The organism is Thiohalobacter thiocyanaticus (assembly GCF_002356355.1).
GTDB lineage: Bacteria > Pseudomonadota > Gammaproteobacteria > Thiohalobacterales > Thiohalobacteraceae > Thiohalobacter > Thiohalobacter thiocyanaticus_A.
In genome coordinates this window covers 286,263-341,404 of record NZ_AP018052.1, presented here as the reverse complement: position 1 = coordinate 341,404, position 55,142 = coordinate 286,263, and the positions used below count along the sequence as shown (strand labels likewise).

At 66.3% G+C, this 55,142-nt stretch carries 57 protein-coding genes (2 of these 57 cut by a window edge); 33 read left to right on the top strand and 24 right to left on the bottom strand.

The window, feature by feature from the left end:
- A protein-coding gene (locus CFK21_RS01590) for an SDR family oxidoreductase (protein WP_096364083.1) crosses the window boundary here: on the bottom strand, nt 1–557 show its 5' portion. 322 nt of this gene lie to the left of the window's left edge; 557 of the gene's 879 nt are visible here — the first part of the coding sequence; the start codon lies at nt 555–557; its stop codon lies beyond the left edge, outside the window.
- A gap of 65 nt (nt 558–622) precedes the next feature.
- Between CFK21_RS01590 and CFK21_RS01585 the strand changes: the two genes are divergently transcribed.
- Complete coding sequence (locus CFK21_RS01585) at nt 623–1,669, top strand: CDP-6-deoxy-delta-3,4-glucoseen reductase (RefSeq protein WP_096364081.1); 1,047 nt, start codon at nt 623–625, stop codon at nt 1,667–1,669.
- A gap of 272 nt (nt 1,670–1,941) precedes the next feature.
- On the opposite strand, the gene CFK21_RS01580 is transcribed toward CFK21_RS01585, so the two are convergent.
- From CFK21_RS01580 to hemC, 4 genes are read right to left on the bottom strand one after another with little or no spacing between them, the layout of a single operon-like run.
- Nucleotides 1,942–3,150 carry a heme biosynthesis HemY N-terminal domain-containing protein gene (locus tag CFK21_RS01580; RefSeq protein WP_096364079.1) on the bottom strand — a complete coding sequence of 403 codons (1,209 nt, stop codon included), beginning with the start codon at nt 3,148–3,150 and terminating at the stop codon, nt 1,942–1,944.
- A complete protein-coding gene (locus tag CFK21_RS01575; protein ID WP_096364077.1) occupies nt 3,147–4,391 on the bottom strand; it encodes a uroporphyrinogen-III C-methyltransferase in 1,245 nt (414 codons plus the stop codon). The genes CFK21_RS01580 and CFK21_RS01575 overlap by 4 nt, the downstream gene beginning before the upstream one ends.
- A gap of 3 nt (nt 4,392–4,394) precedes the next feature.
- Nucleotides 4,395–5,186 (bottom strand): uroporphyrinogen-III synthase, encoded by a 792-nt coding sequence (locus CFK21_RS01570; RefSeq protein ID WP_096364075.1) that lies wholly within the window; start codon nt 5,184–5,186, stop codon nt 4,395–4,397.
- Complete coding sequence (gene hemC, locus CFK21_RS01565; protein WP_096364073.1) at nt 5,186–6,121, bottom strand: hydroxymethylbilane synthase; 936 nt, start codon at nt 6,119–6,121, stop codon at nt 5,186–5,188. Before hemC ends, CFK21_RS01570 begins: the two co-directional genes overlap by 1 nt.
- Before the next feature lie 78 nt (nt 6,122–6,199).
- Between hemC and CFK21_RS01560 the strand changes: the two genes are divergently transcribed.
- Entirely contained in the window at nt 6,200–6,688 is a 489-nt protein-coding gene (locus CFK21_RS01560) for a thioredoxin family protein (protein WP_157745237.1), read from the top strand.
- 263 nt (nt 6,689–6,951) lie between these two features.
- On the opposite strand, the gene CFK21_RS01555 is transcribed toward CFK21_RS01560, so the two are convergent.
- Complete coding sequence (locus CFK21_RS01555) at nt 6,952–7,683, bottom strand: LytR/AlgR family response regulator transcription factor (protein WP_096364069.1); 732 nt, start codon at nt 7,681–7,683, stop codon at nt 6,952–6,954.
- Entirely contained in the window at nt 7,680–8,750 is a 1,071-nt protein-coding gene (locus tag CFK21_RS01550) for a sensor histidine kinase (protein ID WP_096364067.1), read from the bottom strand. Before CFK21_RS01550 ends, CFK21_RS01555 begins: the two co-directional genes overlap by 4 nt.
- 128 nt (nt 8,751–8,878) lie before the next feature.
- Here CFK21_RS01550 and argH point away from each other — a divergent pair, with 128 nt between their 5' ends.
- Entirely contained in the window at nt 8,879–10,273 is a 1,395-nt protein-coding gene (gene argH / locus CFK21_RS01545; protein WP_096364065.1) for an argininosuccinate lyase, read from the top strand.
- On the opposite strand, the gene CFK21_RS01540 is transcribed toward argH, so the two are convergent.
- Nucleotides 10,263–12,983, bottom strand: a complete 2,721-nt coding sequence (locus CFK21_RS01540; RefSeq protein WP_172844228.1) for an EAL domain-containing protein — start codon at nt 12,981–12,983, stop codon at nt 10,263–10,265. The two genes, argH and CFK21_RS01540, sit on opposite strands and share 11 nt — an antisense overlap.
- 46 nt (nt 12,984–13,029) lie before the next feature.
- Nucleotides 13,030–13,758 carry a cupredoxin domain-containing protein gene (locus CFK21_RS01535; protein WP_157745235.1) on the bottom strand — a complete coding sequence of 243 codons (729 nt, stop codon included), beginning with the start codon at nt 13,756–13,758 and terminating at the stop codon, nt 13,030–13,032.
- Between the two features lie 96 nt (nt 13,759–13,854).
- On the opposite strand from CFK21_RS01535, the gene CFK21_RS01530 reads away from it, so the two are divergent.
- From CFK21_RS01530 to CFK21_RS01520, 3 genes are all read left to right on the top strand, one after another.
- A complete protein-coding gene (locus CFK21_RS01530; protein ID WP_096364059.1) occupies nt 13,855–14,220 on the top strand; it encodes a nucleotide pyrophosphohydrolase in 366 nt (121 codons plus the stop codon).
- Between the two features lie 120 nt (nt 14,221–14,340).
- Nucleotides 14,341–15,087, top strand: a complete 747-nt coding sequence (locus tag CFK21_RS01525; protein ID WP_096364057.1) for a GGDEF domain-containing protein — start codon at nt 14,341–14,343, stop codon at nt 15,085–15,087.
- A 39-nt stretch (nt 15,088–15,126) separates the two neighbouring features.
- Nucleotides 15,127–17,988 carry a class I adenylate cyclase gene (locus tag CFK21_RS01520; protein WP_096364055.1) on the top strand — a complete coding sequence of 954 codons (2,862 nt, stop codon included), beginning with the start codon at nt 15,127–15,129 and terminating at the stop codon, nt 17,986–17,988.
- A 156-nt stretch (nt 17,989–18,144) separates the two neighbouring features.
- Here CFK21_RS01520 and CFK21_RS15450 read toward each other — a convergent pair whose 3' ends face one another.
- The gene (locus tag CFK21_RS15450) at nt 18,145–18,912 is read right to left on the bottom strand and encodes a hypothetical protein (protein ID WP_231971545.1); all 768 of its coding nucleotides are present in this window, start codon (nt 18,910–18,912) and stop codon (nt 18,145–18,147) included.
- Between the two features lie 153 nt (nt 18,913–19,065).
- Here CFK21_RS15450 and CFK21_RS01515 point away from each other — a divergent pair, with 153 nt between their 5' ends.
- Nucleotides 19,066–19,311, top strand: coding sequence for a helix-turn-helix transcriptional regulator (locus CFK21_RS01515; RefSeq protein ID WP_096364053.1), 246 nt, complete (start codon nt 19,066–19,068; stop codon nt 19,309–19,311).
- Between the two features lie 41 nt (nt 19,312–19,352).
- On the opposite strand, the gene CFK21_RS01510 is transcribed toward CFK21_RS01515, so the two are convergent.
- The 4 genes from CFK21_RS01510 to CFK21_RS01495 all read right to left on the bottom strand — a co-directional run bounded on the left by CFK21_RS01510 (nt 19,353) and on the right by CFK21_RS01495 (nt 22,325).
- A complete protein-coding gene (locus CFK21_RS01510; RefSeq protein WP_096364051.1) occupies nt 19,353–19,886 on the bottom strand; it encodes an REP-associated tyrosine transposase in 534 nt (177 codons plus the stop codon).
- Nucleotides 19,887–20,043: 157 nt separating this feature from the next.
- Nucleotides 20,044–20,505, bottom strand: coding sequence for a DUF302 domain-containing protein (locus CFK21_RS01505; protein ID WP_096364049.1), 462 nt, complete (start codon nt 20,503–20,505; stop codon nt 20,044–20,046).
- A complete protein-coding gene (locus CFK21_RS01500) occupies nt 20,502–21,551 on the bottom strand; it encodes a c-type cytochrome (RefSeq protein ID WP_096364047.1) in 1,050 nt (349 codons plus the stop codon). Before CFK21_RS01500 ends, CFK21_RS01505 begins: the two co-directional genes overlap by 4 nt.
- Nucleotides 21,552–21,641: 90 nt before the next feature.
- Nucleotides 21,642–22,325 (bottom strand): alpha/beta hydrolase, encoded by a 684-nt coding sequence (locus tag CFK21_RS01495; RefSeq protein WP_231971544.1) that lies wholly within the window; start codon nt 22,323–22,325, stop codon nt 21,642–21,644.
- A gap of 72 nt (nt 22,326–22,397) precedes the next feature.
- Between CFK21_RS01495 and lptM the strand changes: the two genes are divergently transcribed.
- The 8 genes from lptM (at nt 22,398) to hslU (ending at nt 29,816) form a co-directional block, all read left to right on the top strand.
- Entirely contained in the window at nt 22,398–22,532 is a 135-nt protein-coding gene (gene lptM, locus CFK21_RS15065; protein WP_157745233.1) for an LPS translocon maturation chaperone LptM, read from the top strand.
- Nucleotides 22,533–22,539: 7 nt separating this feature from the next.
- Nucleotides 22,540–23,793 carry a diaminopimelate decarboxylase gene (gene lysA, locus CFK21_RS01490; protein WP_096364045.1) on the top strand — a complete coding sequence of 418 codons (1,254 nt, stop codon included), beginning with the start codon at nt 22,540–22,542 and terminating at the stop codon, nt 23,791–23,793.
- 143 nt (nt 23,794–23,936) lie between these two features.
- Nucleotides 23,937–25,007, top strand: a complete 1,071-nt coding sequence (locus tag CFK21_RS01485; protein ID WP_096364043.1) for a GGDEF domain-containing protein — start codon at nt 23,937–23,939, stop codon at nt 25,005–25,007.
- Between the two features lie 171 nt (nt 25,008–25,178).
- Complete coding sequence (gene dapF / locus CFK21_RS01480) at nt 25,179–26,009, top strand: diaminopimelate epimerase (RefSeq protein ID WP_096364041.1); 831 nt, start codon at nt 25,179–25,181, stop codon at nt 26,007–26,009.
- Entirely contained in the window at nt 26,006–26,728 is a 723-nt protein-coding gene (locus CFK21_RS01475; RefSeq protein ID WP_096364039.1) for a DUF484 family protein, read from the top strand. Before dapF ends, CFK21_RS01475 begins: the two co-directional genes overlap by 4 nt.
- Nucleotides 26,725–27,648 (top strand): tyrosine recombinase XerC, encoded by a 924-nt coding sequence (gene xerC, locus CFK21_RS01470; RefSeq protein WP_096364037.1) that lies wholly within the window; start codon nt 26,725–26,727, stop codon nt 27,646–27,648. Before CFK21_RS01475 ends, xerC begins: the two co-directional genes overlap by 4 nt.
- A 260-nt stretch (nt 27,649–27,908) precedes the next feature.
- Nucleotides 27,909–28,454, top strand: coding sequence for an ATP-dependent protease subunit HslV (gene hslV, locus CFK21_RS01465; RefSeq protein ID WP_096364035.1), 546 nt, complete (start codon nt 27,909–27,911; stop codon nt 28,452–28,454).
- A 3-nt stretch (nt 28,455–28,457) separates the two neighbouring features.
- Nucleotides 28,458–29,816 (top strand): ATP-dependent protease ATPase subunit HslU, encoded by a 1,359-nt coding sequence (gene hslU / locus CFK21_RS01460; RefSeq protein WP_096364033.1) that lies wholly within the window; start codon nt 28,458–28,460, stop codon nt 29,814–29,816.
- Nucleotides 29,817–29,914: 98 nt separating this feature from the next.
- On the opposite strand, the gene CFK21_RS15060 is transcribed toward hslU, so the two are convergent.
- Nucleotides 29,915–30,148, bottom strand: coding sequence for a hypothetical protein (locus CFK21_RS15060; RefSeq protein WP_157745231.1), 234 nt, complete (start codon nt 30,146–30,148; stop codon nt 29,915–29,917).
- Between CFK21_RS15060 and CFK21_RS01455 the strand changes: the two genes are divergently transcribed.
- Nucleotides 30,147–30,518, top strand: coding sequence for a gamma-butyrobetaine hydroxylase-like domain-containing protein (locus tag CFK21_RS01455; RefSeq protein ID WP_096364031.1), 372 nt, complete (start codon nt 30,147–30,149; stop codon nt 30,516–30,518). The two genes, CFK21_RS15060 and CFK21_RS01455, sit on opposite strands and share 2 nt — an antisense overlap.
- Before the next feature lie 190 nt (nt 30,519–30,708).
- Here CFK21_RS01455 and CFK21_RS01450 read toward each other — a convergent pair whose 3' ends face one another.
- On the bottom strand, nt 30,709–31,536 hold the full coding sequence (locus CFK21_RS01450; RefSeq protein WP_096364029.1) for a LysR family transcriptional regulator: 828 nt from the start codon (nt 31,534–31,536) through the stop codon (nt 30,709–30,711).
- A 170-nt stretch (nt 31,537–31,706) separates the two neighbouring features.
- On the opposite strand from CFK21_RS01450, the gene CFK21_RS01445 reads away from it, so the two are divergent.
- The 6 genes from CFK21_RS01445 (at nt 31,707) to ubiB (ending at nt 37,880) form a co-directional block, all read left to right on the top strand.
- Nucleotides 31,707–31,961, top strand: coding sequence for a hypothetical protein (locus CFK21_RS01445; protein ID WP_096364027.1), 255 nt, complete (start codon nt 31,707–31,709; stop codon nt 31,959–31,961).
- A 15-nt stretch (nt 31,962–31,976) separates the two neighbouring features.
- Nucleotides 31,977–33,926 carry a TSUP family transporter gene (locus tag CFK21_RS01440; protein ID WP_096364025.1) on the top strand — a complete coding sequence of 650 codons (1,950 nt, stop codon included), beginning with the start codon at nt 31,977–31,979 and terminating at the stop codon, nt 33,924–33,926.
- A 298-nt stretch (nt 33,927–34,224) separates the two neighbouring features.
- On the top strand, nt 34,225–34,971 hold the full coding sequence (ubiE, locus tag CFK21_RS01435) for a bifunctional demethylmenaquinone methyltransferase/2-methoxy-6-polyprenyl-1,4-benzoquinol methylase UbiE (protein ID WP_096364023.1): 747 nt from the start codon (nt 34,225–34,227) through the stop codon (nt 34,969–34,971).
- Nucleotides 34,968–35,435, top strand: coding sequence for an RDD family protein (locus CFK21_RS01430; RefSeq protein ID WP_096364021.1), 468 nt, complete (start codon nt 34,968–34,970; stop codon nt 35,433–35,435). The genes ubiE and CFK21_RS01430 overlap by 4 nt, the downstream gene beginning before the upstream one ends.
- A complete protein-coding gene (locus CFK21_RS01425) occupies nt 35,432–36,046 on the top strand; it encodes a ubiquinone biosynthesis accessory factor UbiJ (RefSeq protein WP_096364019.1) in 615 nt (204 codons plus the stop codon). The genes CFK21_RS01430 and CFK21_RS01425 overlap by 4 nt, the downstream gene beginning before the upstream one ends.
- Nucleotides 36,047–36,230: 184 nt before the next feature.
- Nucleotides 36,231–37,880 (top strand): ubiquinone biosynthesis regulatory protein kinase UbiB, encoded by a 1,650-nt coding sequence (ubiB, locus tag CFK21_RS01420; protein ID WP_096364017.1) that lies wholly within the window; start codon nt 36,231–36,233, stop codon nt 37,878–37,880.
- A 241-nt stretch (nt 37,881–38,121) separates the two neighbouring features.
- Here the strand turns inward: ubiB and CFK21_RS01415 are convergent, their stop codons facing one another.
- The 5 genes from CFK21_RS01415 to gpmI form a co-directional block, all read right to left on the bottom strand.
- The gene (locus tag CFK21_RS01415; RefSeq protein ID WP_096364015.1) at nt 38,122–38,682 is read right to left on the bottom strand and encodes a DJ-1 family glyoxalase III; all 561 of its coding nucleotides are present in this window, start codon (nt 38,680–38,682) and stop codon (nt 38,122–38,124) included.
- Nucleotides 38,622–39,473 (bottom strand): divergent polysaccharide deacetylase family protein, encoded by an 852-nt coding sequence (locus tag CFK21_RS01410; RefSeq protein ID WP_096364013.1) that lies wholly within the window; start codon nt 39,471–39,473, stop codon nt 38,622–38,624. Before CFK21_RS01410 ends, CFK21_RS01415 begins: the two co-directional genes overlap by 61 nt.
- The gene (locus tag CFK21_RS01405) at nt 39,470–40,801 is read right to left on the bottom strand and encodes a S41 family peptidase (protein ID WP_096364011.1); all 1,332 of its coding nucleotides are present in this window, start codon (nt 40,799–40,801) and stop codon (nt 39,470–39,472) included. The genes CFK21_RS01410 and CFK21_RS01405 overlap by 4 nt, the downstream gene beginning before the upstream one ends.
- Before the next feature lie 134 nt (nt 40,802–40,935).
- Nucleotides 40,936–42,126, bottom strand: a complete 1,191-nt coding sequence (locus CFK21_RS01400) for a murein hydrolase activator EnvC family protein (RefSeq protein WP_096364009.1) — start codon at nt 42,124–42,126, stop codon at nt 40,936–40,938.
- A complete protein-coding gene (gene gpmI / locus CFK21_RS01395) occupies nt 42,116–43,699 on the bottom strand; it encodes a 2,3-bisphosphoglycerate-independent phosphoglycerate mutase (RefSeq protein ID WP_096364007.1) in 1,584 nt (527 codons plus the stop codon). Before gpmI ends, CFK21_RS01400 begins: the two co-directional genes overlap by 11 nt.
- A 224-nt stretch (nt 43,700–43,923) precedes the next feature.
- Between gpmI and CFK21_RS01390 the strand changes: the two genes are divergently transcribed.
- From CFK21_RS01390 to CFK21_RS01370, 5 genes are all read left to right on the top strand, one after another.
- Nucleotides 43,924–44,244, top strand: a complete 321-nt coding sequence (locus CFK21_RS01390; RefSeq protein WP_096367436.1) for an ArsR/SmtB family transcription factor — start codon at nt 43,924–43,926, stop codon at nt 44,242–44,244.
- 77 nt (nt 44,245–44,321) lie between these two features.
- Nucleotides 44,322–44,750, top strand: coding sequence for a rhodanese-like domain-containing protein (locus CFK21_RS01385; protein WP_096364005.1), 429 nt, complete (start codon nt 44,322–44,324; stop codon nt 44,748–44,750).
- Nucleotides 44,751–44,756: 6 nt separating this feature from the next.
- Nucleotides 44,757–45,014 carry a glutaredoxin 3 gene (grxC, locus tag CFK21_RS01380; protein WP_096364003.1) on the top strand — a complete coding sequence of 86 codons (258 nt, stop codon included), beginning with the start codon at nt 44,757–44,759 and terminating at the stop codon, nt 45,012–45,014.
- Nucleotides 45,015–45,121: 107 nt separating this feature from the next.
- Nucleotides 45,122–45,592: a protein-export chaperone SecB gene (gene secB / locus CFK21_RS01375; RefSeq protein WP_096364001.1), complete on the top strand. Its 471-nt coding sequence runs from the start codon at nt 45,122–45,124 to the stop codon at nt 45,590–45,592.
- 18 nt (nt 45,593–45,610) lie between these two features.
- Nucleotides 45,611–46,612 carry an NAD(P)H-dependent glycerol-3-phosphate dehydrogenase gene (locus tag CFK21_RS01370; protein ID WP_096363999.1) on the top strand — a complete coding sequence of 334 codons (1,002 nt, stop codon included), beginning with the start codon at nt 45,611–45,613 and terminating at the stop codon, nt 46,610–46,612.
- Between the two features lie 41 nt (nt 46,613–46,653).
- Here the strand turns inward: CFK21_RS01370 and CFK21_RS01365 are convergent, their stop codons facing one another.
- The 3 genes from CFK21_RS01365 to ubiK form a co-directional block, all read right to left on the bottom strand.
- The gene (locus CFK21_RS01365) at nt 46,654–47,082 is read right to left on the bottom strand and encodes a tetratricopeptide repeat protein (RefSeq protein WP_096363997.1); all 429 of its coding nucleotides are present in this window, start codon (nt 47,080–47,082) and stop codon (nt 46,654–46,656) included.
- 159 nt (nt 47,083–47,241) lie between these two features.
- Complete coding sequence (locus CFK21_RS01360; protein ID WP_096363995.1) at nt 47,242–48,747, bottom strand: YifB family Mg chelatase-like AAA ATPase; 1,506 nt, start codon at nt 48,745–48,747, stop codon at nt 47,242–47,244.
- A gap of 204 nt (nt 48,748–48,951) precedes the next feature.
- Nucleotides 48,952–49,254 (bottom strand): ubiquinone biosynthesis accessory factor UbiK, encoded by a 303-nt coding sequence (gene ubiK / locus CFK21_RS01355; protein ID WP_096363993.1) that lies wholly within the window; start codon nt 49,252–49,254, stop codon nt 48,952–48,954.
- A 339-nt stretch (nt 49,255–49,593) separates the two neighbouring features.
- On the opposite strand from ubiK, the gene glnK reads away from it, so the two are divergent.
- The 6 genes from glnK to hemF all read left to right on the top strand — a co-directional run.
- Nucleotides 49,594–49,932, top strand: coding sequence for a P-II family nitrogen regulator (gene glnK / locus CFK21_RS01350; protein ID WP_096363991.1), 339 nt, complete (start codon nt 49,594–49,596; stop codon nt 49,930–49,932).
- A 41-nt stretch (nt 49,933–49,973) separates the two neighbouring features.
- Complete coding sequence (locus CFK21_RS01345) at nt 49,974–51,233, top strand: ammonium transporter (protein ID WP_096363989.1); 1,260 nt, start codon at nt 49,974–49,976, stop codon at nt 51,231–51,233.
- A 121-nt stretch (nt 51,234–51,354) separates the two neighbouring features.
- Complete coding sequence (locus CFK21_RS01340) at nt 51,355–52,074, top strand: TorF family putative porin (RefSeq protein WP_096363987.1); 720 nt, start codon at nt 51,355–51,357, stop codon at nt 52,072–52,074.
- A gap of 276 nt (nt 52,075–52,350) precedes the next feature.
- Nucleotides 52,351–52,926 carry an L-threonylcarbamoyladenylate synthase gene (locus tag CFK21_RS01335; protein ID WP_096363985.1) on the top strand — a complete coding sequence of 192 codons (576 nt, stop codon included), beginning with the start codon at nt 52,351–52,353 and terminating at the stop codon, nt 52,924–52,926.
- A gap of 123 nt (nt 52,927–53,049) precedes the next feature.
- Nucleotides 53,050–54,090 (top strand): GGDEF domain-containing protein, encoded by a 1,041-nt coding sequence (locus tag CFK21_RS01330; RefSeq protein WP_157745229.1) that lies wholly within the window; start codon nt 53,050–53,052, stop codon nt 54,088–54,090.
- A gap of 227 nt (nt 54,091–54,317) precedes the next feature.
- Nucleotides 54,318–55,142, top strand: the 5' portion of a protein-coding gene (gene hemF, locus CFK21_RS01325; protein WP_096363981.1) for an oxygen-dependent coproporphyrinogen oxidase. It continues 90 nt past the right edge of the window; only the first 825 of its 915 coding nucleotides appear in the window; it begins with the start codon at nt 54,318–54,320; its stop codon lies off the right edge, out of view.

Genomic DNA, 55,142 nt, shown 5'->3' with positions numbered 1-55,142 from the left:
TTGGTGTAGGGACAGTCTTCTTCACGCAGGATCGGCAGCCCCTGGCGGATGCGTTCCAGCGGCAGCTTGCCGGGGCCGTAGATGCCGGGTACGCGCAGGATCACCACCGCGATGCCGGTCTGCTCCGACCAGGCCTGCAGGGCCTGCTCGGCGGCCAGGCGCCGGCGCCCGCGCGGGGTGCCGGGGTTGGGCGGAAATGACTCGTCGATCCAGTCGCCGCCGCTGTCGCCATAGACCCCGCTGGTACTGATGTAGACGATGCGCCGGGGCAGATTTCCCGGGCGCAGCTGCTCCAGCACCCGCGCCAGGCGCGGATCGCCATCGCCTTCCGGAGGCGGCGGAGCAAAGTAGTACAAATCGCGGCCGGCCGCGGGGATGGCATCTGCCGGCAGCGGCTGGTCCAGATCCAGTTGCAACGGCGCGATGTCCGCCTCGCGCAGGCCGGCCACGCCGGCATCACTGCGCACCAGACCCGTGACTGCCCCCCCCTCGGCCCGCAACTGCCGGGCCAGGCGCTGTCCGACATAGCCGCAGCCCACGATTAGCACAGGGTTCATCGGTTTATCTCCAGCAGGAAATGGGCGACAATCGCCGCCTTTGTTTAAGTTGCGTCCTAGATTACATGGCATATCAGGTCAAGATCGAACCCAGCGGCCACACATTTTCTGTGGAAGCCGGCGAGTCCGTGCTCGAAGCGGCCCTGCGCCAGGGCATCGAACTGCCCTATGGCTGCCGCGGCGGCAGCTGCGGCAGCTGCCGGGGCCGGGTAATCAGGGGTTCGGTGGACTATCCCGACGACGTGCTTCCGCCCGCGCTCGAGCCGGACGAGGCCGCCGCCGGCCAGGCCCTGTTCTGCCAGGCCATGCCGCGCGAGGATCTGAGCATCGAGATCCGGGAACTGGACACGCCGGCCCAGATCGAGGTCAAGAACATGCCGGTACGGGTGGCCGAGATGCAGCGGCTGTGCCACGACGTCTACCTGCTGAGGCTGAAGCTGCCGACCACCGAGCGGCTGCAGTTCTTCGCCGGCCAGTATATCGAGATCCTGCTCAAGGACGGCCGCCGGCGCGCCTTCTCCATCGCCAACGCCCCGCATGACGATGAATACATCGACCTGCACATCCGGCTGATCGAGGGCGGCGAGTTCACTCAGTATGTCTTCAATGAAATGCAGCCGAAGACCATCCTGCGCATCGAGGGCCCCCTCGGGCAGTTCTACCTGCGCGAGGAATCCCCGCGACCGATCCTGATGATGGCCGGCGGCACCGGCTACGCCCCGCTCAAGGGCATGCTGGAACACGCCTTCCATGTCGGCATCACCCGGCCGATCCACCTGTTCTGGGGGGTGCGTTCACGGCGCGATCTCTATGCCCACGACCAGATCAGCCATTGGGCGCGCGAGCACGCGAATTTCCACTACACCCCGGTCCTGTCGGAACCGCTGGCCGAGGATGACTGGGACGGGGAGACCGGCCTGGTGCTGGGCGCCCTGCTCGAGCACTATCCGGAACCGGCCGGCTACGACATCTACATGAGCGGCCCGCCGGCGATGGTCGAGGCCGGCCGCCAGAGCTTCCTCGGCCGCGGCGTGCCGATGGAGCAGATGTTCGCCGACGCCTTCGAGTTCGCCGCCGACACCCGCGACAAGGCGGCCCAGGGCGGCGGGTGAAGATCAGGAGCGCCACGGAATACACGGACAGGACTGAATATTAGGCTGGTGGATTTGTAACGATTCCCGGTCATTCCGACGCATGCGCGCAGCGCGTTGAGCGCCCAAAGGGCGGCCCGCAGGGCGAGCGCAGCGAGTAATCCGCAACCCGCCGTAAAGCAATAGTTCCGCCTTGTGCCGGAATAACGAGCATTGAGTGGAACAGAGACCGGGCGGTTTCTGCAATTATATTTTTCCGTGTATTCCGTGGCGCTCTTGATCTTTGATGAACCTCACCCCGGAGCCGGGAGGCGGCCGGTCTCGCCGGTGGCCAGCTGCATGCCCTTGCGGAAACACACCGCCGCCTCATCCGGTTCTTCCAGTTCCTCCAGCAGGCTCCCCAGCAGCTGGTAGCCCTCCACCGTCGGCTGGATCTCCAGCGCCGCCTCGAGATAGCTGCGGGCCTTGCCCCACAGCCGGTTGAGGATCGCCAGCCGGCCGGCGGCCTGCAGCAGCACCGGGTTGCGCGGCTGCTCCTTGAGCCATTCCTCCAGCTGCGAGAGCTGCATGCCGAGATTCTCGCCCCGCACCCGGCCATAGAGATCCAGCAGACGTTCGTCACGCTGACGCCGGATGGCCTCGCGCAGCACCGGCTCGGCCGCCGGATCCAGCTCCAGGTGATGCAGGGCGCGGCCGTAGACCAGGACCAGGTCATTGTCCTGGCGCAGCCGCCGTGGCAGCTGGCCCCACAGCTGCTGCAGCGCCGCGGCATCGTGCTGACGCACGCTGCCCTCCAGCAGCGCGCGGTAGACCGTCTCCTCCAGTTCGTCCAGCGCCGGCTCGGGCAGGGCCCGGCGCTTGCGCAGTTCGGGCAGCAGTTCGCGCAGGCGCTCCCAGTCGCCCAGGCGCTGGTACAGACGGGCGAGCATCTTCAGTACATAGGCATGACGCGGCGCGATGCTGCGCAGATGGGTCAGCGTGGCCAGCGCCTGTTCCATCTGCTGATGGCTGAACTGCAGATCGGCCTGGGTCAGGCCGACGGCGACGTCGGAGTTGGGCATCGCCTGGTGAGCCAGGCGCAGATACTGGTCACGCCGGGCATCCGCACCCTGGTACTGGGCGGCCCGGGCCGCGGCGATATAGTTGAGCAGCGGACTCTCGCTGTCATCGGCATGCTGGGTCAGCAGCCGCTCGGCACGCGGCCAGTCGCCCTCGGACAGGGCCAGCAGGCCCTGGTTGAGCGAGTGCCGGGCGCGCAGGGCCCGGCGCCGGCCGCGCCAGGCCCGCAGCCGCCGGGGGGTGCGCCGCGCCCCGGCCAGCAGCCGCAGCAGGGCGTAGAGGACGATGAACCCCAGCAGCAGGCCGAACAGCAGCAGCGACAGGCTGGTCTCGACGCTCCACTGACCGTAGCCGATCAGCACATAGCCGGGTTCGTTGAGAAACACCAACCCGAGCACCACGCCCAGGGCCAGGGTGAGCAGGGCCAGAAACAGCGGTTTCATGGTGCGTTCCCCGCGCCTTCAGCAGCAGCTTCGTCGGAAGCCGCTTCCGGCGCGGCCCGACCGGCCTCGATCAGGGCCAGTTCCTGGCGCAGCAGGCGCAGGGAACCGGCGATGTCGGGCAGGGCGGGGCGCAGTTCCACCGCGAGCAAGGCATCGAGCTCGGCGCGGGCCTCGCGCACCGCCGGTTGCCCGGCGTCGAATTCCTGCGCCAGCCAGTCGCGCGCTGTACGCAGGCTCACCCGGTACAACTCGGGGTTGCCGCGCAGGGCGGCGAGCCGGGCGGTATCGAGTTGCAGGCGCAGATTGGCGTAGAGAAAGAACTGCTGGTCCGGCGCCAGCAGCGGGGCGACCGGCTCGTCGTTGCGCCGCACCGCCACCAGTTGGCGCAGTTCGCCCCACAGGGCGGCGGGCAACTCGCGCCAGCTGCCGGCTTCGGCGTCGGCTTCGGCCCCGGCGTCGGCGGCGGCACCGCGCGGCGTCGGCCGGTACTGGGCGCCGGCGACCTTGAGGTCATCGACACTGTCTGCCAGGGTCTGCAGGCGCAGGGCGATGCCGTCGATGTCCGGCACGTCGACGCCGCGCAGGCCGGCCAGTTCGCGGCTGATCTGTTCGCGCACCGGCAGGTAGGCCGCGTTGGCCAATTCCTGCAGGCGCTGATCGGCGCTCGTGAGCGCGGCGATGGCGGTATCGACGTCGCGCGCCAGCTGCAGCCGCTGGTTGGCCACATGCAGCAGGTACTCGGCCTCGGCCAGCACCCAGGCCTCCTGGCTGCGGCCGACCTGGGCCCGCAGCACGCCGAAGGCGCGTTCCAGGGCCGCGATCGACTGCTGCTGATCGGCCAGATCCTGCTGCAGGCCGCGGCGGGCGCCGACGGCCTCGTCCAGGGTGGCTTCCATCCGGTCCACCGCCGCTGTCACGCGATTGTCCAGGGCCTGGTTGCGGGCATCGATCTGGGCCAGCACCTCCTGCTGCCAGCCGGCCTGGCGCTGCACCTCGTGCCAGATGAAATAGCCGGCGACCAGGGCACCGACGCCGACCAGCAGGGCCAGGATGGCCAGCGGCCCGGCATAGCGCCCGCCGGTCGGGGCCGGCGCCTGGCTGGCGCCGCCGGCAGCAGTTGAGGGCGCGGAAGGGCTGCGCCGGCGGCCGCCGCGCGAGCGTGGCTTGCCGCCGCCCTCGCTCGCGGCCGATCCGGATCCGGGTGCGCCCTGAGGCTGGGGCTTATCCTTGTTCTCACTCATGCTTCAGCTTCCCGATGGGTGGTGGGCGGAGGCCCGGTCAGCGGCGAGCCGCGCCAGCGCCGCAACCATGGCCGCATCGGTGGCATTGTCCGCCACCCTGACCTGTTCACAGCCCTGGCGCGATGCATAGGCCCGGGTGCGCTCGCTGGGAACGATCAGCGGGGTGCGCCGCAGCAACTCGCGACCGGCTTCGCCCAGCAGTTCGAGCAGATTATCCAGGATCGCGTTACTGGTCACCAACACGGCATCGATCCCGCCACTATGCCAGCGCTGCAGCAACGCAGCGGAATCCGCCTCGGGCAGCCTCCGCTCGTAGAGCTCGAGCGCCTCGACCCGGGCCCCGCGCTGGCACAGAGTGTCCCGGATCAGCTCCCGGCCGCCACGGCCACGGAGTATCACGATGGAACAATCCGCCAGGCGCTGCAAGTCCGGCAGCGCCAGCAGCGCCTCGCTGGTGAAGGGGGAGGGCGCGGCCAGGCTGACCGGGATGCCGGCCGCCGTCATGGCCGCCGCGGTCTGCCGGCCGATGGCCAGGGTCTTCACGCCCGCCGGCCAACCCGCTCCCGCGGCCTGGGCACGGAAGGCGGTCACGGCATTCACGCTCACGAACAGGGCATAGTCGAAGCTGTCCAGCGGCGCCGGCCAGCGGACGCCGTTCAGAAAGCGGATTTCCATCACCGGGAACGGGACCGGCTCCGCGCCCGCCGCGGCCAGCCGCTCGCACAGCGGGCCGGCCTGGGCCTCGGGGCGGGTGACCAGGACCCGCCAGCCTGCCAGGGCGGGGGCTGTGTCCATTATTGCGCTTCGGCGTAGAGCGCCTTGAGGATGGCGTCGGCACCGCGGCTGAGCAGGTCCTCGGCCAGCACCCGGCCGAGTTCCTCGCCGTCCTCGGGCCGGCCGCTGATCACCCCGTGGACGATCTCGCTGCCATCCGGGCGGCCGACCAGGCCGCGCAGCACGATCACCCCGTGCTCGATCTCGGCATAACCCCCGATGGGCACCTGGCAACCGCCCTGCAGGGCGGCGTTCAGGGCCCGTTCGGCGGCGACCCGCTGCGCGGTGTGGCTGTGGCCCAGCGGCGCGATCAGGCCCTGCACCTCGGGGTCCCCGGAGCGGCATTCGATGCCGATCGCGCCCTGGCCGATGGCCGGCAGGATCACCTGCGGCCCGAGTTCGCTGCGGATGCGCTGTGCGAAGCCCAGCCGCTTGAGGCCGGCACAGGCCAGGATGATGGCGGCGTAGTCGCCGCGATCGAGCTTCTCCAGCCGGGTGTTGACGTTGCCGCGCAGGTCGCGGATTTCCAGATCCGGGCGCAGGGCCCGCAGCTGACTCTGGCGGCGCAGGCTGGAGGTGCCCACCACTGCCCCTTGTGGCAGCGCCTCCCAGTCCGCATATTGATTGGAGACGAAGGCATCGCGCGGGTCCTCGCGGTCCAGGATCTGGGCCAGTTCCAGGCCATCGGGCAGTTCCACCGGGACATCCTTCATGGAATGGACGGCGATATCGGCACGTCCCTCCAACAGGGCGGTCTCCAGTTCCTTGACGAACAGCCCCTTGCCCCCGATCTTGGCCAGCGGACTGTCGAGCACCCGGTCGCCCTGGGTGGTCATGGTGACCAGCTCGACCTCCAGGCCGGGGTGGTGCAGTTCCAGGCCGGTCTTGACGTGTTCGGCCTGCCACAGGGCAAGCGCGCTCTTGCGGGTGGCGATGCGGAGCTTGGTCAGGGACATGATTTCTCTTGATACAGTGGGATTGGACAGCGCGGACCGGTTGTCCCGCCCGCGCGCAGGCAGTGAGGATAACGAGTGGTGAAACAGGCTTTCAAGTTTATCACGGGCGGGCTGCTGCTGCTCTGGCTGCTGGGCCAGGCCGCCGCCGGCGCCGGAACCCGACCGGAGGTCCAGCAGGTGCAGAGCCTGGAGCAGGCCACCCGGGAAGCGGCCGAGCGCGGCCTGCCGCTGCTGCTGGCCTTCAGCAGCCATCACTGCACCTATTGCGAACAGGTCGAGCAGGACTTCCTGGTCCCGATGCTGATCAGCGGCGATTACGAGGATCGGGTACTGATCCGCAAGCTCAATATCGACGCCGGCGTCATGGTTGAGGACCTGCAGGGTGAGATCCGCCCGGCGCGGCGCATCGCCGACGAATACGGCGTCGACATGACCCCCACCCTGCTGTTTCTGGGCCCCGGTGGCGAGGAACTGGCCAAGCGCATCGTCGGACTGCTGACCCCGGACTTCTACGGCGGCTATATCGACCGCGGCATCGACACGGCCAACGCGGCGCTGGATCAGTAACCTGCTGCCGACACCAACCTTTCACGACACAAACGCAGAGGACGCAAAGGCGCGGAGACGCAAAGTGGGTTGTCGGATTACGCTGCGCTAACCCGACCTACGTACTGATCCAGAGCGTAGGCCGGGATAAGCGCAGCGTTCCCGGCATGCCCGGCCAATGCCGGAAACGGGCCATTCGGCCCTTTTTCCGGCCTACAATTCCAACCCTGATTCGCATCTTCCTTCGCGCGCCTTGTGCGCCTTCGCGGTTTAAAGCTTTTCCCTCACGCCCCCTTCAACAACCGCCGCACTTCGGGCTGCTGCCGGCGGCTGACCTCCAGGCGCGCATCCACCCCGCGCAGCACGGCGCACAGCCGACCCTCGGCGTCACGCTCCAGCGCACTGAGATGACGCCGCGCCACCAGGGCGTTGCGGTGAATGCGGATGAAGTCCCCGCCGAACTCCTCTTCCAGCGCTTTGAGCGCTTCCTCGATCAGGAACTCGCCCTCGCCGGTACGCACGGTGACGTACTTGTTGTCGGCCTGGAAATAGCGGATGTCGGCCACCGGCACCAGCTGCAGGCCGCCGCGCACCGGCAGGCACAGGTGACTGCGCCGACGGGTCTCGGGCAGATCCCCGATGCGTGCGGCCTGGGCCCTGTTGAGCCGGCAGGCATTGGCCAGGGCCGCCATCAGGCGCTCATTGCGGATGGGCTTGAGCAGGTAATCCACGGCACAGGCCTCGAAGGCCTCCAGGGCATGATCGCCATAGGCGGTGGTGAAGATCACCGCCGGCGGCTCGCTCAGCCCGGCCAGGTGCCTAGCTGCCTCCAGTCCGTCCATCTCCGGCATGCGGATATCCAGCAGCACCACGTCGGGACGGTTTGCCGCCACCTGCTCGATGGCCTCGCGCCCGGTGGCCGCCTCGCCGGTGATCTCGATGTCGGGCACACCGGCCAGCATGGAGATCAGCCGCTCCCGCGCCAGCGCCTCGTCGTCGACCACCAGCACCTTCATGCGGCACGCTCCAGCGGAATCAGCATGCGCACCCGGTACTGGCCGTCGCGCTGCTCGGTCTCCAGCCGCGCCTGCGCCCCGAACACCAGCAACAGGCGCTGACGGATGTTCTCCAGCGCCATGCGGTTGCCCGCCCGGCGCGGCGGATCGGATTGCGGCGGCAGCGGATTGCGCACTTCCAGGCGCAGCCTGCCCTTGTTGTAGGTCGCCAGGATATGGATGCAGCCGCCCTCGCCACGCGGCTCAATACCATGATAGACGGCGTTCTCGATCAGCGGCTGCAGGATCAGCGGCGGCACTGCCTCGTCCAGCGGCAGGTTCTTCTCGGTCCATTCCACCTGCAGCCGCTCCCCAAGACGCAGCCGTTCGATGTTCAGATAGCGGCGGGCAATGGTCAGTTCCTCGCTGAGCGGGATGCGCGCCTGCACTTCCTTCATGCCGGCGCGGAACAGTTCGGCCAGATCCTGCACCACCTCCTCGGCCAGCGCCGGCCGGCTGCGGGTGAGCGCGGCGATGGTGTTGAGGCTGTTGAACAGGAAGTGCGGCCGGATGCGTGCAGCCAGCGCCTCGACCCGGGCCTGGGCCTCGGCGGCCACCTGCATCTGCCACTGATGCCGGACAAAGAAGTAGCGCAGGAGCAGCGCGGCGACGATGGCGGCGATAGCCAGGTTGCGGATCAGGTAATCCATGTGGCCGTCGCCATTCGCTTCCATGGCGCCGTATGCCGGCAGAAGCCGGAAGGCCAGTTCACTCAGGCCGAGCACGATCAACAGGATCAATCCGTAGGCCAGCACCCCGGCGCGGCGCGGCGGCAGGCGCAGCAGCCAGCGCCGGGCCAGGCACAGGGCCGCGGTGCATGACAGCGCCACCCATTGCACAAACAGCGACACCAGGCCCAGTTCGCTCCACCACAGCGCGCCCAACGGGCTGCCCGCCAGCGCGAGCACAAAGGCCAGCATCTGGGCGCTGACCACCACGGCGAACACCGCACGAATGGCGCAGAAGTCGGGCAGGAAGCCGGCATCACCCTGCGGCAACCCGGCGGCGTTGTTGGCTGGCGTTTCCATGTTCCCGGCTGTTCCCTCCCCGCACTGAGCGCGATTATCCCCCGACGCCCCGGCCAGAACCAGCATCCCTGGCCCCGCTGACGCGGCCAGCGGTATACTCGCGCCACTGTAACCGAACGGAATCCGACATGGCGGACAGCGACAGCAAGAGCAAACCCTGGGGCGGCCGCTTCACCGAATCCACCGACGCCTTCGTCGAGGCCTTCACCGCCTCGGTGGGCTTCGACCGGCGCCTGTACCGCCAGGACATCGCCGGCTCCATCGCCCATGCCCGCATGCTGGCCCGGGTCGGCGTGCTGACGGCGGCGGAATGCGACGAGATCATCGCCGGCCTGGAGGACATCCGCGGCGAGATCGAGGCCGGCGACTTCGACTGGTCGGTCGGGCTCGAGGACGTGCACATGAATATCGAGGCGCGCCTCACCGAGCGTATCGGCGCCACCGGCAAGAAACTGCACACCGGCCGCTCGCGCAACGACCAGGTCGCCACCGACATGCGCCTGTATCTGCGCGAGGAAATCGACCTGATCACGGCCGAGCTTGAACGGCTGCAGGGCGGCCTGATCGATCTGGCCGAGCGCGAGGCCGACACCCTGATGCCGGGATTCACCCACCTGCAGGTGGCCATGCCGGTGACCTTCGGCCACCACATGCTGGCCTGGTTCGAGATGCTGGAGCGCGACCGCCAGCGCCTGGCCGACTGCCGGCGGCGGGTCAACCTGATGCCGCTGGGCGCGGCGGCCATGGCCGGCACCACCTATCCCATCGACCGGCACTATACGGCCGAGCTGCTCGGCTTCGACGCCCCGGCGGAGAACTCGCTGGACGCGGTCAGCGACCGCGACTTCGCCATCGAATTCACCAGTGCGGCGGCGCTGCTGCTGACGCATCTGTCCCGTGCTTCGGAAGAGCTGATCCTGTGGACCTCGGCCCAGTTCGGCTTCATCGACCTGCCCGACCGCTTCTGCACCGGCTCCTCCATCATGCCGCAGAAGAAGAACCCCGACGTTCCCGAACTGGTACGCGGCAAGACCGGCCGCGTCAACGGCCACCTGATCGGCCTGCTGACCCTGATGAAGGGCCAGCCGCTGGCCTACAACAAGGACAACCAGGAAGACAAGGAACCGCTGTTCGACACCGTCGACACGGTCCGGGGCTGCCTGCGGGTGTTCGCCGACATGGTCCCGGCCATCGAACCGAAACGCGAACGGCTGCGCGCGGCAGCGCTGGAGGGCTTCTCCACCGCCACCGATCTGGCCGACTACCTGGTGCGCAGGGGACTGCCGTTCCGCGATGCCCACGAGGTGGTGGGCAAGGCGGTGCGCCTGGGGCTGGAGCAGGGGCGCGACCTGTCCCAGCTCAGCCTGGAGCAGCTGCAGCAGTTCAGCGGAATCATCGAGCAGGATGTGTTCGAGGTGCTGACCCTGGAGGGTTCGATCGCCAGCCGCGATCACATCGGCGGCACCGCGCCGTCCCAGGTGCGGGCCGCCGCACAGCGGGCGCGCCAGCGGCTCAGCCGTTGACCACCTGACCGCCGCCCGGGTTCAGCCGCCGGGCGAATCCATGCAATCCGTCCCCGGTGATGGCGGGCTCGGGCCGGCCGATGTAGTAGCCCTGCACATAATCCACGCCCAGGCGCTGCAGCAGCCGGAAGGCGGCCTCGCTTTCCACGAACTCGGCAATGGTGCGGATGCCCATGCCGCGCGCCACGTCCACCAGCGCCTTGACGAACAGCTGGTCCTCCTGGTTGCTGGCGATGTCGCGGATGAAACTGCCGTCGATCTTGAGCATGTCCACATGCAGGTGCTTCAGATAGGAGAAGGAGGAGAAGCCCACGCCGAAGTCGTCCAGCGCGATGCGGCAGCCCAGCTGGCGGATGCGGCCGAGGAACTCGGCCGCCAGCGACATGTTCTCGCAGGCCGCGGTCTCGGTCAGTTCGAAGGTGATGCGGGCCGGATCCAGTCCGGTCTCGTCCAGACAGTTCTCGATCAGACGCAGCAGTTCGTCTTCGCCCACCGACAACCCGGACAGGTTGATGGAGAACCCGACCTGGCTCAGGGCATCGGGCAGGGTGGCGATGTGATAGATCGCCTTGCGCACGATCTCCTTATCCACTCTCCCGATCAGACCGAACTGCTCGGCGGCCGGGATGAAGGCGCCCGGCGGTATCACCTGGCCGCTGTCATCGCGCATCCGTACCAGGGTCTCGAAGTGGTGCACCTCGCCGTTGAGCACGCTGGCGATGGGCTGGAAATGCAGCTCGAAACGATCCTCCTCCAGGCCCCTGAGCACCCGGTTGCGCGAGGCCAGCAGGCCGCCGATATGCTCGCGCGACATGCTGGCCTCGTCGAAGACCTCGAACCGGTTGCGCCCGGCATCCTTGGCGGCGTACATGGCGCTGTCGGCCTTGGCGATCAGTTCCACCGGATCGGTGCCCTGATCGGGGAAGGCCACCAGGCCGATACTGGCTGAGACATTGATGGGCACACCGGCCTTGGTGCGGACCGGCCGACACTGGGTGATCGCCTCGAGTATCCGCGCGGCCTGCGCGCGCGCAGCGTCAAGCCCCAGATCCGGCAGGGTCAGGGCGAACTCGTCGCCGCTGATGCGGCCGAGGATATCCTCCTCGCGCGACAGCCGCTCCAGCACCCCGGCGACCTGCACGATCATCTCGTCGCCGACGGCATAGCCCGCGGCATCATTGAGCAGCTTGAGATGGTCCAGGTCCACCAGCATCAGCACGCCCTGACGGTCATGTGCCTGGGCCCGGCGGATTTCGTGCGCCAGGTCGACCAGGAAGCGGCGGCGGTTGGTAAGCCCGGTGAGCTGGTCCTGGTTGGACAGGAGCGCGACCCGCTCCTCGTTGATGCGCTGCTTGGAGATATCGCTGGCAGTGCCGCGGAAACCGGCGAAGCGGTCCTGCTCCCGCACCGGTATGCCGCTGATGCGCAGGTCCCGGATGGTGCCGTCGTGCAGGCAGACGCGGAAGCTCAATTCCTTGAACGGGAAGCCACGATCCCGCTGCGGCTGCAGGCGCGCCGTGAGCGCCTCCAGATCGTCCTCGGGGAACACTTCCTGCCAGGTCCGGCCGAGGCACTCCTGGCTGTCCATGCCCAGCGAGGCCTTGAATCCGGGGGACAGATAGGTGATGCGACCCCCGGCGTCGGTCTCCCACAACCAGTCCGAGGAACTGGCAGCGAAATCATGGAAGCGCCGGCGGTTGTGTTCCAGCGCCTCGTTGGACTGGCGCAGGTCGTCGAGCATGCGGTTGAAGGAATCGGCCAGTTCGCCGAGTTCATCCTCCCGCTTCAGCTCCACCCGCCAGGCGAGATCGCCGGCGGCGATCTTGCGGGTCGCCGCGGCCAGCAGGCTCAGCGGCCGGGTCAGGGTGCGTCGACTGATCACCATGCCCAGCACCGCCGCCACCACCAGGATGGCGCCGGAGACCAGCAGGCCCTGCAGGGCAAAGCTGCGATACGGTGCCCAGTAGTTGTCACTGGCATGCGCCAGCAGCAGCCGCGCCACCGGTGTCCGGCCGTCGCCGGCCAGCACCGGGTAGACCTGTCCGAGATAGCCGGTTCCGTCCAGGCTGAACTCGACCCGGCCGGCCTCCAGCGCCTGCAGCTGCGCCAGCCGGCCGGGCAGGGTGCTGCCAACCAGCGCCTGGGCGTCGAACAGCGCCACCTCGGTACGCAGCAGCGGCTGATAACGCTCGATCGCCGCCTGGTCGATCTCCTGCCCGAGCACCATGACCCCGATCACACCGCCGCCCGGGTTGGCCACCGGGATGGCGACCAGGCGCAGGAAGGTCTCGAAGATCATGGCGTTGCCATAGGCTACCCGGGCGCCCCGGGTGACCTGCCGCACCAGGCTCTGGATGGCATCCGAGGCCAGCACCCGCGGCGACACCAGGTGCGGCTTGCTGCCCTCGGCCAGGGTCTGGCCGGGACCGCTCTCCAGGCTCAGCGCCAGCAGATCGATGCCGGGCCGCGGAAAGCTCTCTTCCAGGGTGCTGCGTACCGTCGGCGCATGCGCCGTGAGCAGTGCTGCCAGCAGGCCCGGCTCCTGGCTGATGTTGCGGGCCGTGCTCACCAGCTGGGCAAAGGCCTCGCGCTGGGCCTGCACATAGACCTCGTGGGCATGCTGGATATCGCTGCTGATCTGGCGGTTGACGTGGCCGGTGACCAGCAGATAGCCGGCACTGGTCATGCCGACCAGTACCAGCAGCATCATGCCAACGACGAGGAGACTGTTTTTCTGCCCGATTCGCATCCCTGCCTCATCTTCCCGGCAGCGCCGGATACAGCTGATCGACGGTCACGACCCCGGCCGCGCTGTTGTGCTCCGGCTGCACTCCGCTCTTCACCGGCAGACGCAACTCCAGCGGCGGCGGCGCCGTCATGGCCATGGTGTCCTGTTCCAGGGTCTCGGCGCCGATAGCGGCCACCCGCAGCCGCCAGCGGCCGGCCTCGAGGTCGCGGAACTCGAACCGCTCACCGGCCTCGACAATGGCCAGCCGCGGTGCATCGACCACATCGATGCGGGCATAGCTGCGCCGGTGCAGACGGCAGAACAGGTGTCGGGTACCGGGTTCGCGGAAACTGATGCTCGGCTCGTCCGCCCCACTGCCCGGGTGCAGCCGCACCTCAACCTCACTGTGGCTGCCGGGGACCAGGGCGAACAGCTGATGCTCGACGGCATCGAGACTGGCCAGCCGGATCGGCTCGCCGGGACGCACCTGGAGAAAATCGGGCCGGATCCGGTCGGCATCGACGCGCAGTTCATGGCGCACGTCAACCACAGCCCCGGCGCTCAGGCCGGGGCTGTCCGGCCACAGTGCCAGGCCGATGACCTGGTCCGTGCCGTCCCGGCCGGAGAACAGGCCGCTGTGCTGCAGCATGACCACCCCGCGCACCTCAGCGGCCGACAGCCCGGCCGGCATGACGGCCAGCAGCGCCAGCAACAGCCGACGCCAACGATTCCCTGCGGACACGATCCCTGGTTTCATGTAAATTCGGACTGCACGTGATGGTCTACTTCTGTAGGTAACGGCACCCGGCTGCCCGGCTTAAGCCGGAGACCACGGGGCTGCGGAGCGCAATCCATGACCAAGGCCGACACCGATAGTCTGGACCGGCTCAACCGCCGCCTGGCGGAGTTCGCCCGGGCGCGCGACTGGGAGCCGTTCCACTCGCCCAAGAACCTGTCCATGGCCCTGATCGCCGAGGCGGCCGAACTGGTGGAGCATTTCCAGTGGCTGAGCCAGGCCGAGAGCGCGGCCCTGCCGCCGGACAAGCGCGAGGCCGTGCGTCTGGAACTGGCCGACATCCTCATCTATCTCGTGCGCCTGGGTGAGCGGCTCGACATCGATCTGCTGCAGGCAGCGCATGACAAGATGGATATGAACGAGGCACGTTTCCCGGTGGACAAGGTGCGCGGCCTGGCCCGGCGCGCCAGCGAGTATGACTGACCCGCTCCTCGCTCCTCACTCCTAAAGCAAAACGTCCCTAGGTCGCTAAATCCCAAGACATTCCGGGACACACGGATGTCAAATTTCCGTCATCTGACACGCCCAGGGAGACTTCTTGCCATGTGGGACAGGCTTACCCCCTCGCAGCTCGTCGAGTTGCTCGACACCACCTCCGACGCCCTGCTGGTACTGGATCGCAACGGTCGTCCGGCCGCCGCCAACGCCGCGCTGCTGCGGCTGCTGGACGCCGGTCTTGACGATCTCGACCCGGAGCACCCGCTGCTGGCCGCTGCTGCGGACAGCCTCAGCCACACCGCCCCCGGCGGCGCCCGCCTGCAACTGCAGGTCCGGCGCCTGCCGCTGGCCGATGGCGGCCAGGCGCTCTGGTTCCGGGACTGCACCGAGCAGCAACGCCTGCAGCAGGAACTGTCCGAACAAACGCTCACCGACCCGGTCACCGGCCTGCTCAACCGCCGCGGTCTGAGCGTGGCGCTGGAACCCCAGGTCTCGCGCTGCCGGCGCTACGACAGTCCACTGTCGCTGGTGCTGCTGGAACTGCGCGGCGATGTCGACGACCCGGCCCGGGTCCGGGTCAGCCGCATTCTCAAGGATCAGCTGCGCTGGGCCGACATGATCGGGTGCAACGAGGATCAACGCTTCATTCTGGCCCTGCCGGAGACACGCCAGGCGGATGCCGAACAGCTGATCGCCAAACTGCGCGAGCGGCTGGCGGCAGAGTTCGCCAGTGAGCTTGTCGACACCGGGTTCGGAGTGGCGGAATGGCGCAAGGCGGACAATACCCAGACGCTGCTCAATCGCGCCGCCGCCGCCCTCGCCCCGGCGGCCGCCAGCACCGCCGCCGGTTGATCCTGTCACCCACCTGACCAGGGAGCCGCCACCGGCAGCATGGCCGTCGTCGAGCAGATGAAACCCAGGATCGAGATGGATGGCGTGCAGCTGCGCCATGTCCAGCGGCGGTTCATGGTCATCAACCAGGACCGGCTCAAGCGGGTCTACGCCGGGCTGCGCGACCGCCATCGCCTGTTCCTCGACCTGCTGCCGCTGCTGTTCCACATCAACCACCCCATGCTGCCGGGCTATCTCTCCAGCAAGGCACCGGCCGGCCTGTCGGACTACAAGCCGAACAAACGCACCCTGGACGCCGCGCGCAAGCTGTCCAAGAGCTTCACCTACCAGCAGCGCAGCGTGCGTGAGCACGACGTGCTGGCGCTGTACATGATGGGCTCCTCCGGCACCATCGCCTATTCGCGCAAGAGTGATTTCGACATCTGGGTCTGCATCCGCCACGACATGGACCGGGATGCACGCGAGATGCTGGCGCAGAAGGCGGCCAACATCGAGAGCTGGGCCGCGAGCATGAGCCTGGAGGTGCATTTCTTCCTGATGGACGATGTCGCCTTCCGCGCCGGCGAGATGGACAGCCTGTCGAGCGAGAGCAGCGGCAGCGCCCAGCATCACCTGCTGCTGGACGAGTTCTACCGCACCGGCCTGTTGATCGCCGGACGTTACCCCATCTGGTGGCTGGTACCGCCGCAGTACGAGGTGGTCTACGACGACTACGTCAGCCAGCTGCTGCACAAGCGCTTCGTCAACCCGAAGGAGGTGGTCGATTTCGGCGGCCTGGGCGAGATGCCGGCCGGCGAGTTCTTCGGCGCCACCCTGTGGCAGCTCTACAAGGCGGTCTCCTCGCCCTACAAGTCGGTACTCAAGATCCTGCTGATGGAGGCCTATTCCGACGAGTATCCCCACATCCGCATGCTCAGCCACCGGTTCAAGGAGGCGGTCTACGGCGGCGAGACCAACCTGGACGGTCTCGACCCCTATGTGCAAATGTGCCGGCGGGTGGAGGAATACCTGCTGGAGAACGGCGAACTGGAACGCCTGGAACTGGCCCGGCGCTGCTTCTATTTCAAGATCAACGAGAAGATGAGCCGGCCCGACCGGCGCGGCAACATCAGCTGGCGCCGCGAGGTGATGCGCGAGCTGGTGCAGGAATGGGGCTGGTCGGACGGCCATCTGCAGCTGCTCGATACCCGGCCGCAGTGGAAGATCCAGCAAGTGCTGGAGGAACGCCAGATCCTGGTCGACGCCCTGCGCCAGAGCTACCAGGCGCTGTCGGAATTCGCCCGCGGCCAGGACGACGACCACACCATCGACCCGGCCGAGCTCAATCTGCTGGGGCGGCGCCTGTACGCGGCCTTCGAGCGCAAGGCCGGCAAGGTCGATCTGGTCAATCCCGGGATCTCCGACGATCTGTCCGAGGACCGCCTGTCACTGCATCAGCTGAACCACCCCGGCCAGTCCGGCTGGGTGCTCTACCGCGGCCTGGTGCGCAGCGGCGAGACCGGCGGCCAGCGCCCGCTCAAGCGTGGCCACAGCCTGGTGGAGATCCTGGCCTGGTGCCACTTCAACCACATCACCCAGTCCAGCCTGAGCATGATCAGCCTGCACCCCGAGGACTGTACCGTCAGCAGCTGGGAACAGCGCTCGGTGATGGACTGCCTGGAAGACATCTTTCCGCGCGGCCGCCTGGCCGAGCCCGACCTGGACGCCCTGGCCGAGCCGGCCCGGGTGGCCCGCAACGCCCTGTTCATCAACCTGGGCGTGGACCCCATGGCCAAACTCACCCGCGAAGGGATGCAGCTGGTCAGCAGCCGCACCGATGCGCTGAGCTACGGCGGGCGCTGGGAGAACCTCGCCATCAACTTCGAGCTGATCATCCAGACCAGCTGGCAGGAGATCCTGACCTTCCACTACAGCGGCGACCATGCCCTGCTCGACTGCCTGTGCGACTACCTGGCCTGGACGCCGATCGATGCCGGCGGCCCGCCGCCGATGGGCGTGAACACCTTCAGTTTCTCATCGACCCGTGGCGCGCCCATCGCCAACCGCATTCGCGACGTCTTCGACCAGGTCACCGCCTGGTTCTACCGCGGCGCCGAGCGCGGTAATGCCCGCTATCTGCTGCAGGTCAGCCACGACTACTATCTGCTGCAGCCCGAGAACGGCGTGCCGCGCTACCGCCATTTCAAGACCTACGCCGCCCTGCTGCAGGAACTGGCCGCACCGCAGGAGCGCTTCAGCCCGCTCGGCATCGACCCGTCGACGCTGAGCGACACCCCGCTGCCGGCGCTGTTCCAGGCCAACAAACCGGGGCGGCTGCAGCTGTTCTATCAGGTCGACGGCCCCAATGCCCATGTCTATGTGCTGGACGAGAAGGGCTCGCTGTTCCATCAGGAGGTGGCCTTCCACGATGCCCTGACCCTGCTCACCCAGTTCCAGCGCTTCCTCAACAAGATCCAGGAACGCATGAACTTCCTGGTGCAGGAAGCCGGCAAGGGCGAATTCAACGTGGCGGCCATCGACTATTACCAGATCCACCATCGCCACGGCGCCGAGCCGCGGCTGGAGAAGCAGAACATCAGCCCGTTCAAGCAGTCGCGCAGTTATTTCGGGGTGCAGGTCATCGGGGATGTGATGGACAACAACCGCTCGGTGTTCACCATGTACTGCAACGAGCAGGAGTTCTCCACCCTGGAGTACGGCGAGCGTCTGTTCGAGGAGGTGGCGCGCTACATCCTGAGCAAGCGCGCCAGCGGCCAGAGCTATCCGATCTACATCACCGACATCGACCTGGCCCGCAACCTGCTCGGCGTGGACACCGCGCAGGAACTGCAGACCATCCACTTCCTCAACTACAAGAAGCGCATCGAACAGCGCCTGAACGACGCCCTGGCGAAGCTGTAACCCCTCTGCAAGATGGGTTACGCGTTGCTCCACCCATCCTACCCAAGCATCGCAGGATGGGTGAAGCGCAGCGCAACCCATCATTCACCGAACAAACCCGTTATCGATTCAGAGGCGTAGGATGGGTGGAGCGCAGCGCAACCCATCTTTCGTACCTTATTGGCGATCAAAACTTATGTATATGATATAGCTTGTACTCTGTACCGCGAAGGTAAATGTGTCGTTCGTTGTCGCAGTGTCTCCCAACACACCAAACCCTGTATAGGTTCCGTTTTCCGCTCCGCAGTTGGTTACAGAAAGCTGAGCTGAATACAGATTCTTGCCTGGATCGGCCAGACTCAGATTACCCGCATAGTTGCAGGCATCCGTATCTGACCCCGTGATAACCCCATCAGCACCAATGCTCAACGTGAGCGTGTAGAAACCATCCGTATACATCCATATATCATTACTGTCTGCCAGCGTGACGCTTCTGTCGTACAGATTGTCATAAGCCAGGCTTATACTGCCGGAATGCCCCAGAGAGTTACTGAAGGTACCCGATATACTGGCTTCTGTCCGGACAGTAGCGCTGACCGTACCAGTCGCTATTGGCCCGGCAACTCCGTCCTGATAGGCTGTGATATTCCCGCTGAACTGATCGCCCGATATGGAGTAGGTACCGACATCCATTTCACCGCTGTTCGGATCAAAGAAATACGCTTCCCCATCAAATAAAAGCCCGATGTAGGCGTTTGAGGTATAACCCGTCGTGGTATTTGTGACCGTACCACGCCATATGCCGTTGGCAGATTCGGTAGTCGTTGATGAACTATCGTCGCCACCTCCGCCACCGCCACATGCAGCAACTCCAAGTACCATAAGACCGGATGCCGCCAGGATTTTGATAGTTGCAAAAAGGTTTTCGATGTTGCTTTTGATCATTATTTGGACTCCCTCTGTAGCTGAATATTATTCTTTGCTCCCCTGACAAATCCGGGGCAGCACACGGACCCGCCGACAGAAGACAGATCCTTAACCTTCCCATACAGGCTATCCTGAAATGGGATACCCCATAATGGGATATAGGATTTCCCCATGGCTGGCACATGGGCGAAACAACGAATCATATTACGCAAATTAATGCGCGAGATGCATTGTCGCCACGACCTCACCCAGGCGGAATTGGCAAAATATCTCTACAGGCCGCAAAGTTATGTCAGTAAGATAGAATCCGGTGAACGCAACCTTGATTTTGTCGATGTGTACGAAATCTGCCGTTGTTGCGGCGAGGGGTTTGAGGATTTTGCGGCCAGATTCGTGCAGGCAATCAAGCAGAAGTAACCTGCATATTTTGGTCGATGGGTGGAGCGAAGCGCAACCCATCATTCACCAAACGAACCCGCTATCGTTTCAGCCACGCAGCCGCTCCAGTCCCTGGGATATACCCCTGAAGCACAATAGCGATGAAACGAGGAATAAGGCCAGTCGCTTACACGGCGGCAATGGCCATGCTTGACCGGATTGTAATGGATGTAATCGATGTGATTGCGCAGATCCAGCGGATTGCGTATCGCATGCTCCCAGAACCGTCTCTGCCATACACCCCTCTCACCTTTCTGGCGGCCACTTCTGGAAACGGCGGCGAGCTTTGGCAACCGGCGTGAAAAACGCGCCTTGATCTTGCGCCAGCGCACCGAGAAATCGGCATCACCTACCGGTAGGGTCCAGATGGCGTGAAGGTGATCCGGCAGAATCACGATCGCATCAATATTGAATGGATGCTCCAGACGCGTCTCTCTCACGGCGCGCCGCAGCAATGCGATCTGCTCTGTCAGCAGGCGACTTGAGCGGTCAGCGAGAGTCACGGTGAAGAAATAGGTGCCACCGGCGACATAATGGCGTCGATACTGGGTCATCCTTGACCTCCTGATTTTCGGAATCATCCTATGATGGGTTACGCTGCGCTTCACCCATCCTACGATCCTTCCGATGATTTCCGCGTTGCCTCACCCATCCCATGCTCCCCGTGTAGGATGGGTGAAGCGCAGCGCAACCCATCGCGGACGCATGCCTTTACATCCCCTCTGCGGCCTGCAGCCGATCCAGCATGGCCTGGATATCCTCCGCCCACTGGTCGAACACGGCGGTCAACTCATCATCGCCGTAGAACTCGGCCATCCGCCGCGGATTGGCGGCGATGAGCAGGGTGTCGGTCTCCTCGGCGAAGATGGCGATCTTGAGCGGCAGGTAGGGGATCAGCTCGGGGTGCTCCCGGGTCAGGCGTCGCACCTGTTCCGGCTTGCCGAAGAACACCACCCGGTACTTGTCGGTCTTGTAGCCCATGTTGGTCAGGCCGACGTCGACCCGCTGCACCCTGGACAGGGTATAGCCCTGCTCGCGCACCGCCTCCTGCAGCATCAGCATCGCCTCGGCGAAGGGCACGCGCGAGCGCACCATGAACAGGTCCTGCGCCAGGGCCGGGCGCAGCAGGCCGGCCAGCAGCAGGATCAGCAGCGGCAGTCTCAGGCGTCTCAAAACGTGGCCTCCTCCAGGATCGCGGTATACAGGTCGTGCATCTCGTCGCAGGCCCGGTCCAGCCGTTCGTTGTTGAACAGCACGCTCAGGCGTTTGGGGTTGATGCTCATCACCTGCACCTGGCCCTCCCGCTCGACCACGGTGACCCGGCAGGGCAGGAACAGGCCGACGCGCGGGTCGATGGTCAGGGCGTCATAGAGAAAATTGAAGTTGCAGAAATAGACCATGACCTGCTTGTCGCTGGCCTCGCCTTCCGGAAACAGGCCTTCCTCCAGCTTCTGGCGCCGGATGAGACGGAAATTCCTGCCCACCGCGGCCCGCTCAACCGCCTCGACTGTCTCCTCCAGGCTGTAGGGCGAGTCATAGACCAGTACCGGTTCGATATCTTCCACTCGGGCGGCCGGCTCGGTGTGCTGCTGTTCGAAACTGCGCACATAGGCGACCAGGTCATCGATCTCCTGCTCGCTCAGACCCTGGTCGCGGAAGGAGACCATGGGCGTGCCCTCACGGCCCTGCATCAGGGTGGCCTTGATCATGGCGTCGGAGGCCGCGGCCAGAAAGCCGGGATTGTTCAGCGCCGGGGCGATGATGGGCAGATCGCGCGGGCGCGAGAAGGTCACGCCGGTGCCCTGGCCGCCCTGGCCCTGGTCACCGTGGCACTGGGCGCAGTGCTGCGCGTACAGCTGTTTGCCATGCTGCGCATCGCCGGCGATGCGCGCCTGACTGAACTCGGGTCGCTCGCCCTCATGCCAGCCGCGGATATGCTCGACAATGGCCTCGACCTCGGCCTCGCTCAGGTGATCGAAGGCCGGCATCACCCGACCCGGCCGCCCCAGGCGGATGGTCTGCTTCAGATAGTCATCGGAGACGCCGTCCTGGAACGCCGGCAGCCGCAGGGGCACGCCCACGCCGCCGTCGCCGGCATCACCGTGACAGACCGCGCACATCTGCGCATACAGGCGTGTGCCATTGGGTTCGGCCGCAGCCGGGCCGGCCAGCGTCAGGGCCAGTGCGAGCAGCGACAGTTGCAGCCATTTACCAGTCATCGCGATCACTTGAAGATGAGTTTGTTTCCGGATGCACCCAGTCTACGCGAGCCGGCTGTGCATGCGTTGACGTGCATCAAGGGTGCCGGCTCAGTCCAGCCATGGTGCCAGCCGGGCCGCGAGCCAGGCGCGGATATCGGCGACCTCGTCCAGCGACACGGTATGGGGCACAGGATAGGCATGGAAATCCACCGCGCAACCCAACCCGGTCAGCCGGTCACGGGCGGCCCCGGCCAGGGCGAAGGGCACCACCGGATCGGCCGTGCCGTGCGCCAGGAACACCGGCACGGCCCGGTTGGCCGGCGGCATCTCGCGGCTGAGCGCCTCGGGCAGGGCGAGATAGGTCGACAGGGCCAGTACCCCGCCCAGCGGCGCCGGGTGGGTCAGGCCGGCGTGCAGGGCGATGACGCCGCCCTGGGAGAAGCCCGCCACCAGTACGGCCCCGGAGGGCAGCCCCTGTGCGATCTCCGCGGCCACCAGCCGCTGCAGGTAATCCACCGAGCGCCGGATGCCGTCCGCATCGGGGACGGCATTGATGTCCGGTTCACGGATGTCGTACCAGGCGGGCATCACCGCACCACCGTTGATGGTGACCGGCTGCTCCGGCGCATGCGGCAGCACGAAGCGCACGCCGCGCTCCAGCAGTCCCAGTTCGGGAATCAGCGGCTCGAAGTCATGCCCGCTGGCCCCCAGGCCGTGCAGCCAGATCACGCTGGCGCGCACCCCGGTACCGGCCGGTGGCTCCAGAATCAGCGGAGGTTCGTAGTCGGGCACGCGTTTGTCACCTTGATGGGTACTCGGGCTTGGGGTATGTTGCCGGCTGACACACGCCAGCCGAATCCAATCATGCGTCTCACCTTAACACAGCCGTGCTACCGGCCCGCCCTGCTGCTCGTGCTCGTGCTTGCGGGCCTGCTCGGCGGCTGCGGCCAGAAGGGACCGCTGTACCTGCCCGATGCCGGCACCAGCGAGCAGCAGTAAACCGCCCATGGATGCCTTCGACTATCGCAACGGCAGTCTGTATGCCGAGGACGTGCCGGTCGCCGACATCGTGCACACCCACGGCTCGCCCTGCTACATCTACTCCCGCGCCACGCTGGAGCGTCACTGGCACGCCTTCGACGCCGCCCTGGCCGGCCGGCCGCACCGGGTCTGCTATGCCGTCAAGGCCAATTCCAACCTGGCGCTGCTGAATTGCCTGGCCCGGCTGGGCTCGGGTTTCGACATCGTCTCCGGCGGCGAACTGGCCCGGGTGCTGGCCGCCGGCGGCGACCCGGCGAAGGTGGTCTTCTCCGGCGTGGCCAAGACCGCCGCGGAGATGCGCCAGGCCCTGGAGGCCGGTATCCACTGCTTCAATGTGGAATCGCTGAGCGAGCTCGAGCGCCTGGCCGAGGTGGCCGCCGATGTGGATATCCCGGCGCCGGTCTCGCTGCGGGTCAACCCGGACGTGGACGCCGGCACCCACCCCTACATCTCCACCGGGCTGAAGGAGAACAAGTTCGGCATCGACATCGGCGAGGCCGAGGCCATCTATCGCGACATCGCCGGACACCGGCATCTGCGCGTGATCGGCATCGACTGCCACATCGGTTCCCAACTCACCCGCACCGAGCCCTTCATCGATGCCCTGCGCCGGGTGCTGGCGCTGGTCGACCGGCTGGCGGCGGACGGCATCGTACTCGAGCACCTGGACCTCGGCGGCGGCCTGGGCATCCGCTACCGCGACGAGACCCCGCCGGAGCCGGCCGAGTATGTCGCGCCGCTGCTGGCCGAACTGGGCGACCGCGCGCTGGAGATCCTGATCGAGCCGGGGCGGGCCATCGCGGGCAACGCCGGCATCCTGGTCACCCGGGTCGAGTACCTCAAGCGGACCGAGGCGCACAACTTCGCCATTGTCGATGCCGGCATGAACGATCTGATCCGGCCTTCGCTCTACAGCGCCTGGCAGGAGATCATCCCGGTCCGGCCGCGCCAGGACACCGAATCCCGCTGCTACGACATCGTCGGGCCGGTGTGCGAGACCGGCGACTTCCTGGGCAAGGCGCGTGAACTGGCGCTGACGGCAGGCGACCTGCTGGCGGTGCGCTCGGCCGGGGCCTACGGCTTCACCATGAGCTCCAACTACAACTCGCGACCGCGGCCGCCCGAGATCATGGTCGACGGCGACCGGATCCACCTCATCCGCCCGCGCGAGGCCATCGAGGATCTGTACCGGGGCGAGACACTGCTGCCGGAGGATTGACCTCGCCGCTTCAGTATGGATAAGTGGTAACAACGTCGCGCTGGCGGACAACTCCCGGGACTGCCCGGCCCCTTCACATTCTTCTGTCTGGGGTCATTCGTGCAGCCCGCGGGGTGCCCGCATGAACAAATCAGAAGCAGTGAATGAATAACCCGACACGTCCCAGCCCGGGCACTGCCCAGGCGCTGAATGTCGACCGCAACCGGCAGGCCTTCATCATCGCCCTGTTCTCCACCGTGGGCTCGGCCTACCTGTTCATGTTCGGCTTCAGCGCCCTGACCCGCGGCGATTATATCCTCGGCGGGCTGCTGGTCTGCTCGGCCCTGGCCGGCATCAGCAACTACCTGCTGTTCCGGCAGCTGCACAACTACCGCAGCGCGGCCGGGGTGGTGATTACCATCATGGCCGTCACCTGCCTGTACCTGCTGGTCACCGGCGGCGTGAACGGCACCGGGCCGCTGTGGAGCTATATCGCCATTCCCCTGATCCTGTTCATGTACGGCCCGCGCCTGGGCGGGAGCCTGCTCGGCGCCTATTTCCTGGTCATGGCAACGCTGCTGCTGATCCCGGCCAATCCGCTGCTGCAGACTGAATATGCGTCGGATTTCACCACCCGCTTCCTCGCCTCCTTCCTGGCGGTGAGCATCATGTCCTACGTGCATGAGTATTCCCGCTTCAAGGCCAATCTCGCCATGCAGTCGCTGCGCCAGGCAATGGAACGGGAGGCCCGCACCGATACCCTGACCGGCCTGCCCAACCGCCGCGCCATGTACGAACAGCTGCAGCAGGAACTGGCCCGCGCCCGCCGCATGCGTCACCCCTGGTGCCTGCTGCTGTGTGACCTGGATGATTTCAAGCAGATCAACGACAGCCACGGCCACCAGGTCGGCGATGCGGTACTCAAGGAGACCGGCCGCATCCTCAGACACTGCCTGCGCGCCAGCGACTTCTCCGCCCGCTGGGGAGGCGAGGAATTCCTGGTGCTGCTGCCCGAGACCGACCTGCACGAGGCCGAGGCGGTCGCCGAAAAAATCCGCGAGCAGATCAGCCATATCCGCATCGACGGCGTGGAGCGCAGCTTCACCATCAGCATCGGGGTGTATCAGGCCGACAGCCGCGGCGGTCTCGACGACCAGCTGCGCCAGGCCGACCGCCGGTTGTATGCAGCCAAGCGCAGCGGCAAGAACCGGGTGGTCAGCACCGAACCGGCATGAGGCCAATGCGGATCGCCGCGCAAGCACAGGGAAACAAAAAACAATACAATGTCTTGTGGGCGCTGCATTATGGCCCTTGGATGCACAGCCGACTATTAGCCCGTCATCCCGGCGCAGGCCGGGATGACGGCAGATTTGTGAGTTATTGCGCAACTCCGGACGATTGACTGCATGAACCTGCGTTTCACCAAGATGCACGGCCTGGGCAACGACTTCGTCGTCATCGATGCGGTCAACCAGCGCGTGGCCCTGAATCCCGACCAGGTGCGCCACCTGGCCGACCGCCATCGCGGCATCGGCTGCGACCAGCTGCTGCTGGTCGAACCCGCGACCGACCCTGCGGCCGACTTCCGCTACCGCATCTACAATGCCGATGGCGGCGAGGTCGAGCAGTGCGGCAATGGCGCGCGCTGCTTCATGCGCTTCGTGCATGACCAGGGCCTGACTGCCAAACGCGCGCTGACCGTGCAGACCCTGGCGGGACCGATCGCACTGCGCCTGGAGGACGACGGCCAGGTCACGGTGGACATGGGTCCGCCGCGGCTGGAGCCGGCCGCCATTCCCTTTCAGGCGCCGGCGCGCGCGCCTGTGTACAGCCTCGAGGTCGAGGGGCAGGAATACACGATCGGCGCCCTGTCCATGGGCAACCCGCACGCCGTGCTCACGGTCGAGGACATCGACCGGGCGCCGGTGGCAACCCTGGGGCCGCGCATCGAGCATCACCCGCGATTTCCCAACCGGGTCAATGTGGGCTTCATGCAGATTGACGCACCGGACCATATTCACCTGCGGGTATTCGAACGCGGTGTGGGCGAGACCCGCGCCTGCGGCACCGGCGCCTGTGCCGCCGCAGTGGCCGGAAGGCTGCAGGGCCGGCTCGACGCGCGTGTGCGCGTCAGCCTGCCCGGCGGCGATCTTGTGATAAGCTGGTCGGGCGAGGATGCATCCGTTTTCATGACCGGACCGGCGGTCAGCGTGTTTGAGGGGACACTCCAGCTATGAACACACAGAACAATCTGGACACCCGCAGCGAGGCAGCCAGCGAGATCGACGCCGGGCAGGTCGCCGATTATCTGCGCCGGCACCCGGACTTCTTCGAGCAGCAGCCGCAGCTGCTGACCCAACTCGAACTCTCACATCCAAGCGGGGCGGCCGTGTCCCTGATCGAGCGCCAGGTGGAGAGCCTGCGGGAGCAGAACCGCCAGTACAAGCATAAGCTGATGGAACTGGTGCAGATCGGCCGCGACAACGACGCCCTGCACCAGAACCTGCACCGGCTGACGGTCGCCCTGATGCAGGCCCACGGCCTGGAGGCCGCACTGCAGACCCTGTTCGATCACCTCTATGGCGAATTCAACGCCGATGCCGTGGCCCTGGCGATTCAGGGGCTGCCGCGCGCGGTCGCCAGCGAACAGGTACGCCTGATCCATGCCGGCGAGCCCGCGCTGTGCCAGTTCGAACGCGTCCTGCAGCAGGGCCAGTGCCTGTGCGGCCACCTGCGTCCGGAACAACTCGATTACCTGTTCGGCGACCGCGTCACCCGGGTGCAGTCGGCCGCGCTGCTGCCGCTCGGCGGCACCCCCGCCGTCGGCATGCTTGCGATCGGCAACGAGGACGCGAACTATTACCACCCGGGCATGGACACCCATTTCCTGCGCAACCTGAGCGACCTGATCGGCTGCGCCCTTGCCCCCTACCTCGAGGCCCCGGAACCGGCGTGAGCGCCGAACCGGCATGGGCGGACGTCGAGGCCTACCTGCAGCACCTGGCCCATGAACGCCGCCTCTCTGGGCACACCCTCAGCAACTACCGACGCGACCTCCGTGCCCTGGTCGATTATCTCCGGGAACAGGATGGCCTCGACTGGGACCGGCTCAGCGCCCATGAACTGCGCGCCTTCGCCGCGCGCGAGCATCGCCGCGGCCTGGGCGGGCGCAGCATCCAGCGTCGCCTGTCCGCCGCCCGCGGCCTGTTCGAGTTCCTGATCCGCCAGGGCCGGCTCACGCACAACCCGGCCCGGGACATCCGCGCCCCCAGGAGCCCGCGCCGGCTGCCGGCCGTGCTGGACGTGGACCGCATGAGCCAGCTGCTGCAGCCCGCCGGCGAGGATCCGCTGGAGCGCCGCGACCAGGCCATGCTGGAACTGATCTACTCCTCCGGCCTGCGCCTGGCCGAGCTGGTCGGACTGGACTGCAACGATCTCGATCTGCGCGATGCCCTGGTCAGCGTCACCGGCAAGGGCAATCGCAGCCGGGTGCTGCCGGTCGGACGCCAGGCCCGTACGGCACTGGCGCGCTGGCTGGAGGTCCGCACCGAACTGGCCGCGCCGGACGAACCGGCCCTGTTCGTCAGCCGCCGCGGCAGCCGGCTCACGCCGCGCAGCGTCCAGCAGCGGCTGGACCGCCGCGCCCGCGCCCGCGGCCTGCCGGGGCGCGTGCATCCGCACATGCTGCGCCATGCCTTCGCCAGCCACCTGCTCGAATCCAGCGGCGACCTGCGCGCGGTGCAGGAACTGCTTGGGCATGCCGACATCAGCACCACCCAGATCTATACCCATCTGGACTTCCAGCACCTGGCCGAGGTCTACGACCAGGCCCATCCGCGGGCGCGCAAGCGGAAAGGAGTAAGGAGCGAGGAGTAACGTAGGATGGGTGGAACGCAGCGCAACCCATCATTCCCTGTGCCAGGCGATGGGTTACGGCGCGTGGCGCCTCCACCCATCCTACGCTCTTACAACTGGGGCGGGTTCCGACCGAATTGATTTGCCCGCCGCGAAGCGGCCGGGCAATTCAACCCCACATCCTCTGCGCCTCCGAGCCTCTGCGTTCCCGGCTCCCGGCCTGACCCGGAGCCACCCTTTCAGGTACAATCCCCAGTCCCTCGCAACAGGAGAGCGCGTCAGTGGAACAATTCGACGGCACCACGATCCTGTCGGTGCGCCGCGGCAACCAGGTGGTAATCGGCGGCGACGGCCAGGTCACGCTCGGCAACACCGTGCTCAAGGGCAATGCGCGCAAGGTGCGCACCCTGTATCAGGGCAAGGTGATCGCCGGCTTCGCCGGCGGCACCGCTGACGCCTTTACCCTGTTCGAGCGCTTCGAGGCCAAGCTGGAGAAGCACCGCGGCAATCTCACCCGCGCCGCCGTCGAGCTGGCCAAGGACTGGCGCACCGACCGCGCCCTGCGCCGGCTGGAGGCGCTGCTGGCGGTGGCGGACAGGACCGCCTCGCTGATCATCACTGGCAACGGCGACGTGGTCGAACCCGAGGAAGGCCTGATCGCCATCGGCTCCGGCGGCCCCTTCGCCCAGGCCGCGGCCCGCGCCCTGCTGGAGAACACCGAACTGGAGGCGCGTGAGATCGTCGAACGCGGCCTGCACATCGCCGCCGACATCTGCATCTACACCAACCGCAACCTCACCATCGAAACCCTGACGGACGAAGGCTGACCCATGTCGGAAATGACGCCGCGCGAAATCGTCCAGGAACTGGACAAGCATATCATCGGTCAGCAGTCGGCCAAGCGCGCCGTGGCCATCGCCCTGCGCAACCGCTGGCGCCGCATGCAGGTCGACGAGACCCTGCGCAACGAGATCACGCCCAAGAACATCCTGATGATCGGCCCCACCGGCGTGGGCAAGACCGAGATCGCGCGCCGACTGGCGCGGCTGGCCAATGCGCCCTTCATCAAGATCGAGGCCACCAAGTTCACCGAGGTCGGCTATGTCGGACGCGATGTCGAATCCATCATCCGCGACCTGGTCGACATCGCCATCAAGATGACCCGTGAGCAGGAGATGAAAAAGGTCGGCCACCGCGCCGAGGACGCCGCCGAGGAGCGCATCCTGGACGCCCTGCTGCCGTCGCCGCGGCCGACCGGCGGCGGCTTCTTCGCCCAGCCGCAGGAGGAACCGCAGAAACCGGCGGACTCCGACACGCGGCAGAAGCTGCGCAAGAAGCTACGCGAGGGCGAGCTGGACGAGCGCGAGATCGAGATCGAGGTGAGCGCCACACCCATGGGGGTGGAGATCATGGCCCCGCCCGGCATGGAGGAGATGACCAGCCAGCTGCAGAGCATGTTCCAGAACATGTCCGGCGGCCGCACCAGGAGCCGCAAGCTCAGGATCAGGGACGCCTGGAAGCTGCTGCGCGACGAGGAGGCGGCCAAGATGGTCAACGACGAGGACGTCAAAACCCGGGCCATCACGCTGGTCGAGCAGAACGGCATCGTGTTCCTGGACGAGATCGACAAGGTCACCCAGCGCTCGGAGGGCGCCAGCGGCAGCGCCGACGTCTCCCGCGAGGGCGTGCAGCGCGACCTGCTGCCGCTGGTTGAGGGCAGCACGGTCTCCACCAAGCACGGCATGGTCAGGACCGACCACATCCTGTTCATCGCCTCCGGTGCCTTCCATCTGGCCAAGCCCTCGGACCTGATCCCGGAGCTGCAGGGCCGGCTGCCCATCCGGGTGGAGTTGGATGCCCTGGCGGTGGAGGAGTTCGTGCGCATCCTGACCGAGCCGGACGCCTCGCTGACCGAACAGTACACCGCCCTGCTGGCCACCGAGGGGGTGACGCTGGCGTTCACCCCGGAGGGGATCGAGCAGATCGCCCGCTTCGCCTGGGAGGTCAACGAGCGCACCGAGAACATCGGCGCCCGGCGCCTGCACACGGTGATGGAGCGGCTGCTGGAGGAGATCTCCTTCGAGGCCGCCGACCGCAGCGGCGAGACCATCAGCGTCGATGCCGCCCTGGTCGACAAGCACCTGGCGGATCTGGCGGGCGACGACGACCTGAGCCGGTATATCCTCTGATCATACCTTAGCGACTCAAGCGCAAAGGGGTAGTCGATTTGAATGGCACTTAATTAGCCGTCATTGCGAGCGCAGCGTGGCAATCTCGTACCGCAGAATCAACCGGTTGGGGATTGCCGCGTCACTTCGTTCCTCGCAATGACGAGCATGATTCGGCTCAAGTAAGGCAGCATTTGGATTGGATTCAAAAATCCCTGCACTTTTTTGCCCTTGCGGCCTTTGCGTGACTCGCTGCCGACGCCCACAAGTTGCAGGGGATTTTGCCCGCCAACACGGCTTTGGCTAAGGTGGCACCAGCGAACCAACCCGATTTTTCCGAGGAAGACAGACATGAGCGCGCACCCCACCGAGATCAACATGCACCAGAAGTCCCGCACCCTGGAGATCAGCTTCGACACCGGCGAGACCTTCAACCTGCCGGCGGAATACCTGCGGGTGCATTCGCCCTCGGCCGAGGTCCAGGGCCACGGCCCGGGGCAGGGCGTGCTGCAGGTCGGCAAGGAAGACGTCAACATCGAGAACATCACGCCGGTAGGCAGCTACGGCGTGCAGCTGCATTTCGACGACAACCACAACACCGGCATCTATTCCTGGGACACCCTGTACGACCTGGGCAGGAACTATGACACCTACTGGCAGGATTACCTGAAGCGGCTGGACGAAGCCGGCCACAAGCGCCGCGACCCCAGCCAAATCATCTGAGATTGCTGTTGACTGAGATTCATTTCAACGCAGAGACGCGGAGACGCAAAGAAAAACAAAAGTTGCGTAGGTCGGGTTAGCGCAGCGTAACCCGACAAGGACGGATGGCCACGGGGCGTCGGATTACGCCCTTCGGGCTAATCCGACCTACCTGTTGCATTGAATCTACGCCTGCCTGCAGCAACCGCCCTCACAGACACCCCAGCATCCGCTCGACCAGCTCGGCATGCTCGCCGCGGGCCGACCAGGCCGCATAGGCGTGCAACTCGAACACCGGCGCATCCTCCAACCGGTACAGCCGGCCGGCATCCAGGTCGCGGCGCACCAGCGCCAGGGGCAGATAGGCCCCACCCCCGCAGGCCTGAATCAGACCGAGCGCTACCCGCCCGGAATTGCTGCGCGCCGCGCCCGGCGGCCGATGCGGGAACTGGCGGTCATGCTGGCTGCTGAAGGCCGTACCCCAGTTGACGAACACATAGTCACGCGCCAGCGCCTCCTCGGGCGCCTGCCCCGGCCGGGTCGAGACCAGTACCAGTTCCATGCGCTCGACCTCACGCAGCACCAGACCGGCATGCTGCGGCGGGCTGTAGAGGAACCCCAGATGCACGTCGCCCTGAATCAGTTTCTCCGCCACCCGTGCAGCAGTGCTGACCTCAACCCAGGGGGCGATGCCCGGGAGTTCGCGATACACACGGTTGAGCCAATCCTGCAGGAAGATATCCCAGAAACTGGCCACGCCCGCCACCACGATCTGGGTCCGTTCGTCCTCGCCGGCGGCGCGCTGGGCCCGCTCCCAGGCCTGAACGATGCCCTGGGCATGGCGCAGCAGGCGTTCCCCGGCCGGGGTCAGGGTGACCTGCTGGCTGCTGCGCCGGAACACGGGGCGACCGATCTCGCCCTCGAGTTGGCGGATGCGGGCGCTGACCGCCGAGGGCGTGACCGACAGGTTCTCCGCCGCCTGGCTGAAGGAGTGCATGCGGTGGACCTCGAGAAAGGTCCGCAGGAGTTCGGTTTCCATGCTGTCTGCGGCTGCCGGAAGGACAAAAGATTATATAAAAACAATATTATACAATAATTTTTCATAAATCATCGACTATATATCGTTTTTATTATTCTCCATGGTTCCCTAAACTTGCGCGCCCTGTCCCGTTCATCGGGACATCGAATCCATTCATGGGAGCTCACTCGATGACTCGATTCAGCCTGACCGGCGGCTCGGCCCGGGCCCTGGCCGTGACCCTGTTGCTCGGGGCCGTCAGCGCCGGCCTGTATTTCCTGCTGTTCCTGTACTCGGACCGGCTGGTCGAACTGGCCGCCGCCACCCGCCAGGGCGAGAAGCTCTACGCCCTGATCCCCATCGTCATCGCCCTGGTCTTTTCCTTCGTCCACGGCGCCTTCACCGGGCGGTTCTGGGAGCTGCTGGGCCTGCGGGCCAAGAAATAATCACGAGGAGACGGCATGGACACCCTGCAGTTCATCGATATCAACGCCACCACCGCCCTGATCCTGTTCCTGGTGGGTTTTGTCGGCGGCATGGTCAGCGGCTTCATCGGCTCCGGCGGCGCCTTCGTGCTCACTCCGGCCATGATGAGCTTGGGCGTGCCGGGCGTGATCGCCGTGGCCAGCAACATGGCCCACAAGTTCCCCAAATCCCTGGTCGGTGCGATCAAGCGCAACCGCTACGGCCAGGTCGACATCAAGCTCGGCCTGGTGATGGGGGTGTTCGCCGAGGCCGGGGTCTTCTTCGGCAAGGGACTGATGGTGGACATCCGCGACGCCCTGGGCGGCGCCGGCACCAATCTGTACGTCTCGGCCGTGTTCGTGGTGGTGCTGGGCATCGTCGGCGGTTTCGTTCTGCGCGACGCCATTCGCGAAAAACGCGGCGAGGCAACCCAGGGCGAGCCCAAACAACTCAACAAGGTCGCCCGCTGGGTGCGCACCCTGAACATCCCCGGCACCATGATCCATTTCAAGAGCATCAATGCGCGCATCTCCTTCATCGTGATCGCGCCGCTGGGTTTCGCCACCGGCATGCTGGCCTCGACCATCGCCGTGGGCGGCTTCATCGGCGTACCGGCCATGATCTATATCCTGGGCCTGCCGGCGCTGATGGCCAGCGCCACCGAGCTGGTGATCGCCTTCGTCATGGGCATGGGCGGCAGCCTGTTCTACGCCCTGGACGGCTTCGTCGACATCCGACTGGCCATGATCATCCTGGCCGGCTCGCTGTTCGGCATCCAGATCGGCGCCATCGGCACCACCTACGTCAAGGACCATGTGGTCAAGTTCGTCATGGCCACCATCATGCTGCTGGTGCTGGTCAGCCGTTTCTTCTATATCCCCGGTTACCTGGGCGAACTGGGCTTCACCGCCGAGCTGGCCCCGGACACCCGCTCGGTGCTGGACGGCATCGGCCAGGGCATTCTCGCCTTCGCCCTGTTGTTCGGCGCGGTGATGATCCTCAAGGCGCTGATGCAGGGTATCCGGGAACATCGCCTGGCCACCGAGGCCGCCGCGGCCGCGGCACCGGCCACTCCGGCGGTGGCCCCGGCCGCCGCCGAGGCCGGTCAGCTCTCGCCGCTGGGCCGCTTCGAGCGTTTCCTGGTCGCCAGCGACGGCTCCGAATTCAGCGCCGCGGCCGTGCGCGAGGCGCTCGGCATGGCCGCCAAGTGCGGCGCCGAGGTGCATGTGATGTCGCTGCTGGCCACCGGCGCCGAGCATGAGGCCCTGGGCGAATCCATCCTCAAGCAGGAACTGGAGATGGTGCAGTCAAACCTGGACCGGATCAGGACCGAGGCCGAGGCCGCCGGCATCAAGTGCCAGACCCACGCCATCCATGGCCGTGCCGTGGACGAGGAGATCGTCGCCCTGGCCGACCAGGTGCAGGCGGATCTGATCATCATGGGTCGGCGCGGTCGGCGCGGCCTGGCCCGCCTGATGCTGGGTCACGCCACCGCCCAGGTCATCGGCAGCGCGCACTGCAGCGTGCTGGTGGTGCCGCGCGCCGCCCACATCGAGGGGCGCCACCTGGTGCTGGCTACCGACGGCTCGCGCTATGCCGATGCCGCGGCAGTGACCGCCGCCCGCCTGGCCCAGTTCTGCGACGCCAGGGTCAGCGTGGTCTCGGTGACCACCCCCAGCCACGGCCCCGAGCGCCGGACCGAGGCCCAGCAGGCCGTGGACCGGGTGGTCGAACACATGCGCAACGAAGGCACCGAGGTGGAAGGTCTGGTCCAGGAAGGGGTTCCTTCCGAGGTCATCACCGGCCTGGCCCGTGAACGCAATGCCGATCTGATCGTCACCGGCAGCCATGGACGCAGCGGGCTGGAGCGCGTGCTCATCGGCAGCGTCTCCGAGCGCATCCTCAACGAAACCCCCTGCGCCGTGCTGGTGGTCAAGACCGGCTGACACCCCTCCCAAGCTGAATGGCGCCCAACACAGGGCGAATATCAACCTGGCCGTCATTCCCGCGCAGGCGGGAATCCAGTGCCCGGGAGAGCCGATAGACGCTGGATCCCCGCCTGCGCGGGGATGACTACAGCTACACAATTCCCGGCGACGCGCTCTACGCTGGATCCCCGCCTGCGCGGGGATGACGCGTCTCGAGGTCTGCACCATTCTTCTCTGGACCCGACTGCGCGTTGAGAAAGCCCCGCCTGCGGCTGGTATACTGCCCGGCATCCCTTATAGCTACGGGCCGGACAGCATGAGCGACAGGACCACCCATTTCGGTTTCAGGCAGGTGCCCCTCGAGGAGAAGGCACGCCAGGTGCGTGGCGTGTTCGACTCGGTGGCCGACAAGTACGATGTCATGAACGACCTGATGTCGCTCGGCATCCACCGGCTGTGGAAACGCTTCACTCTCGAGCGCAGCGGCGTACGCCGCGGCCAGCGGGTGCTGGACATCGCCAGCGGCACCGGCGACCTGGCCGCACGCTTTGCACGCATGGTCGGCCCGGAGGGCGAGGTGGTCGTCTCCGACATCAACGCCAGCATGCTGGAACAGGGCCGCCGCCGGCTGCTCGACCAGGGCGTGGCGGGCAATATCGAGTACGTCCAGGCCGACGCCGAGCGCCTGCCCTTTCCCGACAACCACTTCGACTGCGTGAGCATCGCCTTCGGGCTGCGCAACGTCACGGACAAGGACGCCGCGCTGCGCGAGATGTATCGCGTCCTGCGGCCTGCCGGCCGGGTATTGATCCTGGAATTCTCGCAGGTGACCCTGCCGGGCTTCCGACCGCTCTACGATCTGTATTCCTTCCGCATGCTGCCCCTGATGGGCAAGCTCATCGCCAACGACGCCGCCAGCTACCAGTACCTGGCCGAATCCATCCGCATGCACCCCGATCAGGAAACGCTCAAGGGAATGATGCAGGCCGCCGGCTTCGAGCGGGCGGAGTATCACAACCTCAGCGGCGGCATCGTGGCCCTGCACCGGGGCTACAAGCTGTGACCCCGGCCCGCCCGCTGCAACGGCTGGGCGCCTTCGGCCTCGACCTGCTGCTGGTCCTGTTCGTGCTGGGGGCGGGCAACTGGCTGCTCTGGCTGCTCGGCCGCGGTGGGGTGGAAAACGGGCTGGACCACGCCTTCAGCAATCCCGCCGCCCCCCTGATCCTGACGGCGGCGCTGGTGCTGACCATCCTGCTGTTCTGGCTACGGCTGCAGGCCACCCCCGGCGCACTGCTGATCGGCATCCGCCTGGTGGATGGGCAGGGCAGACCGCCCGGCGCGCGACAGTGCCTGCTGCGCCTGCTGGCCTACATCCCCGCCCTGGCCGTGGCACTGCTCGGCATCCTGTGGATGCTGTGGGACCGCGAGCGGCGCGGCTGGCAGGATATCCTCTCCGGCACCCGGCTGGTGCAGGAGGACGAGGCGACCAGGAGCCTCGCCAGCCTCCTGCGAGAGGCCGGCGCATGAGCACCATCCTGACCGCCGCGCTGGAGACCGCGTTGAACCGCTACCTGGCCCTCGACCCCGAGGCCCGGGCGCGGCTGACACCGCTGGCAGGGCGGGTGATCGCGCTGGAGTTGCGCGGGCTGGGCCTGCGGCTGTTCTTTCTGCCCGGCGAGCATGACATCCAGATCCTGCAGCAGTGCGAGGACGCCGCGGATGCCACCATCGCCGGCACCCCGCTGGCCCTGGCCCGCCTGGCCCTGGCCGAACGGCCGGGCGAGGGCCTGTTCAGCGATGCGGTGGAGTTGCGCGGCGACACCGGCCTGGCCCAGCGCTTCCAGGCACTGCTGCAGTCGGTGCAGGTGGACTGGGAGGAACAGCTCGCCCGGCTGGTGGGCGACCAACTGGCGCACCAGACCGGCCGTGCCGTTCGCCACGGCCGCGACTACGCCTCCCGCACCTCCCGCACCCTGCGCGCGGACCTCAGCGAGTACCTGACCGAAGAGGCGCGACTGCTCCCGAGCCGGCCCGAGCTCGAACTCTTCCATGCCGACGTGGACGTGTTGCGCGACGACGTTGAACGCCTGGAGGCGCGGCTGCAACGGCTGGAGCGGAGGTTGTCGGAAAGTGAGTGACGGGGAACGCAGAGGACGCAGTTGTGTAGGTTGGGTTAGGCGCATAGCGCCGTAACCCAACACGTTGCAGCCGCGGCCTGTCGGGTTACGCTGCGCTAACCCGACCTACACGCTGCGTTACAGACGCAGAAGCATCCGGACACCCGTAGACACGCAACACAGAATAATCTGAACAGGACCCCGCATGCCCGGTTTTCGACAGCTCTGGCGTATCTTCACCATCCAGCTGGTGCTCATCCGCTACGGCCTGGACGAGGTGGTGTTCGCCATCCACCTGTTCCGGCCGTTCCGGTTCGTCCTCTACCTGCTGCCCTGGAACTGGTTTCATCGCAAGCGCGATCCGCGCGGGGTGCGCATCCGCCAGGCCCTGGAGGCGCTGGGACCGATCTATGTGAAATTCGGCCAGATCCTGTCCACCCGCCGCGACCTGCTGCCCGACGACATCGCCGCCGAACTGGCCCGGCTGCAGGACCGGGTACCGCCTTTCCCCTCGGAGCGCGCGCGCACCCTGATCGAATCGGCGCTGGGCCAGTCCATCGCCGAGAGCTTCGCCAGTTTCGAGGACACCCCGCTGGCCTCGGCCTCCATCGCCCAGGTCCACGCCGCCACCCTGCATGACGGGCGCGAGGCGGTGGTCAAGGTGGTACGCCCGGGCATCGAGCGCACCATCGCCAATGATGTCTCGCTGCTCTATTACATGGCGGGGCTGGCCGAACGCTATTCGCGCGAGGCGCGCCGCCTGCGGCCGGTGGAGGTGGTGCAGGAGTTCGAGACCACCATCATGGACGAGCTGGATCTGCTGCGCGAGGCGGCCAATGCCTCGCAGCTGCGGCGCAACTTCAGCGACTCCGGGATGCTCTACGTCCCCGAGGTCTACTGGCCGCTGTGCCGGCGCAACGTCATGGTGATGGAACGCATCAGCGGCATCCCGGTCAGCGACATCGAGGCCCTGCGCCAGGCCGGCGTGGATCTGCAGCTGCTGTCCGAACGCGGGGTGGAGATCTTTTTCACTCAGGTGTTCAAGCACAATTTCTTCCACGCCGACATGCACCCGGGCAACATCTTCGTCGGCGCCGACAATCGCTACCTGGCGGTGGACTTCGGCATCATGGGTACGCTCAGCCCCGAGGACCAGCGCTACCTGGCCGAGAACTTCCTCGCCTTCTTCCGCCGCGACTATCACCGCGTGGCCGAACTGCATGTGGAGTCGGAGTGGGTGCCGCGCAGCACCCGGGTGGACGAGTTCGAGGCCGCCATCCGCACCGTCTGCGAGCCCATCTTCGAGCGTCCGCTCAAGGATATCTCCTTCGGCCAGCTGCTGCTGCGGCTGTTCCAGACCGCGCGCCGGTTCGACATGACGGTGCAGCCGCAGCTGGTGCTGCTGCAGAAGACGCTGCTCAACATCGAGGGCCTGGGCCGGCAGCTCAACCCCGAGCTCGATCTGTGGCGCACCGCCAAGCCCTTTCTGGAGCGCTGGATGAGCGAGCAGGTGGGGGCGCGCGCCTTCATCGGCAATCTCAAACAGAGCATTCCGCAATGGACCGAGGCCCTGCCGGAACTGCCCATGCTGATCCACCGCACCCTGAGCCAGGCCACCAACGGCAACCTCACTGTGCAATGGCAGTCCGAGGAGGTCAGAAAACTGCGTCACGAGTTGCGTCGCGCCAACCGGCGCAATGTGATGGCCATCACCGGCAGCGGCCTGATCGTCTCGGCCGCGCTGATCTATGGTCTGGACGGCTATGCCCCGCTCATGATCGGCGGCGCGCCGCTGCTGACCTGGGTGCTCGGGATTGCGGGGCTGGGGTTTCTGGTCAGCGCCTGGGGGGAATGAACCGGGTGCCAGGGCCAGGGGGAAACCGCAACCTGACGTAGGTCGGGTTAGCACAGCGTAACCCGACAGGCCACGGCGATTGTCGGGTTACGCCTTTCAGGCTAACCCGACCTACAAAACTCAACAACGCAGCCTGTAGGATGGGTGAAGCGCAGCGCAACCCATCGTTGTCCGCCGGCCGGTTGATGGGTCACAGCGCTGCACGCCTTCACCCATCCTACTCGACTACTCGTCACAAAACTCAGACCACCTGCGGCCGCTGCAGCGGCCCTTCCACCTCGATCCGTTTGGCCTGCCCGGCCAGCAGTTCGATCAGCGCCAGGGCGAAGTCCATGGCGGTGCCGGGGCCGCGCGAGGTGACGATCCTGCCGTCCTGCACCACGGCGTCGGTCTGATACTCCAGCCCGGCCACGCCGGCGCCGTCCAGGATACCGGGGAAACTGGTGGCCTTGCGGTTGTCCAGCAGGCCGGCACTGGCCAGCACCTTGGGCGCCGCGCAGATGGCGGCGACATAACGCTCGCGCTCGGTGTGCCGCCTGAGCATCTCGCGCAGCCGCGCATCGGCATCCAGATGATCGGCGCCGGGCAGGCCGCCGGGCAGCACGATCATGTCGAAGTCGCGGTCTTTCACCGTATCCAGGGTGGTGTCGGGCACCAGGACGGTACCGCGCGAGGCCTTGACCGGCTGCTCGTCCAGGCCGGCGGTGATCACCTCGATGCCGGCGCGACGCAGCAGATCGATCAGGGTGACGGCCTCGAGTTCTTCGCAGCCCTGGGCCAGGGGGATAAGGACAGTCGCCATTGGGAATCCCTCACATACTGTTGTTGCACCAGGCGTGACACCGGCACCAGGCGCACGTTGCGCTCGGCCAGCCGTGGCAGGGCCTCTTCCAGCACCCGCAGGGTGCTGGCATGCGGATGGCCGATGGCCACCGCGCTGCCCTGGCGACGGGCCAGTTGCAGCAGCCGCTCGAACTGGGCGCGCACCGCCTCGAGGCGGGGGTCATCGTCCAGGAACACGTCGCGCTCGATACTGGGCACGGCCTGCTCGCGGGCGATCTGGCGCGCGATGGTATGGCGGCTGGTGCGGCTGTCGACGAAATACAGGCCGCCGTGCTCGCGCAGGGCCTGCATCAGCCACAGCATGTGCCCGGGATGCCGGGTGAGCAGGCTGCCCATGTGATTGTTCACGCCCTGCACATGCGGCACCCGCCCGAGATTGTCCTCAAGTGTAGACAGGAAGGCCCGCTGCGTCATGTCCAGTTCCAACCCACCCGCGTCGAGACGGCGGGAATCCATGGCCTGCATCGGCAGATGCAGCAGGATCTCCCTGGCGCGGGCATGGGCGGCGCGGGCGAGGCTGTCGGTATGGGGGGCGTGCGGCAGGAAGGCGCAGGCGACCGGGCCGGGCAGGTCGAGTACGCGCCGGCCCGCCGCCAGCCGGCGGCCCATGTCGTCGATGATAATGGCGATCTCGGCCGGCCGGCCGGGGTCGCGGCCGGCCTCGGGCAGCCCCGAGGCGGCCGGTGCCAGCCCCGGCAGGCCGAGCAGCAGGAACAGTCCGCTGCGCAGCCAGGCCGGGAGTCGACTCACCGCATGCGCTCCGCCTGGATCACCAGCCCCTTGAGCAGATTGAGCGCCTCATAGAGCTGGTAATCGGTCTTGGCCAGAGGCTCCTCGCCCTCGCTCTCCTGATCCGCCGGCTGCTCGACGTTGTCGGTGCCGCTGCTGTCATCGGCATTGCCGTTGCGCAGATGACGCGAGAGGTTGGCTTCCTTGATCGGATCGAAACCGGAGTCGACCAGCGAGATGCGCACATCGTCGAGCTTGATGTCCGGCACGATGCCCTCGGCCTGGATGGAGGTCCCGTTGGGCGTGTAGTAGCGCGCCGTGGTGAGCTTGACCGCCGCCCCGTTGTTCAGCGGCACGATGGTCTGTACCGAGCCCTTGCCGAAGGTCTCGCGGCCGACGATGATGGCGCGGCGGTGATCCTGCAGCGCGCCGGCGACGATTTCGGAGGCCGAGGCCGAGCCCTGGTTGACCAGCACCACCAACGGCGCCCCCTCGATCACATCCCCGGGCGTGGCATTGAAGCGCAGACGCGAATCCGCCACCCGGCCCTCGGTGTAGACGATCAGGCCCTTGTCCAGGAAGGCGTCGGAGACGGAGACCGCCGCATTGAGCACGCCGCCGGGATTGTTGCGCAGATCCAGCACCAGCCCCTTGATCCCGCCATCGGCCTCCCGGCGCAGCTCGGAGACAGTGCGCGCCAGGCTGTCGCCGGTGGCGGCCTGGAACTGGGAGATGCGCACATAGCCGTAGCCGGGCTCCAGCATGCGACTCTTGACGCTCTTCACTTTGATGATAGCGCGGGTGATGACGATCTTGAGCGGCTTCTCCTCGCCCTCGCGCACCACCGTCAGGGTAATGTCCGAGCCGGGCTTGCCGCGCATGATCTTGACCGCCTCGCCCAGGCTCATCCCCTTCACCGGGGTGTCGTCGAGCCGGATGATGAGATCGCCGGCCTGGATACCGGCACGCTGGGCCGGGGTGTCGTCAATGGGGGCAATCACCTTGACGAAGCCGTCCTCCATGCCCACCTCGATGCCGAGGCCGCCGAACTCGCCGCTGGTACCGACCTGCAGTTCCTTGAACTGTTCCGGATCCAGATAGGCCGAATGCGGGTCGAGTCCGGTTAGCATGCCGCGGATCGCGCTCTCCAGCAGCTGTTTGTCCTCGACCGGCTCGACGTAGTCGTTCTTGATCCGGGCAAATACGTCGGACAGACCGCGCAACTCCTCCAGCGGCAGGCTGGCGGCGTCATTGTCGCGGTCGGCGAATACCCCCTGGCCCAGGCTCAGGGTGACACCCAGCACCACCCCCGTGGTGATCAGCGAAAGCTTCTGTATCGGTCTAGTCATCGTCCATCCATCGGCCCTGTCCGGGCTCTGTCAAAAAATTCCATTATAACAACAGGCTATATACACAGGTCCTGGGTGCGACCTTAGCACAGCGGCGGCGTGGCGCAAATCCTCTCGGGCATCAACGGCTTGCGCTAACGGGATGCCCTCTTGTCTGTCGGCTCACCGGCGCACCACTTGAGCGGATCGATCGGCTTCCCCTCGTGGCGCAGTTCGAAGTACAGCCCTGTCTCCAACGCTCCGCCGGTGTCGCCCACCCGGGCCAGCACCTCGCCGCCCTCGACCCAGTCACCCGGCTCGCGGAACAGGGCCTGGTTGTGGCCGTACAGGCTCATGTAACCGTCGCCGTGATCCACGATGATGAGCAGGCCGAAACCGCGCAGCCAATCGGCGAAGGCCACCCGGCCGCGGGAAACGGCCCGCACCGGATCGCCGTCCGCGGCGGCGATGTAGACGCCGCGCCAGCGCAGGCCACGGTGCTCACGGGCCTGGCCGAAGCGGTGGATCAACTTTCCCGCCACCGGCCAGGCCAGTTCACTGCGCAGGCTGGCGAAGGGGCGCTGGTGGCGGTCCAGTTCGCGCACATCGTCCAGGGCCCGGCGCAACTCCTCCAGCAACGCCTGCAGCCGCTGCTCGTCCTGCTCCATCCGGGCAAGCTGATCCTGGTCGGTCCGGATCTCCTTGCGCAGCCGAGCCAGCAGGGTACCGCGATCTGCCTGCTGGCGCTTCAGGTCCTGGTGCTGTTCGGCCCGCCGTGCCCGGGTGGCTTCCAGGGCGGCGAGCTGGGCATCGATGTCACGTTCAACGGCGGCCAGTTCCTGCAGGGCCTGACGGGCCCGGCTGACGGCCTCGGCCCGGTCCCGGGCCAGGTAGCGGTAATAGGTCAGGGTCCGGCCGAGGCGCTGGGGATCTTCCTGGTTCAGTACCAGTTTGATCGACTCCTGCCGGCCCAGCATGAAAGCGGTGCGCAGATACTGTTCCAGACCCTCGCGATGCTGCGCCAGTTCCCGGTCGAGCTGCGCCTGTTCCTGCTGCAGCGCCTGCAGCCGTGTCTGCTGGTGTTCGAGCCGCCGAGCGGTCTCGGCCAGTTCCCGCCGGGTCCGGGACAGCCGGGTCTCGACCTCGCGCAGCGACCGGTTGACCCGGGATTCCTCCGCCCGCGAGCGATCGAGCTTGTGTTCGATGGCCTGGATGCGGTCGCGCAGCGCCTCCAGCCGGGCCGATGCCTGTTCGGGATCGAGTTGCGCCTCGGCAGCAGCGGGGTGAGGCAGGCCGGCCAGCAACAGGGCCAGCAGGAGCGGGCGCAGGGCCGGGTCAGGCCTCACGGCGCTCCATTGCGGTGGGCGCCTGCTGGTCCTCGAGTTCGACCAGGCTGGTGCCGGTCATTTCCATGGGCTGCTCCAGCCCCATCAGATAAAGCATGGTGGGTGCGACATCGCACAGCGACCCGGTCGAGGCCAGGGTGGCGCTGCGGCCGATATAGACAAAAGGCACCAGGTTGGAGGTATGGGCCGTGTGGGCCTGGCCGGTGCCCTCGCCCTGCATCTGTTCGGCGTTGCCGTGATCGGCGGTGATGAGCATTTCGCCGCCGACCTCGCGCAGCGACTCGTAGACCCGGCCCAGGCACTTGTCCAGCGCCTCGATGGCCTTGACCGCGGCCTCGTAGTTGCCGGTATGACCGACCATGTCCGGATTGGCGTAGTTGCAGATGATGACATCGTACTTCTTGCCCTGGATGGCCTCGACCAGCCGGTCGGTCACCTCGTGGGCGCTCATCTCCGGCTGCAGGTCATAGGTGGCGACCATGGGGGAGGGGACCAGAATGCGATCCTCGCCCTCGTAGGGCTCCTCCACGCCGCCGTTGAAGAAGAAGGTGACGTGGGCATATTTCTCGGTCTCGGCCAGGCGCAGCTGGTGCATGCCCAGTCGGGACAGGTAGGCGCCGAAGACGTTCTCCAGCCGCTCCGGCGGGAAGGCCACCGGGATGTCGAATTCGGAGTTGTATTCGGTGAGGCTGACGAAGCGCCCCAGTTTCGGCACCACTTCGCGCTCGAAGCCGTCGAAGTCGGGCTCGATGAAGGGCCGGGTGATCTGGCGGGCGCGGTCGGAGCGGTAGTTCATGAACACCACCACATCGCCGTCCTCGATGTGCACCGGGGCCTCACCCTCGGGCACGATGGCCGTGGCCTGGACGAACTCGTCGCCCTCGTCGCGCGCATAGGCCATCTGCAGACCGGTGGCGGCATCCGGGGCCTGGAACTCCGCCTTGCCCTGGGTAATGACATCGTAGGCGGCCTGGATGCGCGGCCAGCGGTGATCGCGGTCCATGGCATAGTAGCGCCCGACAATGGAGGCGAAGCGGCCACCGCCGAACTCGCGGAACTTCTCTTCCATCTTCTCGATGGAATCGGCCGCGCTGCGCGGCGGGGTATCGCGCCCGTCCAGGAAGGCGTGCATGTAGACCTGCCTGGCCCCGCGCTGGACCGCCAGTTCGGCCATCGCATGGATGTGGCATTCGTGGCTGTGCACGCCGCCGGGTGAGAGCAGGCCGAGGATATGCACGGCCTTGTCGCTGTCGATCGCCAGGTCGACCGCGTCGGTCAGGGTCTGGTTGGTGTAGAAGGAGCCGGTCTTGATGGCGCGGCTGACGCGGGTGAACTCCTGATAGACCACGCGGCCGGCGCCCAGGTTGAGATGCCCGACTTCGGAGTTGCCCATCTGGTCGCCGGGCAGACCCACGGCCGCGCCCGAGGTGCGGATCAGGGTATGCGGATAGTCATTCCACAGGTGATTCCACACCGGCGTGCGAGCATTGGCGATGGCATTGGAGTCGGTTTCCTCGCGATAGCCCCAGCCATCCAGGATCAGCAAAACCAGCGGTTTTGGCGCAGCAGGCATCGTATTACTCAAGTCGGCTCCCAAGTTTAGATTAAGTCTAACCCGAATCCGGTTCGGCAACCAGTGCGCGCGCGTCCATTGCCCCGGCGCGGTTGCCCCACTTTTCAAATGGCTTATTATTGTATAATGTTTTGATGATAAAAGTCAGTGCAGGCACCCCCGACATGACCGATCCATTGCCCGCAGCCTTCCCCCTGTGCTGCGCATTCAGCGAGGCGAGTTCCATGACATTAGAAGCGACCAGCGACGAACTGATCACACGCGAAGAAGACATCGATCGTGCCTCACGTTCCCTCAAAGCCATGTCCCATCCCCTACGGCTGAAGATCCTCTGCACCCTGGGTGACCAGGAAGTGAGCGTGCAGGAGATCGTCGAGCGGGTCGGCACCTCCCAAAGCAACATCTCCCAGCACCTGGCCATCCTGCGCGACAAGGGCATCCTCACCTCGCGCAAGGACGCCAATCGCGTGCATTATCGCGTCGGCGATGCGCGCACCCTGGCCCTGATCGGGATGATGCGCGAGGTCTTCTGCTCGAGCAGCTGAAGCCCGAAACGCCGCCGAACACCGGTGCCGGCCGCATGGCCGTCACCCGCCACTTGCACTGAACCTCCGGCCTTCTCATGTCGCAGTTTGTTGAATTCGTTGTAAATCACTGGATCCTCTGGAGCGCCTTCTTCGTCCTGCTCGGCCTGCTGCTGGGCGGCGAGATCCAGCGCCGCCGCTATGGTATTCCCCAGGTCGGCCCCAACCAGGCCATCCAGATCCTCAATCGCGACGGCGCCCTGTTGCTGGACGTACGCGAGGACAAGGAACTCGCCGAGACCGGCCGCATCCCCAACGCCAGGCATATCCCGCTGGGTCAGCTCAGCCAGCGCCTGGCGGAACTCAAGACCGGGAAGGACAAACCCGTGGTGGCCTACTGCCGCAGCGGCAGCCGCTCCAACAAGGCGGCCACCCAGCTGCGCAAGGCCGGCTACACGCAGGTCTACAACCTGGCCGGCGGCATCCTGGCCTGGGAAAATGCCAACCTTCCCCTCAGCAGGAAGTAAAGCACCATGTCCAAGGTTGTCATGTACTGCACCCCCTACTGCCCCTACTGCGTGCGGGCGCGCATGCTGCTGACGTCCAAGGGGGCCGAGTTCGAGGAAATCCGCATCGACCTGGAGCCCAACCGGCGGGAGGAAATGGAAAGCCGCGCCGGGGGCCGCACCTCGGTGCCGCAGATCTTCATCGGCGAGCATCACATCGGCGGCTGCGACGAACTCTATGCACTGGAGTCGCAGGGCAGGCTGGATCCGCTGCTGGCGGAGTGAGCCGCGGGCTTGCCGGGGGTCGGACATCTGTCACAATTAGCCGCTAGAATAACGTGCCGTACAAGGCCGCCTCACCCCTACTACAAAACCAAGACGGAACCGTTCTCATGAGTGAAGCCAACGCCGACGACAAGCAATTCGCCATCCAGAAAATCTACGTCAAGGACCTCTCATTCGAGACGCCCAACAGCCCGGCCGTGTTTACCGAGCAATGGAAGCCCGAGGTCAATCTCAACCTCAACACCGAATCCCACGGCATTGCCGAGAATGTCTACGAGGTGGTACTGAAACTCACTGTCACCGCCACCCAGGGCGAGAAAACCACCTATCTGGCCGAGGTGCAGCAGGCCGGCATCTTCACCATGGCCGGTTTCAGCGAAGACGAGATCAAACCGATGCTGGGCGCCTTCTGCCCCAACACCCTCTATCCCTTCGCCCGGGAAACCGTGGCCGACCTGATCCAGCGCGGCGGCTTCCCGCCCCTGCTGCTGGCGCCGATCAACTTCGATGCCCTCTACGCCCAGCAGGTCAACGAGGTCCAGGCCCAGGTCACCGATCCCACCACCGCCGGACACTGATCCCGCCCGGCCACGACGATGAATCCGGATATCGCGGTCCTCGGCGCCGGCTCCTGGGGCACGGCGCTGGCCATCCTGCTGGCCCGCAACGGCCACCGGGTCCGGCTCTGGGGGCATGAACCGGCGGCCATGCAGGCCATGGCCAGCGCCGGCGAGAACCCTGACTACCTCCCCGGCATCGCCTTCCCGCCGGGGCTGGAAGCGGTCGCCGACCTGGAGGCCGCCCTGGCTGCGGAGGACCTGCTGATCGTCGTCCCCAGCCACGCCTTCCGTGAAGTCCTGCAGCAGATCCGTGACCGGGCCCGCACGCTCGGACGCATCCTCTGGGGCACCAAGGGCCTGGAGATGGCCAGCGGCAAGCTGCTGCACCAGGTCGCCGCCGAGGTCCTCGGCGAGCAGGTCGCCTGCGCCGTGGTCTCCGGCCCCACCTTCGCCCGCGAAGTCGCCCGGGGTCTGCCCACCGCCGCCACCGTGGCCGCGCCGGACCCGGCCGTTGCCGGTCACTTCGCCGCCCTGTTGCGGGGCGAGACCTTCCGTGCCTACACCAGTGATGACAGCATCGGGCTGGAACTCGGAGGGGCGATCAAGAATGTGCTGGCCATCGCCGCCGGCATCTCCGACGGCCTGGGTTTCGGCGCCAACAGCCGCGCGGCGCTGATCACCCGCGGCCTGGTGGAAATGATGCGTCTGGGCGAGGCCCTGGGCGGGCAGCGCGAGACCTTCATGGGTCTGAGCGGCATCGGCGACCTGGTGCTGACCTGCACCGACGACCAGTCGCGCAACCGCCGTCTGGGTCTGGCGCTGGGCGCCGGGCGCAGTCGCGCCGAGGCCGAGGCGGAGATCCGCCAGGTGGTGGAGGGGGCAGATACGGCGCGCGAGATCCACAACATCGGCCGCGCCCATGCGGTCGAGATGCCGATCTGCGAACAGGTCTACAAGGTCCTGTATGAAGGCCATTCGCCGCAGGCCGCGGTGCATGACCTGCTGGCGCGCGAACCCAAGCCCGAAACCCTGGGCTGAGATATCGGGATCAGCGGTTACAGTGCCCGCACCGGCAATCCCTACTCGTCGCGGGAAGTCTGCGCCTGGGCCTCGGCCCGCTTGATGTCCTCGGGCAGCATCTGCAGCGCCAGTTCGAACAGGGCCTCGCGGGCACTGTCGTCGCCGAGCATGATGGCGCGCAGGTAATGGTGATAGGCGGCCTGAGGATCGCGCGCCAGGCCGCGCCCGGTCTCGCAGGCCCAGCCCAGTCCCTTGACCGCGTTGGCGCAGCCCAGGTGCGCGGCCCGCTGCCACCAGGTTACGGCAACATCATCATTCTGTTCGATCCCGATGCCCTTGTGGTAGTGCCAGCCGAGGAAATGCATGCCCATGGCATCGCCTTCGCCGGCGAGTTGACGGGCGAGGGCGAAGGAGTCCTGGAACCGGCCCTGCTCCAGGGCCGATACCGCCCGCTTGAAGCGGGGATCGTCAGGGATTTCCATCGTCATGTCTATGGTCCCGATAGGTTTGGGCCTGTTCTGACTTTACGCCATAACGGGCCGGCATAACACCCGGACTGAGGCGGTTCCGGGCCTGTGCCTGATTTCGAATCGATTATACCGGGATCGACCGCCGAACACCTGAAACCCTGCCTTCTGCAGTCAATCTCAGGGCAGCGGCCGGTCGAGGACACGGTACTGCAGTGCTTCGCTCAGATGCGCCAGCGCCAGCGCCTCGGCGCCAGCCAGATCGGCGATGGTGCGCGCCACCCGCAGCACCCGGTGGGCGGCGCGGGCGGACAGATCCAGACGCTCGATCGCCTGCTGCAGGAAGCGCTGCAGCTCCGGCACGAGGTCGCAGTCCCGCGTCAGGGCGCGCACCTCCAGGCGGGCGTTGACCCGACCCGCGCGACGCTGCTGAGCTGCGCGCGCCGCCAGCACCCGCTCCCGCACCACCGCGCTGGGTTCGCCGCCGCCGGCGCTCTGCCAGTCCAGCGCCTGGCGCGGCACCTCGATCTGCAGATCGAAGCGGTCCAGCAGCGGCCCGGACAGGCGACCGCGGTAACGTCGGATCTGGTCCGGGCTGCAGCGGCAGGCCCGGGTGGGATCACCGTGGTAGCCGCAGGGGCAGGGGTTCATGGCGGCCACCAGCTGAAAGCGGGCCGGGAACTCGGCCTGACGGGCGGCGCGCGAGATGGTGATGCTGCCGGTCTCAAGCGGCTCGCGCAGCGCCTCCAGCACCCGGCGCTCGAACTCGGCCAGCTCGTCGAGGAACAACACCCCATTGTGCGCCAGCGAAATCTCGCCGGGGCGGGGATTGGATCCGCCGCCGACCAGGGCCACGGCCGAGGCAGTGTGGTGCGGGGCCCGGAAGGGACGGCGGCCCCAGGCGCCTGGGTCGATGCGGCAGCCGCAGATGGAGCGCAAGGCGGCCGTCTCCACCGCCTCGGCCGCATCCAGCGCCGGGAGGATGCCGGGCAGGCGCTGGGCCAGCAGGGTCTTGCCGGTCCCGGGCGGGCCGACCATCAGCAGACTGTGACCGCCGGCGGCAGCGATCTCCAGCACCCGGCGGGCCTGGGCCTGGCCCCGCACCTCGGCCAGATCGGGCAAGGGGGTGTCCGGGCCCGCAGCGCCGGCGCAAACGCGGGCCGGCTCTAATGACTGATCTTCACGCAGGTAAGCGGTCACCGCCAGCAGATGGCCCGCCTGCAGCGCACGCCCGTCGGCGACCAGCGCGGCCTCGGCGGCGTTGGCCTCGGGCACGACCAGGGTCCGCCCGGCCTGCCGGCACTGCAGGGCACAGGGCAGCACGCCGGTGACCGGGCGCAGTTCGCCGGACAGTGACAGTTCGCCGGTGAATTCGTGATCCTGCAGCGGCTCAGGGGGAAGTTGTCGGGAGGCGGCCAGAATGCCCAGCGCGATGGCCAGATCAAAACGCCCGCCTTCCTTGGGCAGGTCGGCCGGGGCCAGGTTGATGGTGATGCGGCGGGCCGGAAACTCGAAACCGCTGTTCATCAACGCGGCACGTACCCGGTCCTTGCTCTCGCGCACCGCCGTCTCCGGCAGACCCACGATGGACAGACCCGGCAGGCCGTTGCTCAGGTGGACCTCGACGCTGACCAGCGGCGCGGCGATCCCCAGCTGGGCGCGGCTGTAGACCACGGCCAGTGACATGGCTTCCCTTCCTCTGTCCATCCTGCGTCCGTGCAGGGTTTCATCTTCAAACCGCAAAGGCGAAGAAGGCGCGCGAAGGTTCAGAGAACCCGCAACGTCACAGGATCACGATTTCGATGGATCCTTCACGCGCCTTGGGCAACTTTGCGGTTCAGTGTTTTTCCGGTCCGACAAAACAGGCCTGGATAACGGACAGGAGGGGTCTCAACCGCCGTCCATATCCTCGCCGGAGCCGTCCGCGGCATTGTCCTGCGGCGACTGTCCCAACACCCGGCGCTCCAGTTCGGCCACACGCGCGTTCATGGCGTCCAGCTTCTCGCGGGTGCGGGCCAGTACGGCGGCCTGCACCTCGAACTCCTCGCGGGTGACCAGGTCGAGCCGCTCCAGGGCCGAAGCCAGTGCGCCGCGCAGGTTCTTGTCCAGGTCCGACTGCAGGGACTTCACCCCGGCAGGCATGGCCTGGCTGAGCCGCTGGGCAATCTCGTCAAGTATCTTGGGATCCGGCATGTTCGCCACTCTAGCGCATGCACACCCCGGGGGTCCAGCCGACCCATGCAGCCCGCACCATTGTGGTGCCAACTGCCGGTGCAGCCCGCAACCGGACTCACCATCCTGGTGCACGCTCCCCTCCTCAGTTCCACACATCCTCTCCATCCATATGTAATCAATAGCAATTTTTTAATGGCACGGCTTCTGCAATGACCCGGGTGTCGTGATTACCCGTGCAGGCACCGGTGTGGACACACCAGCGATCCCCACCGCAGCCAGATCGGAACCACCCGCACAACTCAGTGACCCGCTGCAGCCGACGACGGCCGGGGTCCCGGGCTCAAGGAGACGATTCAAATGAAGTTAGTAACGGCAATCATCAAGCCCTTCAAGCTGGACGATGTACGCGAGGCACTGTCCGAGATCGGGGTGCAGGGCGTCACCGTCACAGAGGTCAAGGGCTTCGGACGGCAGAAGGGCCACACCGAGCTGTACCGCGGCGCGGAATACGTCGTGGACTTCCTGCCGAAGGTCAAACTCGAAGTCGCAGTCAACGACGATCTGCTCGACCGCGTGCTGGAGGCCATCAGCAAGGCGGCCAATACCGGCAAGATCGGCGACGGCAAGATCTTCGTCTACGAGCTTGAGCAGGCCATTCGCATCCGTACCGGCGAAACCGGTCCGGACGCGCTCTGATCATCAACGATTTCCGACAACTCGTAGCGGAGGAATGAACCGTGGAAGATGTGATTCAACTCAGTTATGCGCTCGATACCTTCTACTTCCTGGTATCCGGCGCTTTGGTAATGTGGATGGCCGCCGGCTTTTCCATGCTGGAGGCCGGTATGGTACGGGCCAAGAATACGGCCGAGATTCTGACCAAGAATATCGCCCTGTTCGCGGTCGCCAGCATCATGTACATGCTGGTCGGCTACAACATCATGTACCCCGGCGAGGCGGTCAGTTCGGTATGGCCGGGCATCAGCTTTCTGCTGGGCGGCGACAATACCGTTGAAGAGGTGCTGGCAAGCGGCGGAGAGACCTATTACTCCGGCATGTCGGACTTCTTCTTCCAGGTGGTGTTCGTGGCCACCGCCATGTCCATCGTCTCGGGCGCGGTCGCCGAGCGCATGAAGCTGTGGGCCTTCCTGATCTTCGCCGTGGTCATGACCGGCTTCATCTATCCGATGCAGGGCTACTGGAAGTGGGGCGGCGGTTTCCTCGATGCCGCGGGCTTCCAGGACTTCGCCGGTTCCGGTGTGGTGCACATGTGCGGCGCGGCCGCCGCCCTGGCCGGCGTACTGCTGCTGGGCGCACGCAAGGGCAAGTACGGCCCGGACGGTCAGATCAACCCTATCCCGGGCGCGAACATGCCGCTGGCCACACTGGGCACCTTCATCCTGTGGCTGGGCTGGTTCGGCTTCAACGGCGGCTCGGAGCTGATGATCTCCAACGTGGACGAGGCCAACGCCGTCGCCCTGGTGTTCGTCAACACCAACATGGCCGCCGCCGGCGGCGTGGTCGCCGCCATGCTCACCGCCCGCCTGCTGTTCGGCAAGACCGATCTGACCATGGCGCTCAACGGCGCGTTAGCCGGTCTGGTCGCGATCACGGCCGAACCGCTGGCCCCGACCCCGCTGCTGGCCACCATCGTCGGCGTGATCGGCGGCATCCTGGTGGTGTTCTCCATCATCACCCTGGACAAGCTGAAGATCGACGATCCGGTCGGCGCCATCTCGGTCCACGGCGTGGTCGGCATGTGGGGCCTGCTCGCAGTGGTGCTGTCCAACTCGGACGCCACCCTCGGCGGTCAGCTGCTCGGACTGGTCACCATCCTGGCCTGGACCTTCATCGCCAGCCTCATCGTCTGGGGTGTGATCAAGGCCGTGATGGGCATCCGCGTCAGCGAGGAGGAAGAGTACGAGGGCGTGGATCTGGTCGAGTGCGGCCTGGAGGCCTATCCCGAGTTCACCGGCTCCAAGGGCTCAGGCATCTGAGGCCATGCAACGTGTTCCCCTTGTCCATGGATGGATACGGCGGACGCCGCCTGGCGTCCGCCACCCTGAATCCAGACTGAAACAGCAAGCAATATCGACTTCACAACAGGAGATGCAAACGATGAAATACCTCACTCACACCCTCGCAAGCGTTGTCATGCTGAGCGCCACCGGTGCGGCCTATGCCGAAGCCAGCGCGAACGTGGCCCTGTCCTCCAACTACATGTTCCGCGGCATCTCGCAGACCGGCGAGGACGCCATCGAGCCGGCCATCTCGGGCGGTTTCGACTTCGGTCATGAGAGCGGGCTGTATATCGGCACCTGGGCCTCCAATGTCGAACTGGCCGATGCCGACGGCGACGGCGAGATCGCCGATATGGAGATGGACATCTACGGTGGCTACTCCGGCGAGATGGGCGGCCTCAGCTACGATGTCGGCCTGCTGTACTTCTGGTACCCCGGCACCGACAAGCTGGACTTCTTCGAGTACTACGGCAGCCTGGGCACCAGCGTCGGTTCCGCCGACGTGGGCCTGTCCATCAACATCTCGCCCGACTACTACGCCGAGTCCGGTGACTCCTACTACCTCAATGCCTCCGTCTCCCTGCCGTTGTCCGACAGCTTCGGCTTCAACGCCAGCGTGGGCTACCAGTCCATCGATGAGGAGAACACCTTCGGCACGCCGGACTACTACGACTGGAAGCTCGGCCTGACCACCTCAGCCATGGGCCTGGATCTGGAGTTGGCTTACATCGACACCGACCTGAGCAACTCCGACTGCTTCGGCGGCACGGACTTCTGCGACGGCCGGGCCGTGTTCACCGCCTCCAAGAGCTTCTGAGACACCTCCTTCAACCCCGGACCGACGGGCGCCTCATGGCGCCCGTTTTTTTATGATCAGAATGGTATTTATCATAAGCCGCATTCCGCTTTTCCCGTCATCCCCGCGAAGGCGGGGATCCAGCGTTCAGTTGCCATGCCTCACCATGGATTACTCGCTGCGCTCGCCCTTCGGGCGTTCAACGCGCTCCGCGCTTTTGTCCCGCCGTCGCGGGAATGACGCGGCCAAGCTCGGGCCATTCATCCCTGGGCCTGCTTTTGTGATACAACACCCATCATGCCGAACTACCCCGTCATCCGTCCCTGGCAGCTGCGCCGCACCGTGCATGCGCTTGATAGCGGCGGCCTGGCCGCCTATCCCACCGAGGCCGTCTACGGGCTGGGCTGCGATCCGCTGAACCCCGAGGCGGTACAACGCCTGCTCACGCTCAAGCAGCGGCCCATGCACAAGGGCCTGATCCTGATCGCGGCGGAGTTCGCCCAGCTCGAACCCTGGCTGACGCCGCTGCCGGCGACGCGGCGGCGGACAGTGCTGGCGAGCTGGCCGGGGCCGCACACCTGGGTCTGGCCGGTATCCGAAGCGGTGCCGGTCTGGCTGCGCGGCGCCCATACCAGCCTGGCCGTCAGGGTCACCGCCCATCCGCTGGCCAGGGCCCTGTGCGCGGCCTTTGGCGGGCCGCTGGTCTCGACCAGCGCCAATCCGGCCGGCCGGCGGCCGGCCCGCTCGCCGTTGCGGGTACACCAGTATTTCCCGACCGGGGTGGACGCCATCCTGTACGGCCCCTGCGTGGGCGCGACCGGCCCCACCCCCATCCGCGATGCCCTCACCGGCGAGGTCCTGCGGCCCGCCTGAAGGGGAGGGGCACGAGCCACATGGCATGAAATATGCTTTTGCCTGGCGATGCGACGAGTGACCGTCGCTCACAATACAGATAACAAAGGAAGTCCCTATCCACCGCAGGGAGACATCGCACCAATGCAATACAATGAAAGCTTCGATCAGGCCGCGGAGTATGTCCGCCTGGCCCTGCCGCTGATGGCCAAGCACGCCATCCCCGCCACGCCCCAGCACTACACGGTCTGGTATGAATACGTAGCCGGCCGCAACCCGGTGTTGCAGGAAAGCATTGAACAGGCCATCCATGATCCACGCCAGCCGGTGTCGGTGGACTTCAGCACCGCACTGTTCGAGGAGCATTTCCGCCAGGCCGAGATGCAGCTGGCCGAATCGCTGCGCAACGAGGTACGCGCGCGCCTGGCCCAGATCCTGGAGCAGGTCAGTCTGTCGGGCGACCAGACCCTGCACTACGGCGAGTTGCTGGGCCGTTACGAGAACAGCCTGGCACAGGACATGAGCACCGAGGAATTCCGCGGCCTGCTCAACGAATTCATCCGCGAGACCCAGACCATGCAGGAGACCAACCGGGCGCTGCAGGACCAGCTGGACCAGACCCGGGGCGAGCTTGACCGCATGCGTGAACAACTTGAGGAGGCGCGCATGGCCGCCTCCACCGATGCCCTGACCGGCCTGCACAACCGCATGACCCTGGATGAGAAGCTGCGCGACTATACCCGCCGGGCCCGGGAAGACGGCGAGAGCCTGTGCCTGATCATGGCCGACATCGATCACTTCAAGCGTTTCAATGATACCCACGGCCACATCGTGGGCGACCGGCTGCTGCAGCTGGTCGCGGGCATCCTCAGGGAAAACGTCAAGGGCCAGGATATCGTGGCCCGTTTCGGCGGCGAGGAATTCGCCATCCTGCTGCCGAATACGCCCCTGCACGGGGCGCTGGCCGTGGCCGAGCACCTGCGCGCCACTGTCCAGCAGCAGCGGCTGCGGCGCAAGGATACCCAGGACCCGATCGGCAGCGTGACCCTGTCCCTGGGCCTGGCCCGCTACCAGTCCGGGGAACCGGTGCACGCCTTCGTCGAGCGCGCCGACATGGCGCTGTACCAGGCCAAGCACTCCGGACGCAACCGCGTCGCGGTGGAAAGCCAGGCCCCGGCGGCCTGAGGAATCCCCGACACCCCGCAGCACACGCGCAAACCGACCCGTTTGCACAACGGGTAGGATGGGTGGAGGCGCTTGCGCCGTAACCCATCTTACGACCCGCCGCGATGGGGTGCGCTTCGCTGCACCCATCCTACAAGGATCGCAGCCTGGCGGCGCCCGTCCCGTGGTGTGGATCGTCGCAACCGGCACTAGTATCATGCCGTCTCTGCCCGAGACCGGAATCACCCATGCAGCCCGACCTGAACGCCGTCCAGGCCTACCTGACCGACCTGCAGACCCGTATCTGCGACGCCCTCGGCGAACTCGACGGCCGGCCCTTCATCGAGGACAGCTGGACCCGCGAGGCCGGCGGCGGCGGCTGCAGCCGGGTGCTGGAGGACGGCGCGGTGTTCGAGAAGGCGGGGGTGAACTACTCCCATGTCCACGGCACCGAACTGCCGGGCTCGGCCACCGCCCACCGCCCGGAACTGGCCGGGCGCAGCTTCCACGCCACCGGGGTGTCGCTGGTCATCCATCCGCGCAATCCCTATGTACCGACCTCGCATGCCAATGTGCGCTTCTTCATTGCCGAGAAACCCGGCGAGGCCCCGGTGTGGTGGTTCGGCGGCGGCTTCGACCTCACCCCCTACTACGGCTTCGAGGCGGATGCGGCCCACTGGCATCGCACCGCAGCGGCGGCCTGTGCGCCCTTCGGCGAGGACGTCTATCCGCGCTACAAACAGTGGTGCGACGAATATTTCCATCTCAGGCACCGGGACGAACCGCGCGGCATTGGCGGGCTGTTCTTCGATGACCTGAATACCGGCGGTTTCGACCACTGCTTCGGCTTCATGCGCTCGGTCGGAGACCACTTTCTGCCTGCCTACCGGCCGATCGTGGAACGGCGCATGGGAACCGAGTGGGGCGAGCGCGAGCGTGAGTTCCAACTCTACCGCCGCGGCCGCTACGTGGAGTTCAACCTGATCTATGACCGCGGCACCCTGTTCGGGCTGCAGTCGGGCGGGCGCACCGAGTCCATCCTGATGTCGCTGCCGCCGCGGGTCAGCTGGCGC

Bases quoted from the DNA above. Each gene is read 5' to 3' on its own strand.
- CFK21_RS01510 (WP_096364051.1), bottom strand. From the start codon at position 19,886: ATGACCCAGTATCGACGCCATTATGTCGCCGGTGGCACCTATTTCTTC.
- CFK21_RS01500 (WP_096364047.1), bottom strand. From the start codon at position 21,551: ATGACTGGTAAATGGCTGCAACTGTCGCTGCTCGCACTGGCCCTGACG.
- ubiK (WP_096363993.1), bottom strand. From the start codon at position 49,254: ATGCCGGATCCCAAGATACTTGACGAGATTGCCCAGCGGCTCAGCCAG.
- CFK21_RS01515 (WP_096364053.1), top strand. From the start codon at position 19,066: ATGGCTGGCACATGGGCGAAACAACGAATCATATTACGCAAATTAATG.
- CFK21_RS01585 (WP_096364081.1), top strand. From the start codon at position 623: ATGGCATATCAGGTCAAGATCGAACCCAGCGGCCACACATTTTCTGTG.
- CFK21_RS01550 (WP_096364067.1), bottom strand. From the start codon at position 8,750: ATGGAAACGCCAGCCAACAACGCCGCCGGGTTGCCGCAGGGTGATGCC.
- CFK21_RS01555 (WP_096364069.1), bottom strand. From the start codon at position 7,683: ATGAAGGTGCTGGTGGTCGACGACGAGGCGCTGGCGCGGGAGCGGCTG.
- CFK21_RS01390 (WP_096367436.1), top strand. From the start codon at position 43,924: ATGACATTAGAAGCGACCAGCGACGAACTGATCACACGCGAAGAAGAC.
- CFK21_RS01455 (WP_096364031.1), top strand. From the start codon at position 30,147: ATGAGCGCGCACCCCACCGAGATCAACATGCACCAGAAGTCCCGCACC.
- CFK21_RS01425 (WP_096364019.1), top strand. From the start codon at position 35,432: ATGAGCACCATCCTGACCGCCGCGCTGGAGACCGCGTTGAACCGCTAC.
- CFK21_RS01575 (WP_096364077.1), bottom strand. From the start codon at position 4,391: ATGAGTGAGAACAAGGATAAGCCCCAGCCTCAGGGCGCACCCGGATCC.
- lysA (WP_096364045.1), top strand. From the start codon at position 22,540: ATGGATGCCTTCGACTATCGCAACGGCAGTCTGTATGCCGAGGACGTG.
- lptM (WP_157745233.1), top strand. From the start codon at position 22,398: ATGCGTCTCACCTTAACACAGCCGTGCTACCGGCCCGCCCTGCTGCTC.
- CFK21_RS01370 (WP_096363999.1), top strand. From the start codon at position 45,611: ATGAATCCGGATATCGCGGTCCTCGGCGCCGGCTCCTGGGGCACGGCG.
- CFK21_RS01415 (WP_096364015.1), bottom strand. From the start codon at position 38,682: ATGGCGACTGTCCTTATCCCCCTGGCCCAGGGCTGCGAAGAACTCGAG.
- CFK21_RS01535 (WP_157745235.1), bottom strand. From the start codon at position 13,758: ATGAAACCAGGGATCGTGTCCGCAGGGAATCGTTGGCGTCGGCTGTTG.
- secB (WP_096364001.1), top strand. From the start codon at position 45,122: ATGAGTGAAGCCAACGCCGACGACAAGCAATTCGCCATCCAGAAAATC.
- CFK21_RS01520 (WP_096364055.1), top strand. From the start codon at position 15,127: ATGGCCGTCGTCGAGCAGATGAAACCCAGGATCGAGATGGATGGCGTG.
- CFK21_RS01365 (WP_096363997.1), bottom strand. From the start codon at position 47,082: ATGACGATGGAAATCCCTGACGATCCCCGCTTCAAGCGGGCGGTATCG.
- CFK21_RS01475 (WP_096364039.1), top strand. From the start codon at position 26,006: ATGAACACACAGAACAATCTGGACACCCGCAGCGAGGCAGCCAGCGAG.
- dapF (WP_096364041.1), top strand. From the start codon at position 25,179: ATGAACCTGCGTTTCACCAAGATGCACGGCCTGGGCAACGACTTCGTC.
- CFK21_RS01485 (WP_096364043.1), top strand. From the start codon at position 23,937: ATGAATAACCCGACACGTCCCAGCCCGGGCACTGCCCAGGCGCTGAAT.
- CFK21_RS01385 (WP_096364005.1), top strand. From the start codon at position 44,322: ATGTCGCAGTTTGTTGAATTCGTTGTAAATCACTGGATCCTCTGGAGC.
- hemC (WP_096364073.1), bottom strand. From the start codon at position 6,121: ATGTCCCTGACCAAGCTCCGCATCGCCACCCGCAAGAGCGCGCTTGCC.
- CFK21_RS01340 (WP_096363987.1), top strand. From the start codon at position 51,355: ATGAAATACCTCACTCACACCCTCGCAAGCGTTGTCATGCTGAGCGCC.
- CFK21_RS01570 (WP_096364075.1), bottom strand. From the start codon at position 5,186: ATGGACACAGCCCCCGCCCTGGCAGGCTGGCGGGTCCTGGTCACCCGC.
- CFK21_RS01335 (WP_096363985.1), top strand. From the start codon at position 52,351: ATGCCGAACTACCCCGTCATCCGTCCCTGGCAGCTGCGCCGCACCGTG.
- hslU (WP_096364033.1), top strand. From the start codon at position 28,458: ATGTCGGAAATGACGCCGCGCGAAATCGTCCAGGAACTGGACAAGCAT.
- CFK21_RS01530 (WP_096364059.1), top strand. From the start codon at position 13,855: ATGACCAAGGCCGACACCGATAGTCTGGACCGGCTCAACCGCCGCCTG.
- grxC (WP_096364003.1), top strand. From the start codon at position 44,757: ATGTCCAAGGTTGTCATGTACTGCACCCCCTACTGCCCCTACTGCGTG.
- CFK21_RS01445 (WP_096364027.1), top strand. From the start codon at position 31,707: ATGACTCGATTCAGCCTGACCGGCGGCTCGGCCCGGGCCCTGGCCGTG.
- CFK21_RS01330 (WP_157745229.1), top strand. From the start codon at position 53,050: ATGCAATACAATGAAAGCTTCGATCAGGCCGCGGAGTATGTCCGCCTG.
- ubiE (WP_096364023.1), top strand. From the start codon at position 34,225: ATGAGCGACAGGACCACCCATTTCGGTTTCAGGCAGGTGCCCCTCGAG.
- CFK21_RS01405 (WP_096364011.1), bottom strand. From the start codon at position 40,801: ATGACTAGACCGATACAGAAGCTTTCGCTGATCACCACGGGGGTGGTG.
- CFK21_RS01540 (WP_172844228.1), bottom strand. From the start codon at position 12,983: ATGATGCTGCTGGTACTGGTCGGCATGACCAGTGCCGGCTATCTGCTG.
- CFK21_RS01440 (WP_096364025.1), top strand. From the start codon at position 31,977: ATGGACACCCTGCAGTTCATCGATATCAACGCCACCACCGCCCTGATC.
- ubiB (WP_096364017.1), top strand. From the start codon at position 36,231: ATGCCCGGTTTTCGACAGCTCTGGCGTATCTTCACCATCCAGCTGGTG.
- CFK21_RS15060 (WP_157745231.1), bottom strand. From the start codon at position 30,148: ATGTCTGTCTTCCTCGGAAAAATCGGGTTGGTTCGCTGGTGCCACCTT.
- CFK21_RS15450 (WP_231971545.1), bottom strand. From the start codon at position 18,912: ATGATCAAAAGCAACATCGAAAACCTTTTTGCAACTATCAAAATCCTG.
- CFK21_RS01360 (WP_096363995.1), bottom strand. From the start codon at position 48,747: ATGTCACTGGCCGTGGTCTACAGCCGCGCCCAGCTGGGGATCGCCGCG.
- CFK21_RS01450 (WP_096364029.1), bottom strand. From the start codon at position 31,536: ATGGAAACCGAACTCCTGCGGACCTTTCTCGAGGTCCACCGCATGCAC.
- glnK (WP_096363991.1), top strand. From the start codon at position 49,594: ATGAAGTTAGTAACGGCAATCATCAAGCCCTTCAAGCTGGACGATGTA.
- CFK21_RS01525 (WP_096364057.1), top strand. From the start codon at position 14,341: ATGTGGGACAGGCTTACCCCCTCGCAGCTCGTCGAGTTGCTCGACACC.
- CFK21_RS01580 (WP_096364079.1), bottom strand. From the start codon at position 3,150: ATGAAACCGCTGTTTCTGGCCCTGCTCACCCTGGCCCTGGGCGTGGTG.
- argH (WP_096364065.1), top strand. From the start codon at position 8,879: ATGGCGGACAGCGACAGCAAGAGCAAACCCTGGGGCGGCCGCTTCACC.
- gpmI (WP_096364007.1), bottom strand. From the start codon at position 43,699: ATGCCTGCTGCGCCAAAACCGCTGGTTTTGCTGATCCTGGATGGCTGG.